The sequence below is a fragment of the Coriobacteriia bacterium genome (assembly GCA_013334745.1).
Taxonomy (GTDB): domain Bacteria; phylum Actinomycetota; class Coriobacteriia; order Anaerosomatales; family JAAXUF01; genus JAAXWY01.
Genome location: JAAXWY010000002.1, coordinates 1 through 56885 on the forward strand (window position 1 = coordinate 1; position 56885 = coordinate 56885).

Consider the following 56885-nt stretch of genomic DNA (forward strand, 5'->3'; position numbering starts at 1 on the left):
GCAAGGAGGGTCTGGCGGATCAGGCTCATGGGGTGCGTCCGAAGGCGGCGATTTCGTCGAGGGTGTAGGTATGCATGTCGGCACCTTTGCGCCAGGCTTGATACCAGCCGAGGCTGCGGGCCACGGCTGTATCGGCCGGCCAGCGGGGATGCCAGCCCAGCCGGGCACGGGCCTTGCCGCAGTCGAGCTTGAGAATGCGGGCTTCGTGAACCTGGGCTTCGGCGGCCACGGCCCAGCGGGCGTCGGGGCCCCAGGCGGTGGCGAGCTGCTCGGCGGCGTGCGGTTCGCAGACGCGGTGCGCCCGGAGGCGGCCGATGCGCTCGGCCAGCTGCGGGCGCGCGGTGTGCGAACGGCGATGATCAGCGGCGATGCGGCGCGCACCTGCGAGGCGGTTGCCGAGCTGCTCGGCGTCGACGAAGTCCGCTCCGAGGTCCTGCCTCACGAGAAGGAGCAGGCGGTCCGCGAACTTGCCGACAACTCGGACGGCACGCTCGCGTTCATCGGCGACGGCATCAACGACGCAGCGGCGCTCGGGGCGGCGGATCTGGCAGTCGCTATCGGCGGCGGCTCGGATGTCGCAGTGCTCGCCGCCGACGTCGTGCTGACCCGCGACGACGCTCCCCTCTCGGCGGTTCCGGCGCTGCTGCGCCTGGCGGCCGCCACGCGTCGCATCATCACGCAGAATCTGGTGTGGGCGTTCACCTATAACGCGGTCGCGATCCCGCTGGCTGTCATGGGTCGGCTCTCGCCTGTCGTCGCGGCTGCGGCTATGGCCGCGTCATCGCTCGCGGTGGTCGCAAACTCCTGGCGGCTTCACCTCTCGGCCCGCCGATGACTACTGCTTGAGCAGCGACTTCATGTTGTCGTAGATGAGTTTGGCGGCCCGTTTCGGCGCGAGTCGCGAGAGTCGGTCGAGCATCGTGGCGTCCTTGCCCACCGTCACGCGGTACGCGTCGCGTTCCATCGCGTCGAGGATAGCCCCCGCAGCAACGTCCGGCTTCGTCATCGGGAACTTCTTGGCGGCCTCGGAGGCCTCCTCGGAGCTCACGGGATCGCCCACGCCGGAGTTCTTCGAGATGTCTGTCTCGATGGCCCCGGGGAAGACCACGGTGACCGAGACGTTGGTGTCCATGAGTTCCGAGTGCAGGCCCTCGGTCAACAGCTTGACCGCCGCCTTCGAGGCGCCGTAGATCGTCTGGCCGGGCACGGGGAGGAAGCCGCCCATGCTCGAGATGTTGACGATGTGCGCCGCCGGCCGTGCCATGAGAACCGGCAGGAACGACTTGCAGGTGTTGACCGTGCCCCAGAAGTTCACGTTCATCACGCGCTCGATGGCTGAGTACTCGAGTTCATTGAACAGCACGAACGGCTGGATGATGCCCGCACAGTTGATGAGGCCGTCGACCTGACCGTGCGCCTCGGCGATCGCCGCGGGCAGCGCGTCGACAACATCTCGGTCGGTGATGTTCGCGACGTGTGTGGAGAGCTTGTCGCCGGCCTTGGCGATCTGGACGGTCTCGGCAAGAGCGGCTTCGCTCATGTCGATCGCCGCGACCCGCGCACCGCGCGCGAGCAGGCCCAACACCAGCTGGCGTCCGATGCCGTTGCCGCCGCCGGTCACCGCGATCGTCTTCCCTGCTGCCCTCATGCTGAGTCCCTCTCGTCAGGCGTCCACCGTTTGCCGGGGTGGCGCACCGGTCAGTACCCCTACCCGACGATAGCGCATTCACACCCGCTGCGCGGCCACGCCCGCTCCGTGTCAGACCCGCCGACTACGCTGACCGCGTAGCGTTCGAGTTGCTCTACACTCGACTCGACCGCTGCGGCGCATCGCCGCACCGACCGCTCTCACGTGAGGTAACCCATGAACACCGCAATGCAGTGGATACTCGTCGCTCTCGGCCTGGCTAACGCCGGCCTCCTGGTCGCGCTGTTCCTGCGCACGTCCACGGCATCCAAGGACGACGGCACACTTCGTGAGGAGCTTCGCGCCAGCCGAGAAGAGGCCGCCCGTGCAGCCCGCGACTCACGCGAGGAGCTCACGAGCTCACTGAACACCGCCAACACCACCCTCTCGACGAATCTCACCGCACTCGGCGAGATGCAGCGCACGCAACTCGATGGAGTGAACAGGCAGCTCAAGGATCTGGGTGAGTCGAACGCCAAGTCCCTCGAACTCATCCGCACGACGGTCGATGCGCGCGTCAAGGAGCTTCAGGACGGCAACGAGAAGAAGCTCGAGGAGATGCGCAAGACCGTCGACGAGAAGCTGCACGACACCCTCGAGAAGCGGCTCGGCGAGTCGTTCAAGCTGGTCAGCGAGCGTCTCGAGGCCGTGCAGCGAGGTCTTGGCGAGATGCAGCACCTCGCGACCGGTGTCGGCGACCTCAAGCGGGTCCTCACCAACGTCAAGGCGCGGGGCACGTGGGCTGAGGTCCAGCTGGGGGCCCTGCTCGAGCAGACGCTCACCACCAGCCAGTTCGCTCGCAACGTACAGACCAAACCCGACTCGCGCGAGGTCGTCGAGTTCGCCGTCCGCATGCCTGGCCCCGACGACGACCCGGAGTCGTGCGTGTGGCTCCCGATCGACTCGAAGTTCCCGCAGGAGGACTATGTCCGCCTGCAGGACGCCGCCGAGCGCGGCGACGTCGAGGCGGTCCAGAAGGCGTCCGATTCGCTTGCCCGCTCAATCAAGGTGCAGGCCGAGGCGATCAGCTCCAAGTACCTCTGCTCCCCGTTCACCACGGAGTTCGCACTCATGTTCCTCCCCACCGAAGGCCTGTATGCGGAGGTGCTACGTCACCCCACCCTCGCCGATGAGCTGCAGCACAATTACCACGTCGTGCCGGTCGGCCCCACCAACCTCACCGCGTTCCTCAGCGCACTGCGCATGGGCTTCCAGACGCTCGCGATCGAGCAGCAGTCCGCTGAGGTCTGGAAGATCCTCGCGGCCGTGAAGACCGAGTTCGGCAAGTTCGGCGATGTGCTCGTAAAGGTGAAGAAGCAGCTCAATACCGCAGCCAACACCATTGGCGAGACCGAGCGCCGCAGCCGTGCCATGGAGCGAAAGCTCAAGAACGTCGAGAGCCTGCCGGAGGCCGAGGCGACGGCGCTTCTCGAGCTGCCGGCGCTCGTGCTCGAGGCCGAGGACAACTTCGATGCGTTCTCCGACTCGGCGGCGGGCGACGAAGAGTAGCGACCCGCACTAGGCTGGGCCTCCAACGTCTGGAGGCGTTCCCCCTTTTGCCGCGTCCACCTGCGGGTATATTCTGAGAGTGTCTTGATTCACTCTTGGGAGACTTCCATGCGTATCCGCCGTAGCTTGCTCACCCTTCTCGTCGTCAGCAGTTCGCTGTTGGTCGCGCTTCCTCTCGCGGCGCATGCCGAGCCGGTCATCGACCCGACGCCTGCCTCCACTGTCACAAGCCTATCCGCGCCGGTGACCATCGCAGCCCGCGAGACCACGACGGTCGCTATCTCGGTGGTGGACACCGATGGCGCCGCGGTGCCTGATGCGCCCGTCTCGCTCGTTCGTTTCACCACGACGGGCGAGATCGTGCTCGCGACGGGGACGACGAACGCGAGCGGCCACTTCTCGGCGAACGTCGCTCCCAAGTCGACCATCCGCATCAAGGCCCGCTTCGCCGGGACTGCGGCGTTGGCTGCATCCGAGAGCGACACCCAAACCGTTATGCCGCGAGTCGAGCTGGGCAAGCCGTGGACTCATGACGCCTTCGCCTATCCCGAGCAGTGGCTTCCTGCTCGCGGCACGCTGTGGCCGACCCATGCCAGCAGCAGCACGGCGACGAAGATCCTGTGCGAACGCCTGGAGAACGGCGTCTGGGTGCTGCATCGCACCTACCCGACCACGATCGTGAACTCCAAGGGTGCCAGCCGCTACAAGGGCAAGTTCCGTGTGCCGGCAAGTGGCACCTGGCGGATTCGCGTGCGGCACGAAGACGAGGGCCATGCGCGCAGCTATAGCATCTCCCAGCGCCTGAAGGTCACACGGTGGCGCGACCGATACGTGGGCAAGAGGGTCCACGGCTACAAGGCGCCGAGCAAGATGGTCGCCATTACCATCGACGACGGCCCAAACACGCGCACGCCGGAGATCTGCCGGATCCTTGAGAAGTACGGCGCGAAGGGCACCTTCTTCTTCACGAACCAGCTTCTGCGTCGTGGCAGCTATATGACGCAAGCTCGACTCAGCTACGACCGCGGCCACGAGATCGCTAACCACACAGCGAAGCACGACATGCTCAATGGACCGTACGCGTTCGACTACAAGTCGGTCGGTGTCACCAAGACCACAATCCGCGAGGCAACCGGCTTCTCCCCCATATGGGTTCGTCCGATGGGCGGCGGCATCAACTCGGTCGGAGACCGGGCGATCAAGAACTCGGGCCAACTGTGCGCCATTTGGTCGTTGGACTCCTACGACTCACACGCGCGCTACACGCCGCCCACCAAGCTCTACCGCAACGTCGTCGATCACGTGCGTTCGGGCGATGTCATCCTCATCCACCAGACGCATGCGGAAAGCGTTGAGGCCCTGCCGCGCATCTGCGCCACTCTCAAAGCGCGCGGCTACAAGATGGTCACCCTGTCCGAGTTGGCGTCGGTCAGTCGGGCGCGCTAGACGCGCTGCCGCCGAGAAGGAGTGACGATGAAGTCACCATGGTCGATCCCGTTCACGCTCTCGGTATGTGCGCTCGCGCTTGCCGCCGCGTTCGCACCAACGGCGGCTCTCGCCGCACCGGTGCCGGGCATGATCGAGACATCGCTGACTGTCGCCGCCCCATCGGCGATTCCCGCCAAGGCGTCGTTCACGGCCACCGCAACCCTCACCGACGCGGTCGGCGCACCGCTCTCGGGCATGCGTGTGATGATCGAGAAGGTGACCATCTCGGGAGTGAGCACGATCGCAACTGAGACCACCGATTCGCACGGTCGCGTGACCGCGACGCTCTCGCCCGTCAACGCCGTGACGCTGCGCGCCCGCTACTCGGGCGACGCCGACTACGTGCCGGCACTGAGCACCGAGGTGGTCATCAAGCCGCGCGTTGTTCTCGGCCAGCCGTGGACGCATCAGGACTTCGCCTACCCCGGAGAACTCCTCCCGGCCCGCGGCAGTCTGTGGCCCAAGCACGGCGTGACCACCGGGACGACGAAGATCGTGTGCCAGAAGTACGAGAAGGGGCAGTGGGTCACGAAGGTCACGTACTCCGCGAGGACGTCTGCTACCACCTCGGCGAGCAAGTACTCGGGCACGTTCCGGCTCCCGAGCGCCGGCAAGTGGCGGGTGCGCGCGATGCACGAGGACAAGGCGCATGCACGCTCACTTGGCACACCCCGGACGATCATCGTCACCGAATGGCGTACGCGATACATCGGCGCACGGATCGGTACGTTCAAGACCACTCGCAAGTGGGTTGCGATCACCATCGACGACGGCCCGCAATCCGCCACGTTCAAGACGCTCGACGTGCTGGACAAGTACGGCGCGAAGGGCACGTTCTTCTTCATCGGCAACCTGCTCAAGTCGCGCGCCAGCCATGGGAAGTCGGCCTACGACCGTGGGCACGAGGTCGCCAACCACACGCTCTCGCACAACATGCTGAACAAGGGCTACACGCCTGCGTACAACTCGGTCAATGGGGCGAAGAGCATCATCAAGAGCGCGACGGGGGGCTTCGCACCTCTGTGGGTGCGCGGTATGGGCGGCTCGGTCAACACGGCCGGGATCAAGGCCGTCAACAAGACCAACGAGTTCTACGTGAACTGGTCGGTGACGGCGGCGGATACCTCGCCGCGCCACTACACGTCGAATCAGATCTACCATCGGATCGTGGATCACATTGGCCCGGGCGATGTCATCCTGATGCATCAGACGCATCCCGAGTCTGTGGCAGCATTGCCAAGAATCTGCGCCACGCTCAAGGCGCGCGGCTACAAGATGGTGACAGTCAGCAAGCTCGCCTCAGTGAGCAAGCCGTACTAGCGCGTCAGCGCCCCGCGCTTCGCCAGCGCGTCATGCGGCGCTCAACCGCATCGAGCGCCTCGTAGAGCGCCACGCCCAGCAGCGCCATGCCGATGATGCCGGCGAACATCCCGGGGTAGTCGATCGAGCCCCAGGCATCGACGATGTACCAGCCGATGCCGCTTGAACCGGCGATCGACTCGGCGAGGAAGAGCACCGCGATCGCGGTCCCCGTACCGATGCGCAGCGCTGTGAAGATGTCGGGCAGCGCGGCGGGAACGATCACGTGTCGATACACGTCGACACTCGAGGCACCGAGCGATCGCACCGACAGCACGCTGGGCTCCGGTACCGCCTTGGCTGCATCGCGCGCGGTCACGAGTATCTGGAAGAAGACGATGAGCGCGATGAGCGCCACCTTCGGTGCGTGACCGAGGCCGAGCAGCACGAAGAAGACCGGCAGCAGCACGACCTTCGGGATCGGATACGTCAGAAAGATGATCGGGGCCGCCACGGCGTCAGCCCGTGGAGAGCGCCCGAGCCACAGGCCAAGCGGCACGGCCAGCGCGGTTCCGATGAGCATCGCGGCCATGACGCGCCAGAAGCTCACCACTATCTCTGGCCAGATCTCCGGCCACTGCTCGACGAACGTCGTGATCGCGATCGCCGGGCCCGGGAGCGCCGGCGAGCCCACGACCGCCGCCAGAGCCGCCCATCCTACGAGCAGCGCGGCCAACGCCCACGCGTAACCCACCAGTTTGCGGACGATGGGGTTCGTCACGATGCCGCCCCATCCACTCGCGCACCGGCAGCGTGGACCGCGCCCTCATCGGCGAGGATGCGCCGCAGCTGCACGCAGCGCTCGTGGAATGCGTCGCTGTCACGGTAGCCGGCCTCACCCATCGCGGGGTTGTCGACGATCGCGGCTACTCGCCCGGGCCGTGGTGTCATCACGACGACGCGGCGTCCGAGGAACACCGCCTCCTCGATCGAGTGCGTGACGAGCACCTGCGTGTGGCCGCGGCGGCGCCACAGTTCGAGCAGCACGTCCTGCAGGTCCTCGCGCTTGAGCGCGTCGAGCGCCGATAGCGGCTCGTCCATCAGCAGCACGTCGGCGTCGAGTGCGATCGCCCGAGCCAGGCCGAGTCGCTGCCGCATGCCGCCTGACAGTTCGCTCGGGTACGCGCGCGAGAAGTCCGCGAGCCCCACGCGCTCGAGCGCCTCCTCGCTTCGCCGCTCACGCTCGACTCGGGCGACGCCACGCACCTGTAGTCCGAGGCCCGCGTTCGCCGAGACGGTCTTCCACGGCAGCAATCCGAAGTCCTGAAGGATGAGGGCCGTCTCGCGACGCGGACCGACGAGCGCCGCACCGCCCACGCGCACAGCCCCCGCAGACGGCGAGAGTAACCCCGCAGCGAGCAGCAGCAGTGTGGACTTGCCGCACCCGCTCGGCCCGATGACCGCGACCGGCTCCCTGTCTCCGACGACCAGCGACAGCGCGTCGAGGGCCCGGACCGAGCGGTCCGAGCCCTCGTAGGTAAGCGAGACGCTATCGAAGATCAGTTCGGCCACGGGAGGCGTCGTCTACTTCGCGAGGATGAGCTGCTCGTAGGTGACCTCGCCCTTGAGGTAGCCCTTCGTCTTCATCCACGCCAGCACGGCGTCGACCTCGGGCTGCGCTGGAGGTGCCGCGGTCGGGTACGTCTGAACGACGTAGCTCTCGGCGAGCGGAGCCGGGAGCTTGGCCTTCTCGACGAGCACCTTGCGGTAGTTCGCCGGATCCTTGTTGATGTCGTTGACGGCGACGTCCCATGCCGCAAGGACGCCGTCGACGGTCTCGGGGCCGCCCTCCTTGTCGAGGAAGTCCTGCGAGAACACGAGGACCGTCTGCGACAGGTTCGACTTGGCCTTCGTGTCGTCGCCGACGATCTTCGCGCCGCCCTGCTCGGCGAGCGTCAGGAACGGCTCGGGCAGCGCGGCCGCCTTGAGCTTGCCGGCCATCAGCAGCTCGAAGCGCACCGGCACCTTCTTGACCTCTTCGATCTTGACGCGATCGGCCGAGATACCCGCTTCGGCCATGAGGCCGTCGAGCACGTACTCCTGGATCGTCGCCGATGAGGTGCCCACGGGCGTATCGGCGAGCTTGGTAAGGTCGGTGACGGTCGACTTCGGCGGCACGACGACCCCGAAGCGGCCCTGCGACTGATCGGCGCCGAGCATGACGGTCGCGATCTTGACCGGCTTGCCGCCGGCTGTGAGGTTCGCCGCCGCGATGATGTCGCCCATGAAGCCGTCGATAGCGCCCGACGCCAGCGCGACGTCGCGCTCCTGAGCGCTCTGGAACGGGATGATCTCGACGGTCGGGATGCCCTCGGTCGCGAAGTAGCCCATGTTCTCGGCGACCCACAGAGGCAGCGAGTCCTCGGTCGCCAGCGTGCCGATGCGGACCGGAATGGCCTTGGCGGCCGGCGCGGTCTCGGTCGCGGTGCCGGTGCCGGCATCGGGTGTTGCGGCCTTGCTGCCGCATCCCGCAAGCAGCGCGACGCCGAGAAGCGCGGCGATCGCGAGCACTGCGAGTGCGCGAGTGGATACACGAGACGAGCGGGTCATGCGGTGACTCCCTTCGTGGGGGCTGTGACTACTGCGCGCGCACGGCACGACGCAGGCGGATCTCATCTCTGACGGGGATTCCCGAGAAGCCCGGGGTCGCGGAGCCGAACCGGTCCGTGATCTCACCAACGGCGATCTCGTAGATGGCGAATCCATGACGCTGATAGAAGTAGAGCTGCGGGATGTCGTCGTTGGTGATCGCGACGCGCAGGAACTGCAGGCCGCGCTTGGTCGCGAACTCATCGGCGGCGGAAAGCAGCGCCGAGCCCACGCCGGTGCCCTGGAAGTCCGGGTAGACGGACAGCAGTACGACGGTCAACTCGCCCCTATTGATCGCGAGGGCGAGCAAGCCCACGAGTTCGTCACCTGACATGGCGACGAAGTTCACGCCTGCCATCACATCGAACGTGCGTCCGAACAGGTCGACGTCGGTCTCGCCCATCGCGCGCTCGCAGATGAGGGCCACTGCGTCGGCGTCCGCGTCTTCCGCGCGCCGAACGGTGAACTCGACGGCGTCGCGCTTCATGTGCGACGCGCACGTGACGGTCATTCTCGCCTCGCCGAGCGGAAGGTCCTTCCCGCACGTGGGGCAACGGTACTGAGGAAACGGAAGCTCGAACGCGTCGTTCATCATCAGAAGCACTCCTCAAAGGCATGCCGAGAATACGGCGGTTCTGTTATACCGCTCTAACCCCGATGCCGCGAGTGCGAACAGGCCGAATGGCGGTATCATCGGGTCATGATTATCCCGCTGCTCGCCGAATCACCAGCCGCTCTCGCCGCGCTTTCGCGCGCGACGACGCTCTACACCGACCTTGACGGCACGCTTCTGGGACTCGGCGGCTCGTTCCTCGTCGATGGCTCGGGGGTGGCCTCATCCGCCACTGCCGAGGCGGTCGCCAGCGTGAACACCGTCGGCTTCACCGTCGTCATCACCACCGGTCGCAACCGCATCCAAACTGGTGAGATCGCGCGGCTCATGGGCTGGCGCGGATACATCGCCGAGCTCGGGTGCATCATCGTGCCCGATCGCGGGGCCGAACCGATCTACCTCACCGGCGACTGGCCCGCCTACGCGCTGGGCGCCAGCGAAACCCCGCACGACGCGATCGCCCGAGTCGGCGCGGTCGAGCGGTTGATGACCGCATTTCCGGGACAGCTCGAGCCTCATGCTCCGTACCACCACAACCGCGAGGCCACTCACCTGCTGCGCGGATCGATCGATGTTGAGGCGGCGGCGAAGATGCTCGGCTCACTCGAGCTGCCGGTCGCCATCATCGACAACGGCATCATCCATCCCATCTCGACAGGACTCTCACCCGACATCACCGAGATCCACGCCTACCACCTCATGCCGCCCGGTGTGACGAAGCGAGGTGCGGTCGCTTCGGACATGGTCCGTCGCGGGCTCGCTCGCGAGCAGACCATCGCAGTCGGCGACTCGGTGGCAGACGTCGAGATGGCCGGCGCGGTCGGGACGCTCGTGCTCGTGGGCAACGCGCTGCGCGATTCGCGCGTGCTCGAGGCTGCCGCGGGGTACGACAACATCGTGGCTACTACCGCCGAGCGTGGAAGCGGCTGGGCGGAATTCGCGAGCTCATGGCGCCGGGCGCACGCCTAGCAGTGGCCGGCGCTTCCCCTCAGTAGTGGTAGCGCAACTGCGCGATGAGCAACCGACCTCCATCGGCCCGATAGACGATCCGATGTTCGCTATCGACGCGACGCGACCACCACCCGGCCAGTGCGTGCTTGAGCGCTTCGGGCTTGCCCGCCCCCGAGAAAGGATTGCGCTCGATATCGCGAATCAGCAGGTTGATTCGAGTCACGACCTTGCGATCGTTGTGCTGCCAGTAGAGATAGTCCTCCCAGGCATGCTCGTCGAAGACCAGCTTCACTCGGCGAGTTCCCGTTGTGCACCTTCGCCGCTCTCAAGACGGACGATCGACTCCACGAGCCGCCGAGTGTTGCCCGGGCTACGCAACAGATACGTGGTCTCCTGCAGCGCCTCGTAGTCATCGAGCGAGATCATGACGACGGACGGATTCGCTTTGCGCGTCACGACGATGGGTGCGTGGTCTTCGCACACGCGATCCATCTTCTCCGCGAGGCTGGCGCGAACGGTCGTATAGGGAATAGCATCCATAGGAGACTCCTGTACTTGGCATGTACGTGTAATGGTACAGGTAGAAGCCGCGACCGGGCAACCCTGACACACCGATTCTCGAGGAGCCGAGATGGAGATGCGATCGAGCGCGACGAACCACGATGACTACATCGCGGAGTTCCCCGAGGCCACGCAGGTGGTGCTCACGCAGATGCGCGAACTGATCCGATCACTGGTCCCCGAGGCGGTCGAGACGATCAGTTACGCGATTCCCACGTTCGACGTCGATGGACGACATCTCGTCCACTACGCGGGCTACGAGCATCACGTCGGGTTCTATCCCGGCGGCAAGCTCGTCGGTGTGTTCGCCGATGAACTCACCGGCTACAAGACCGGCAAGGGTTCGGTGCAGTTCCCACTTGCGAAGCCGCTACCGGTCGACCTCATCACCCGTATGACGGTGACGGCCCTCGACGAAGCCAAGGCGCGCAAGAAGCGGTAGGCGATCCGCTCTGCGCCTACTCGGCTGGTTTCAGGACGACGGCAGACTCCTCCATATCGGTGAGCCATGCCGCGAGTGCGCGGCTTACGACATCGGGTACTTCGAGTCCCAGTCGTGTCGCCTCGCCCTCAAGCGCCGAACGACGAACCTCGTCGATCTCGAACTCGATCCGATGCATCTCGGTCATGGCGAGCGCCCCTTACCCCGGAAACCATCGTCGTGCACAGTTGATTCTGCCTGCTTCCATGCCCTGTTGTGAAGTGCGCGGGTTGCCCTTACCCACCTGCGGGAATACAATGCCTGTGCCGTGAACCTCGGTTTGCGGCGTTGACATCGAGGAAGTCAGCTCCGTCCGTTACGGTGCGGCTCCTGTTCGAACACAGGCCACTGCCCGGAAATGTCGAGAGACGCCAATGGGTAGAACAGCCCTCGCCGGCTTAAGGCGAAGGCTAAGGTGGCTGGGCTCTGCGGAGGCGGGCATTCCCGCTGCGTCGACGACACCACGCGTCGTGCGCCCTACGTCGGACAGTGCCAAATCCATAGACGAGGGATGTGAGCGGTGAATCGACTCGGCTCGTGCGCCTTTGGCAGGCACGCGTGTCGGGTACGCGCGCGAAATGCGTGCGAAGCCGCAGCCCCTCGTCCGCCATGGACGTAGGGGTTTTCTTGTTGTCAGACCTGTACCCGTTCGAATGGGCCTACGTGAAACCTCACAGTATCTAGGCCCCGAGGTGACCCCGATGCGTCGGTGGCTCCTCGGGGGAGCAGCCGCCAGACGACCTACCGGGCCAACCGCGAGCATGGGCATGCACGCACGGCCGCAGGGAGGGGGAACCGTGATCTACCTGTCCCAGATGCTGGGCAAGCCGGTGGTTGATGCCGCCGGAGCCGAAATCGGCACCATCAACGACATCGCAATCGCCACAGGCGAGGTCTTCCCGCGCGTGACGTCACTGGCGTTCGTCGGACCCGACAAGACGCCGTTCATGCTGTCGTGGCGCAAGTTCGTCGCGGTGTTCGACGGCGAGCAGATCATGCTCAACGTGCCCGCGCCCGAGATCCGTTTCAGCTACCTGCAGCCCGATGAGGTGCTGCTCTCCCGCGACCTGCTCAACAAGCAGATCGTCGACACGCAGGGGATGAAGGTCGTGCGCGTCAACGACCTCAAGCTCTCCGAGTCGCGCAACCAGCTGCGCCTGCTCGGCGCCGAGGTGGGCGCCCGTGGCATCCTGCGCGGCATCTCGCCCGCGCTCGAACGGGCGGTCGCTGCGGCAGCGAAGCTGTTTGGCCGTACGCTCTCAGAGAACCTCATCGCGTGGAACTACATGGACCTCCTCGACCGCGACCTGTCGCAGGTCAAGCTTTCCGTCACCCACAAGCGCCTCCACGAGCTGCACCCCGCAGACGTCGCCGACATCCTCGAGAAGCTCGCCCCGGCGCAGCGCGCCAAGGTCTTCGAGCACCTCGACAACGAAGCCGCCGCCGACACGATCTCCGAGCTCGAAGACGAGCTGCAGGCCGATGTCATCGACGACCTCTCCGAGCGACGCGCGTCCGCCCTGCTCGCCGAGATGGACCCCGACGACGCCGCCGACATCATCGGCGACCTGCCCTACGACAAGGCCGAGGCGTTGCTGCGCCTCATGGGCGTCAAGGAGTCGAGTGCGATCCGCTCGCTGCTCGGCTACAAGGAGAAGACCGCGGGCGGCATCATGACGCCGGAAGTCACCACCGTCACCGACGAGATGACCGTCCAGCAGGTCATCGATCAGCTACGTGCGGAATCCGATGAGCAGGAGAGCATCTACTACGTCTACGTGGTCGAGGCCAACCGCCGGCTCGCGGGCGTGATCTCCCTGCGCGACCTGCTGCTCGCCTCCCCCGCCACCACCATCGCCGAGATCGCCGAGCGCGACCTGTTCGTCAGCCACGTCGACGATGACCAGGAAGACGTCGCCGAGCAGATGAGCAAGTACGACCTGCTCGCGCTACCCGTCGTCGACGAGACCGGCAAGTTGCTCGGAATCGTCACCGTCGACGATGCGCTCGACGTCCTCGAGGAGGAGTCGGCCGAGGACCTCGCGCTGGCCACCGGCTCGGCGGAGCACTCCGGCCCCGTCGCGAGCATGGTGTCGTGGCTGCTGCGCCGCAACGCCTGGCTCGGCGTCTGGGCGGTCGTCGCCTTCGCCGCGATCGTCGGCACCCCGCGGCTCTTCCCGGAGCTCGGCGGCGCGGCCGTCTTCCTGATCCCCGCCGTTCTGCTGCTACCGCTTCTGCTTCGCACCGCCGAGGACATCTCGCAGCGTGCCATCGCCGAGATGATCGAAGACGTCGAGGAGGGCTCATCGCGCTTCTGGCAGCACCTGCTGCGCGACTCGCTCTTCGGCATCGCCCTGGGCATACTCGTCGCGGGTGCTGTCTTCATGCTCGGCGAGTTGCTCGGTCTCGACGTGCAGCTCGTGGCGGTCTTCGCCGCACTCACGGGCGTGGCGGTGCTGCTCGTCATGATCGCCGGCGTGGCAGTCACGCAGTTCGCTCGTGCTCGCGTACTCGCCGATAAGCCCGTCTCGGCAACGGCCCTCGGCCTGTCGATGATGGTGCTCGCAGCCGTCCTGTACCTGGGACTCGCCGTCGGCGCCGGCGCACTGTACGTGCGCCTCGTCGGAGCGTAGGAACCCGGCGTGACGCCCGAGACCACACCAGCCGCCCCGAAGCGGTCGAAGAAGTGGCGCTTCCTGCCGCTTCTGGCAGCGCTGGGCCCGGGAATCATCGCGGCGTCTGCCGGCAACGACGCCGGTGGCATCGCGACGTACTCGGCGGGCGGCGCGAGCTACGGCTACGCGACGCTGTGGATGATCTTCGTGATGACGTTCTCGCTCGTCATCGTCCAGGAGATGGCCGCGCGCATGGGCGCGGTGACCGGCAAGGGGTTCTCGGCGCTGATCCGCGAGAAGTTTGGCGTGCGACCCACGCTGTTCGCGATGGCGTGCCTGCTTGCGAGCAACGCCGCGACCAGCGTCGCCGAGTTCGCCGGTATCGCAGCGGCGCTTCAGCTCTTCGGCGTCTCGAAGTACGTCTCGGTGCCCATCGCCGCGGTCGTCGTATGGCTGCTGGTGGTGCGCGGAAGCTACAAGAACGTCGAGAAGGTGCTCCTCGCGCTCTCGAGCGTGTTCCTCGCCTACGTGGTCGCCGCGTTCCTCGCGAAGCCCGACTGGAGCGTCGTCCTCAAGGCGACGGTCGTACCCACGTTCATCCCGACCTCGGCATTCGTGCTCCTGGTCATCGCGACGATCGGCACGACGATCGCCCCGTGGATGCAGTTCTTCGTGCAGAGCAACATGGTCGACAAAGGCGCGACCGTCAAAGACCTCCACTACCAGCGCATCGACGTCATCGGCGGTGCGGTCGCGGCAAACATCATCGCGTGGTTCATCATCGTGACGACCGGTACCGTGCTCTACCCCGCCGGCATCCACGCCGACTCCGCCGAGAAGGCCGCGCTCGCGTTGGCCCCCGTGGCCGGCGAGTACGCGAGCGTGCTGTTCGCCATCGGACTGTTCGGCGCATCGCTGCTGGCGGCGTTCGTGCTGCCACTCACGGCTGCGTACGCCGTCACCGAGGCGTTCGGCTTCGAGCGCGGCATCGACCGCACCTGGGCCGAGGCGCCGGCGTTCAACGCCATCTACACCTTCGTCATATTCTTCGGCGCGCTGTTCGTGCTCTTGCCCAGCGCGCCGCTCGTCACGATCATGGTGCTGTCTCAGGCGGTCAACGGCGTGTTGTTGCCGTTCTTGCTCATCTACATGATGAAGATCGTCAACGACCGGCGCATCATGGGGCGCTACGTCAACGGTCGCATCTACAATGTCCTTGGCTGGACGACGGTCGTCGTCGTCATCGGCCTTACCGTCGCGTTGCTGGTCATGCAGGTCCTGGGGGTGAAGTGATGTCGTTTGACGAGAGTCTCGCTGCCGATACCCCCGAGCCCGATGCCATCACCGCGGCCAAGCACGCCGCGCGGCAGCGTGCTCGCGAAGTGCGAGACTGCCTCGACCTCGACGTGTGTCGCGAGCACGCTGCGTCGATCGCGACCGCACTCAGCGAGCTGCGCGAGCTCGGCCGGGTCACCACCGTGCTCACGTACGCGGCCTTGCCGGCCGAGCTCGACCCATCGCTCGCGATCGACGCGCTCCGCGCGCGCGGCGTGCGCATCGCATACACGCGCATCGAGGGCGAGGGCGTGCTGGTCATGCACGAGGTCTCTGTGGAGTCCGAGCTCATACCCGGGCCGCTCGCGATACGGCAGCCCTCCCCCGACTCGCCGGTCGTCGCGCACGATGCGATCGACGCGGTGATTCTGCCGGGCGTGGCGTTCTCGGAAGACGGCGCGAGGCTCGGCTATGGGGGCGGCTACTTCGACCGGCTGCTGCCGATGCTGCGTCGTGACTGCGCGCGTATCGGAGTCGCGTTCGACGAGCAGATACTCAGCGAAATCCCCATGCGCGAGCACGACCAGCACGTCGACGTGATCGTGACACCCACGCGGGTCATCCGCCCGCCGCGTCGCGCTCGGATGCAGCTCTAGCGCGCTTTGCGACGCACTTGCCGCGGCTCGCTTGCGGCCTTGCGGCCCTGATCGGCGGCGCTCCCTGATCGGCTGCCGCCCTAATCGGCGGCCACAAGCTCCTCGACCGTCACGAAGACGAAGCCGCGCTTCTTGAGGTTCTTGATGATCTTGGGCAGCGCCTTGACCGTCTGCGAGCGGTTCACGCCGCCGTCGTGCAACAGGATGATCGAGCCCTTCTTGGCGCGCTTGGTCACCCTGCTCACGATCTTCTTCACGCCGGGTCGGCTCCAGTCCTGCGGGTCGACCGTCCACATCACGCCGTGGCTGCGCGACAGGCGTACCTGCTTCCACACCTGCGCGTCGACCGCGCCGTACGGTGGACGGAACCACGTTGGCAGCACGCCCGTGGCCTCGTAGATAACGCTCGCCCCACCCTCGATCTGCTTGCGGATGACCTTGGGTTTGGAGGTCTTGAGGTTGCGGTGACCCAGGCTGTGGTTGCCGATCTGATTACCCGCCTCGGCGACCTGCCGCGCGAGCTTGGGTGCCTGCTTCACGCGCACTCCGAGGAAGAAGAACGTCGCGTGGATGCCTTCCTTCTCGAGGATCTTGAGAATCTTGTCGGTCTGACCGGGCCAGGGACCGTCGTCGAACGTCAGGGCGACGAGCTTCTCGTGCGGATGTGGCCGGGTCTTGACGACGACCATGTCGGTCGCGGACTTCAATATCTCCTCCGAGACGGTCTCGTTGGATTTCGCGCCCACAACGCGTCGCCGGATTCCGACCGAGCCCATGTTCGCGAGCCGCACGACAGGGCCGCGACCGGTGATGCGAGTCTTGACCGGGATCGGCTCGGTCACCGTGACCGTGGTCTCGGTGGTGTCCGCGCCGCTCTCGCTGACGATGACGTCGTTGCGGAACAGGTACTGCTCGGCCTCGGCGTCGCGGCCGTTGACGAGGACCCGCGCAGGCGCGCCGCCCAACGTCTCGACGACCGACCCGGACACGGACAGCAGGCGACCCGGCTGCGCGGTGAGCAGGTGCCGCGCTTCGAGGTTGGCGACCGTCGTGCCCTCCGAGAGAACCACGGGCGAACCGTCGATGGTCACGGGAACCGGGTGCTCCTTGCTGATGACGAATCCGAATGCGATGGCCGCAAGCGAAAACGCGACGAGCACCAGGAGCCACGGCGCGAGTCGGTGGTGATGTGTCTGTTCGGTGTCGGACAAGTGAGTGCTCAGCTCCTGAGTGGACGGCTGGAATCGTGGGTGCATTGCAGTGCGGTTCAGTGCGAGATGCGTGCCACGCGGCCCTTGCTCACGCCGAGCAGGTGGTCACGGCACATCCGCACCATCGAAGAGGGCGTGCCTGCGGCTGGAAACACCACCTCGAAGCGGTCGAGCGAGTCGTCGATGAGCACCGGCAGGCCATCCGGGAGCGCGAACGGCGACACGCCGCCGATCGCGTAGCCGGTCGCCGCGCGCACCGTATCGGCGTCGGCCATCTTCGCCTTCGTGCCACCGAGCTCGGCCGCGATCGCCGGCAGATCGCCCCGGCGGTCCCCGGCGACGAGCGCGAGCGCGGGCGTCTGCCCGTCGACCACGACGACCAGCGACTTCACGATCTGTCCCAGCTCGCAGCCCACCGCCTCGGCGGCCTCAGCGGCGGTCTTGGTCGACTGCTCGAACTCGACGATGTTGTCGGCAAGGTCGTGCATCTCAAGGAAATCGCGGACGCGCTCGCGCGAGCCCGGCTTGTTGGGCGGGTTGGACACGACCGCTACCTCTCTTCCGAGAACGACGCCGGCGCCCTGCTCGGAACGCGCAGCGGGAACCTCAGCGACTCGAGTACCGACTCCAGGTCCTCGCGGAAGACCGCAAGGCTCTTCAGCTCAAGCCGCATGAGCGGATAGAGCGGGTGAGGATTCGTCACCACGAACCCGTTCCTCAGCAGAAACGGCATCCCCAGCATGGGCATGTCATCGATGTTGGCGCCGCTTTGGGCGAAGGCGAACGACTCCACCCTGCGCTCGCCTCGCTGCACCAGATCGCGCAACGCTGCACGCAGCAACACCGTCCCGAGGCCGCGATGCCGAGCATCTGCCGAGATGTGCAGGCAGCTGATCATCGGCACCGCGCCGTCTTCCGGCGCCGAGGCGAACGTCCGGGACTGCGGGAAGTAGCGGCTCGGCGCGTACTTCACGAAGCCGAGCAGCTCGTCGTCCTCGTAGGCGACACGGCCGCACGCGCCCCACTCATCGGCGACGCGATCGAACCAGTCGCGCTGGAGCTGCGGGTCCTGAGTCGCCCCGCAGCGGCGCTCGCGCTCCCCCGCGGTCTCCCAGAACGCGCAACCGGCGCAGCCCACAGGGAGCAGCGCGAGGTCGTTGATCTGTAGAGGGCGCAGTTTTCGAGTCATCGTCTGCCGTAATCAGAGGAGATCAGGTCTCGGGGCTTCCAGTATACGGCGGTGCGGCTAGTCGTCGTCGGGAGGACCCATCGCATCGACGACTTCGTCTCGGATGGACTTGAACCAGCCCATCGCCTTCTTGCCCTGCTTGGACTGGGCCGCCTTCTTCGCCGTGACCTTGGCGTAGGCGACCGCCTTGCCGGCAGCCTCACCCGCAGCGACGGCTGCCTCATCGATCTTCTCGGTGGCGGTGTCCATCGCGACGTCGGTCTTGACCTTCGCGACAGCGACCGCCTTGCCCGCGGCAGCCGCTGCACCGCCGTCCACCTCGACCGCCGCGGCGTCATCGGTGAGCACGACAGCCTCGCCGTCGAACCCTTGCACCATGCTCGCGGGCAGGTCGCGAACGCCGACCGCGGCGTCTCGGGTCATCCCCTCCGAGAGGCCCAGCGCGTTGAGCACTCCGGTCTCGTCGTCGAACACGGCATCGCGCACGACTCCGAGCACCGTGCCACCCTCGGTGCGAGCGGGCATCCCCGCCCAAACGACGGTGTCATCCCACGAGATCCCAAGGCGCTTGGCGGCGGCGCCGTCCCACGACGCCTTGCCGTCGACGTGTACCTCGCCGTCCACGAACGCAAGCCGGTCGAACGCGGCGTAGCGGTCCTTGCGCTCGACCATCATCGCGAGGTCGGTGCGTGATACGGCGATTCCGATGACGCGCTGCTCGGAGGGATGGAACAGCACGTAGCCCACTGTGCCGATCTTGCGGCGGATGCCGGTCTTCTTGTTCGGCTCGCCAAACACCTTCGCGCGATCGAGTTCGCGAATCGTGAGCATCAGAGCGTCCTTCCGCAGAACAGGCCGGCCCCCGCGAAGGGGACCGGCCCGAGCGTAGCAGATACCAGCCGTGCCTAGAGGGACGGCAGCGGGTTGTCGCCGGCCTTGTCGGCGACGGTTGCGGCGGCGTCCTCGACGGCGGCCTTCACGTCGGCGACAGCAGCGGCGGGATCGACCGAAGCAGGCTCGTTGACGGCGGCCTTCTTCGCGACGAAGTCGAGTCCACCGGCGGCCTTGGTCGCGGCGGCGTCGAGTCCGGACTTCGTGCCGGCAGCGGCCTTGTCGACGGCCTCCTTGGCGGCGGGAGTGACCTCGTCGAGCTTGGTTTTGGCGGTCTCGGCCGACTTAGCGACCTGCTCCTGCAGGCGGCCACGAGCCTCGTCGATCTTGGCGCGGAGCTCCTCGCCCTTCTCGGCGGCGGTCTCCTTGGTGGTCGAGGCGATCTCGGTCACCTTCTCCTTGCCGGTGGCGTAGACCTCCGTGACCTTCTCCTTGCCGGTCTCGTAGAGCTCGCCGGCCTCGCCCCAGTACTCCTCAGCCTTCTCAGCGATGATCTCGCGCGTTTCCTTGCCGCTGCGCGGCGCGAAGAGCAGCCCAAGAACAGCGCCGACAAGTCCTCCAAGAAGGAATGCGCCGAACACCGATCCCCCGCGGCGACCATATCCGTCATACATCTGAAAGCACCTCCGTGTCCGATGCGAAAACCTCGTGATACCTCTGGCCCGGCAGCGTGCTCGCCGAGCCATCAAACCGTATGTACCCGATTCTGCGTGAAGCGAGTGCACGTTCGATTCTAGCCGAGAAGTCGCTACGCTGCGCCCTCTTCGGCGTCGATGGCGCCAGCGGCGATGAAGGCGCGGTAGAGCTCGAGCCGGTCCTCGACGACCTCGGCCAGTCGGCGGATTCCCTCGTTGATCGCTTCGGGCTCGGCGTAGCAGAACGCGAGCCGCATGCAGTTCTTGCCACGGCCGTCCGGGAAGAACCCGTCACCCGGCGCGTAGGTCACGCCGCGCTCGACCGCCTCGGCGAGCATCGAATTGCAGTCGACGAACTTGGGCAGCTCCACCCACACGAAGAAGCCGCCGTCGGGCTTGGTCCAGCGCGCCTCGGCGGGGAAATGCTCCTCGAGCGAGGTGATCATCGCGTCGCGGCGCTCGGCATAGGTGCTCGTGAGCTTCTGCAGCGTACGGCGCCAGCGGGTGCCCTGGAAGTAGCGCTCCGCCGTGACCTGCGCGAAGTTCGAGCCGCACAGGTCGGCGGCCTGCTTCACCAGCAGTATCTTGGCGAGGATCGGCTTGGGTGCGGTGACCCATCCCAACCGCAGTCCGGGCGCGAATATCTTGCTGAACGTGCCGAGGTAGATGACCTCGTCGTCGAGGGCGCGCAGCGGCTTCATGTGACCGCCGTCGAAACGCAGACGCCCGTACGGGTCGTCCTCGACCACCGGGATGTCGTACTCGCGTGCGAGTTCGAGTAGCCGTCGACGGCGCTCCGGCGACATCGTCACGCCGGCGGGGTTCTGGAAGTTGGGGATCGTGTAGATGAACTTAGCGCCGCGCACGCCCACTCGCCTGAGCTCGGCCTCGAGCAGGTCCATGCGCATGCCGTCGTCGTCCATGGGCACGCAGCGGATCTCCGGTTGGTATGCCGAGAACGCCTGGAGCGCTCCCACGTAGGTTGGCCCCTCGGCGATGATCACGTCGCCGGGATCGATGAACGTCTTGGCGAGGAGATCGAGCGCCTGCTGTGCGCCCGCGGTGACCAGCAGGTCGTCGGCGGAAAGCCGCACGCCGATCTCGCCCATGAGCTGTACGATGAGCGCCCGGATCTCGGGCCGACCGCTACTTGAACCGTACTGGAGCGCAGCCGAACCCTCGTGACGCACCGCGTCGCGGGCGGCAGCAGCGACCGCGTCGTGTGAGACGAGCCCCACGGCCGGCATGCCGCCGGACAGCGAGATCATGTCGGGGCGCGATGCCGCCGCGAACAGGTCGCGAACCGCGCTGGAACGCACGCCCGCGAGCCGCTCGGCATAGCGGTCGTGCCACCGGTCGAACACCACTCTGGCAGTACCCATGTCGTCCACCCTTGCCCGGAAACAACAACACCCCCTCCGCCTGATTGGGCGAGGGGGCATTCGCGGTACCACCAATCTTCGTCCCGCGAGCGCCGGGAGCGCTTCGCAAGACCTCAATTCCCGGGATACCGGTCCGGGGCCGATCCGCTTCCGGTGCCGCGTGCGGCTTCCCTGGCGGAGGACTTCGGAGGGGTGGCTGGATGCTCGCGCACCCTCTTCCCTCACGTCCGTGGTGTTCTATCCAGTCCGTGGCGGCGAGCCGCTTCAGGTGTGACGCGCACGATAGCGCAGGTCAACGCCGCAGGTCAACGCGAAGACCGCGCAGGGCGCACCGTGAAGTCCACCTCGCAGTCCATCGCGCCGAGCAAGACGATGAGCCGGTCGACCGACTTTGAGCGGTTCGTGGGGTCGAGCAGCCGCTGGACCTGCGCCGGCGAAGTGCCGGCGCGACGTGTGATCTCGCGCTGTGAGAGCGGGCTGCGCCGCATCGCATCCTGGGCCGCGACTGTGAGCTTGTAGAGGAGCAGATCGCGCATGTACGACGGCTCCTCGTTGTACTCGAGCACCGCATCCATGTGGACCGAACCCTCAGCGCCGGATTCGAGCACGTAGGTGAACGCCTCACGGCCGAAGTCCGGGTCCGCAGCGACTTCCGTGACTCGGTTTGCCGCGGACGGCGAAGGCGCGACCTTCGCGTACGGCATCGAGAAGTCCCCTGCGTCGGTGGCGACGTCGAACGCACGCTTGTGGTTGTTGGGCTTCACCGATCTGATCTTCACAGGAGGCCCTCCGCTTCAGCTTCGGCACAAGAAATGTTACCTCCTGCGGTATCGGTTCTGCAACCCGCGGACAAGCAGTCGTGCGGGCACAGAAATACCGCGAAGGCCTAACCGGAATCTGAAGCGGGCCCGAATTCTAGTGTGGACTGCGGAGGGCTCGATACCCTGCGCGTGCATCCCCCGCACTCAGTGCTCTTCGGCGCCACGCCCCATCCACCACGCCCAGAACCACCACACGCAGATCCCCACCTGCACGATGATCCATCCACCGGCCGCGTACCAGAGCAGCCCCGTGGTCAGCGCTTCGCTGCCTCCCCGCGCGGCATTCACCGCAGCCGCGCCCACAGCGAGCACGAACGACTCGACGGCGCCGATGATGAGCGCGACCTGGATGACCGCACGCTTGCTGGCGCGCTTGCGCGCAGCCACAAGTGCCACAGCCGCCACGAGTCCGAAGAGTGCCTGCCCGGCGATGAGCACGGCGACGACCGCCATCCCGCGTGCCGGCACCGTCCGCTACACCTCGCGAGCGCGAAAGCCCGACAGGTCCTCGACAACGCGATCCACGTCGGGGCGAACCCGCGTGGGATCGAACAGCCAGTCGACGACCTCCACCCCGTTGCGCAGGGCGCCGAGGCACACGAGGTCGTCGTCGTAGTCCATACGCACTCGGTAAACACCGGGTCCGTCGGCAGCGAAGTCCCAGGCCGTCTCGGCACGTAGCGTGCGCGGTGAACCCGACATCGCCATCAGTTCGCAGGCGACGTGCTCGAGCAGATGCGGTGTCTCTGTGTCGGCAAGCTCGGCCAGATGGCCGTGCGCCGAGCCGTTCTCGCATGAATGGCGCTTGAGCCCGGGAAGCAGTTCGACGACGCGCTCGGGCAGCCCCGGACACGACGACGTGCGGGCGAACCCGTGATCGGTCACCCGTACAACTGCTTCGATGCGCTCGGGCCCCACCTCGATGCGCTCGATCTTCAACGATCCCACGACCTACCCCTTTACCTTAGTACCCGTACGGCGGTGGAGGCTCGGGCACGCGGCGACCGGCCCGCGAACCGAGGAAGTACGCAAGCGACGCGGCCACCACGACCACGCCGACGGCGACAAGTACGGCCTTGCTGAAGTTCTCCTCGTAGACCTGGTGCACGATCTCCTTGCCCTCGACCTTGGCGAGGTTGGCGATCTCCTCGGTACGGTGACGAAGCTGATCGAGCGTCACACGCTCTTCCGGCGCGATGGTCAGAGGCTGCTTGGGGTCGGCGTTCACTTCTGGACGCTCCTCATCTTGATGTAGGTGAAGATTCCGGCGCCTATCAGAATCAATGTCCCGACGAGCGCGAGCGCTCCGGGCCACGTGAGGTACTTGGCGAGCACCATGAGGATAGCAACGAACACGAATCCGAGTCCGATGACCATGAGTGCGGCCGCAGCCATCGCCGAGGCAAGCGTGAGCCCAAGCTGCTGAGTCGGAAGCACGACCTTGTCGCGCATGAGATCCGACGCTTCGGCGCGCAGCCAGTTGACCGCCATCTGAAGCAGGTCGGCGATCGCGTCGGCGAGCGACTCTCGCTGCGGTCCGGGGTCGGGAGCAGCAGCAGATTCGCCCGCGCCAGGCTCGCCGGTCGGCGTGGCGCTTGGCTCGGCGGGTACCTCAGGGGCAGGCGCAGCGGTCTGATCCTCGTGCGCCGGGACGTTCTCCTCGGCAGGTGTCATCGGTAGGACCTTCCTCGGTGTGGTGCGTGTGCTGCATTCAAGATACCCAAAACGGACGACGGCGCCGGAATTCCGGCGCCGTCGGTGGCATTCAGTTTCTTCCGCGGTGCTTGTAGCGACTAGTACCAGCCGTAGCGGTAGCAGTGCCGCAGAGCGGCGCGTGGGGTGCCGTAGCGATGCTTGATGTAGCGGATCGCCTTGCGGGTGTTCCAGGCCGGGTTGGTCCAGTACTTACGACCGAAGCTCGTCTTGAGCTGGAACAGTCCCTTGCACGAACGGTTGCGCGACAGTCGATGGTAGTTGCTCTCACGCTTGCAGATCTTGAGGAGCGCACGAACGTCGGCCTTCTTGAGATGCTTCTTCTTCGCTTCACGCTTGATGATCTTGATTGCGGACTTCTGGCTCTTACTCAGTGCGAATGCCGGAGCTGCCGCCACGGCGACGAACATGACCGCGAAAATGATGATGAGGGCGGTCCTGACGATGTGTGAGTACGAATTGGAGCTGCGATACAAAGTCTCTTCCTTCCGTTGGGTTCAGGGCAGACGACGGCACGGAAGCAACAGGGGCACAGTACGTCCCTAAAGACAGCGAGTGGGGCTGGGGGAATAGCTAGCTGCCTCGCATCCGGCCACGAGGGGCGATTACTCGCCATCGTCTCGTGCCAGAGAAGCGCTATGCTCTTTGGCTTTGGACCTATGCAACATCTCTCGGTCGTTCTGTACTCGCCACGTTCATTCGGCGAGCCGTTAGGGCCGATCCGATCAGTCTTGTTTGCCAGCGTCCACCCTGCGGTCCAACGGCCGTTCTGATCGTCATCCGGCCGAGCATGGTGGGGCTACGTACCTTGTAGGACTCAGGGAGTATAGCAGGAACGTTGCCAAAACGACACAAGCCCTGGGTTTCCAGGGCTTGTGCGATGCGGCTATTCTATGCGTTTCGTCTGCTGTTCTATTCGGAACGACCTGCTATTTCGTGGCGCTCGCCTCTGCCGAGACCAACTGCTCGAGAACCTTGCCCAGTTCGGCGATCTTCGCGCCGTAGGTCGCCCAGTCGCCCTTCTTCTGCGCAGCCGTCGCCTCGGCGAAGAGCTTGCGTGCAGCCGCTGCGGTCACGCTCTGTCCGGGCGTCACCGTCGACGTCTCGGTGCTGGTGGGGGCCACTTGCCCGAACACCTTGAGCAGCGCGGCCTCGAGCGTGCGCTCCATCTCGACCTTATCGGCGTAGACCACGAGCACCCGGGTGAGCTCAGGGATCGCCGTCGTCTCGGCTTGCAGGTAGAGCGGCTGCACGTAGACGATCGAGTCCTTGATCGGGATGACGATCATGTTGCCGAAGATCGCCCGGCTCCCCCGCTGGTTCCACAGCGACAGTTGCGGCGAGATCGCGGCGTCCTGGTTGATCTGCGCGCTCACCTGCTCGGGACCGAGCACGACGCGCTCCTTGGGGAACTGGTAGACCGTGCGTTTGCCGTAGTCGGCCGGATCCGAGTTGGCCGCCACCCACCCAATCATGTTGTCGCGGTTTCGCGGCGTATACGGCTGCATGATGTAGAAGTGCTCTTCCTGCTCGCCCGGCAGGCGCATGAGCACGAAGAACGGCTCCATGATCTCGCCCTTGCGCTCGCCGGGGATCTCCCACTGGTCTTCTTTGTTGTAGAACACCCGAGGGTCGGTCATGTGATAGGTGCGGTAGATCTCGGCCTGCGCCTCGAAAAGCCCCTGCGGATAGCGGAAGTGCTCGCGGATCTTCGCCGGGATCTTGTCGGCGGGCTCGACGAGCGAAGGGAAGACCGACATCCACGCCGCAAGGACCGGGTCGGTCGGGTCGAACGCGTAGAAGTGCGTCGTGCCGTCGAATGCGTCGATGGTGACCTTCACGGAGTTGCGCATGTAGTTGATGGTCGAGCCGGGCAGCCCCTCGGAGTACGGGAAGTTGCTCGACGTGGTGTAGGCATCGATGACCCACAGGATGCGCCCGTCGACGAGCACCGGATACGGGTCGCCCTCATAGGAGAGCCACGGAGCGAGCGCCTCCACGCGATCCATGATGTTGCGTCGCATGAGTACGCGGCTCTCGGGCTTCACGTACTCCGAGAACAGCACCTGGCTCGAACCGAGGTGCATCGCCCACGCTACGCGCGTCAGCATCCCACCGATCGGAACGCCCTGCTTGCCGGCGTACTCGTACTCGGCATTCTTGTCACCAAGCGGGAAGTCGAACTCCTTGATGCCGGTGTCCACCACCACGTAGTCGTCGGTGAGCTCGCCGAAGTAGATGCGCGGCTGATCGGTCTTGAGCGACGGCACGGTCGTTCGCGGCGGCACGTCGCCTATGAGGAACTTGGGCATGCCGCGCGAATCCGACGCGTTGACCGGGCTCATCACGATGCCGAACCCATGCGTGTAGACGAGGTGCCGATTGACCCAGGTCTGCGAGGTGTCGGGCAGCTGCGCGCTGTTCATCTCACGCGCCGAGATGAGCACCTGCTGCGTCGTGCCCTCGATGCTGTAGCGGTCCACGTCCACGTCGGGGAACTCGTAGTAGGTTCGAATGGACTGCAGCTGCGTGTAACCCTGCGACACGATGCTCGGATCCCACAGCCGCACGTTGGACAGCGTCTGCCGGTCGTCGAGTACGTCCTGTGCCGTGAGGTTCTCGGAGGCGGGGAAGCTCTTGCCCTCCACGTCGTTTAACCCGAACGCAGTTCGTGTCATCGCAATGTTGCGCTCGATGTAGGGCGCCTCGGCCGAGGCCTCGTTGGGCGCCACCACGAACTGCTGCACGAGCGCCGGCCACACCGCGCCGAGCAGCACCGATGCGCCCACCCACACACCCAGCGCGATCGCCGGCAGGCGCCAGCCCTGGAATCGGATGTTGGCGAGGAGCAGCACCGCGGTCAGCAGCGAGATCACGATGAGGATCTTGAACGCGGGTATCTGCGCGTGGATGTCGGTGTAGCCGGCCCCGATGATCTGGCCGGTCGGCGAGAAGTCGAGCTTCCAGATGTCGATCCAGTAGCTGAAGCCCCACGTAAGCACGAACAGCGCGAGCAACACCGAGATGTGCGCCTTGACGTGCGGCGCGAAGCCCTTGAGTTTCGCCCACGGCTGTATGGCGCCGTCGAGCACGTGGACGACCGCTGTGAGCAGCGTGGTCAGGAACAGGATCCCAAACAGCCACTCGACCACGAGGCTGTAGGCGGGCAACTTGAAGACGAAGAACCCTACGTCGCGTCCGAACTGCGGGTCATTGAGACCGAACGGCACAGACGAGAGGGCGAGGCGGAACGTCTCCCAGCTGTGGGACATCTCGACGCCGTTGGTGAACGCGAACAGGACCGCAGCGCCGATGATCGCCTTGTCCAGCAGCGGCCCGATGCCACCGCGAACCCGCGTCAGCCACTCCTCGACCTGCACAGGCAGACCCTCGGGTAGCGTCACGGGCACCAGTCGCGGTGCCATTGAGCGCGCGACGCGCATGTTCACGAACAGGATCACGAAGGCCACCACGGCGAACACAGCGCCCACGGCGAGCTGGGACGTGATGCGCGTGACGAACACGTCGCGCTGCCCCATGTCCGAGAACCACGCGTAGTCGACCCACACGCGCGCGAGCCACTGCGCGAACGGCAGCCCGATGAACAGCACCGCTGCCACGATCGCACCGGCAATAGCGGTCAGACGAGTCCGATTGGAGCTCGAAGCCATGGTCTCTCCCCTTGCGTCAGAGGTAGTCGTCGATATCGATGTTGAGCGTCGCCGGGTCGATGAGCCCCAGAACGCTCAGCTCCGGTCGCGCGTCGAGCGCGATCTCGACTGGCGTCACGGTCGTGCCGTCGGCGTTCGCGATCACGCGAACGCGGGGCTTGTGCGGATCGTCCTCGGAGGGCGCGACCACCACCGCAACACGATTGTCCGAGAGCAGTATCACCGAGCGCGGCGGGTAGGCACCCATCATGCGCGCGAACAGCCTGACGAGGACCGGGTCGAGCGTCGAGCCTGCACTTTCGACGATCACGCGCATCGCAACGTCTTGTGCGCGCGCCGCCGAGTAGCTGCGATTCGAGGTCATGGCGTCGTAACTGTCGGCGATCGCGACGATGCGGCTCGCGACGTGCTGCTTGCGTCGCGGCGTGCGCGACGGATACCCGCTGCCGTCCCACGCCATGTGGTGTTCGAGAATCGGGAGCAGCACGGCGCTGTCCACTCCGGCCATCTGCGACGCCATCTTCGCGCCGAGCATCGGGTGCCTGCGCACACGCTCCCACTCCTCGGCGTCGAGTTTGCCGGGCTTCTCGATGATGTCGAGCCCTACCTCGAGCTTGCCGATGTCATGCAGCAACGCACCGGAACCCAGGGCGCTGAGGAAATGCGGGTCACGCGTGACGGTCGAGCCGAGCGCCACCGAGAGGATCGCGACGTTGGCCGAGTGGTAGTAGGTGTACTCGCTGAAGCTCTTCAGCCCTGCCATCTGGAGCATCGCACTGCGATCGGACAACACGTTGTCGACGAGCGACTTCGTGACCCCGGCGACCCGCCGAGGCGCCACTCCGGCGTCCGACGCGATGGCCGAGTGAATCTCTCGGATGACCGAGATCGCACCGTCGAACGCCATGCGGGCGTCCTCGGATATCTCGTGCCGCTCCTCGGGGCCGATCTGGATGACGCCCACGAGCCCGATCTCGACGCTGGTCAGTCGCGCCGCGGCTGTGAGCGTTTCGACTCCCCCGGCCTCCTCGATCTCGTTGGTGCTCGCCGAGACCACGCGCATCGCACGCACGAGTTCTGTGCGCGTCGTCCCTGCGCGGAAGTGAATCGCGCCGATGCCCATCGCGCTGAGTTCTCGGCCGAGCTGATCGAAGAGCACCGACTCCTCGGTCAGCAGTTGCTCGCCGAGAAGCACCTCGCCATCGAGGAACACGAGCTGAACGTCGGCTCCCTCGTCGTAGTAGGCGCGCAGCACGGCGTCGAGATCGTCGATGGCCGCACCGACCGACGGGTGCTCGAACGGATAGAAACGTGCGGCTCGGCGTACGGCATGGATCCGCGCCAGCACATCACGCGTGCGGCGGACCTGCTCGAGTGAGTACTTTCCGGAGACGGTGCCCTCACCGATGATCGGCGCGTAGTCGCTCATGAGGCACCGCCGTTCCCGTGCACGCGTTGGATCGCGGTCTCGGCGGCGCTGCGCAGCTCGCGCGACTTGCCGCCGCCGAGCAGGGCCCGGCGTCCGGCCAACGACTGCAGCGTGGGTAGCGCTTGAACGGCCCGGAGGCGTCCGAGCGCTTCGATCGCCTCGACGCGCGGCCCCATCTCACGGTTGCCGCGGCCCTCGCCGCGAGCCACCTGCTCGAGCGCCGAGACGGCATCGGTCATGCCCTTCTGCCCGATGAACCGCGCGGCGAGCTGCACATTCTGCGCATCCTCATCGGAGAGGTACTGGATCATCATCTGAGCGGCGAGTCTGTCGCCCTGGTTCGACAGCGCACGCACGGTCTCGCGTCGGACGCGCGCGTCCGGATGCCGCAGCACGCGCTCGAGGTACGGCAGGATCGTCGGCGACTTCGTGGAGCCGAGGATGCTGACGACGTTGCGCACGAAATACCAGCGTGGGTCGGTCACTCCTTCGCCGAGCTCGGCGATGTATGCGGGCGCGAGCGCGCTCAGCGTCTCCACGAGACTCTTGCGCGCGGCCATGTCGGGCTCGTCGGCGAGTTGGTCGAGCATCGGCTTGATGGCCAGCGAGCCGAGCATCGCGATGAGCCGGGTGGCTGACTCGTGCTCGATTGAGTGCTGCGGGTAGACGCGGAGCGCCTGCACGATCGAGCGCAGGTCACGCGGACTCGCGAAGTGACTGACCGAGCGGGCGAGCCGCGTACGCTGCTCCGCCGACAGCGAGCCGCTCTGCGAGGCGGCACCGATCATCGCCGACACCTCGACCGCGACCTCGAACTCGCCGCGCTCGATGAGCAGGCTGACCGCGCTCTCGATGCGGCCCATGGTCACGTCGAACGCCTCGCCGCTGTCGTCGAGGGTGACCAGCGTGACGAGCGCCGCGATGACGTCGCCGTCGGTGATGCCGTGCGCGGCCTCCTCACGCAGTGCGACGATCTCGGGGTCGGCATCGGTGGACTGCGCAGCCATCGGGGCCTTGTCGATCAGCTCGATGACCACGTCGCTGGGCCGTGAAAACGCCGCGCCCGACGTGTCGACTACGGGAAGCTGCGCAGGCGCGGCTTCCGCGAGAATCGAGTCGATCTCATCGGCGGACATGCCTTGCTCGAGCAACACCGACCCAGCGGCTCGCATGAGTCCGTCTTTGTCGATGCCGGAGATGGTGCTCAGATTGCGAATCGCGCGCACCATCGCGATGCGAACGCCCTCGGTGGTCGAACCCGTGGCGAACATGCGGCAGAGCTCCTCGGCCTCCATCTGGCGCACCACCGCAGCGAGCGGAGCCGAGCTTCGCGCCTGCGGCAGGAGCTTCTCGGCGAGCAGTTCGCTACGGACGTCCTGCGCCAGCCCCAGGGCCGCCTCCGCGAGGGAGCGCATGCGCTCGTCGCGCTGGTCGTCCTCGAGCGCCCACGCGAGGTGCGCGAGCCGGAAGAACGCATCGGACATGCGCTCGAAGCCCGATGCACCGCCGGCCAGAAGCGACTCGCTGAGATAGTCTCGGACGGCGGCGGGGTTGCTCATGAAGCGGGCGATGGTGGTCTGCTCGCCGGCGGCTCCCCGGCGTGCGCGCGCCACCAGGTCGTCGATCTCCTCGACCGTGAGCGCCTTGGTCTCGTCGAGGAACGCGGGTGCCTCGGCGTCGATCAGCGCGATACGCGCCTCGGTGACGGTGATGGTGCCGACGTTCTGCTCCCAGAACCGGGTCTCGAACCCCCCGGTCGCCGCAAGCTCCTCGGCTGGCACGCTGAGCAGCGTGAGAAACGCGAGGAGGTCATCGGCATCGGTGCCGGAGTGGAAGCGGACGTCCGAGAGCATTCGGTTGTAGAACTCGCGTGCGAACGAAAGGATGCCCTGACGACCGTCGAGGATCGGCATCTCGTCGAAGAACAGCCCGTCTCGGGTGACGGCGATTCGCACTTCGGGGAGATGTGCGAGGGCCTCCTCGAGGACGGCGACGGTGTTGCGACCGGCTTCGCGCGGAATCGCGCTCGACGGCGGATACAGCGACACGGCCTTGTAGGCGATGGCGAGCTGGCGCACGAAGCGCTCGATGACCGCAGGTACACCCCCGCTGTTCGGCTCAGGTGCCACGCCTCGCCCTTCTATGTGCCGCCGCCCAATCAGCGCCGCGTACATTATAGGCGCACGAGCCGACGTCGGGCCGCGCTATCATCTGCGTGTGAATCCCGAGAGCCCACATACGCCCACAACCTCGCTACCCGAGCACCCCGCACCCGCTGAAGTCGTGCTGGCATCGCAGTCGCCACGCCGGCGCCGGCTGCTCGAGTGGCTCGGGCTGCCGTTCGCTGCCACCGCGGTCGACACGCCCGAGGACCTCGACTCGCCGCTGGCCAGCGACCCCGCGGCACTCGCTGCCTCGCTGGCCGCCGAGAAGGCCACCGCGGCGCGCGACGAGGGTCACGGCGCAACCGGGCTCGTGCTGTGCTTCGACACGATCGTCGTGCTCGACGGCGCCGTGCTCGGCAAGCCGCGCGACGAGCGGGATGCCTGGCGCATGCTTCGCGCGCTGTCCGGGCGCACGCATCAGGTCGTGACCGGCGTCGCAGCGCTCACCCCCGAACTCGCCGAGCCGGTCACGTTCGCGGTGACGACCGACGTCGCGATGCAGGAGCTGTCGGACTGCCGCATCGAGGCCTGGATGGCGATGGGGACGTTCCTGGGCTGCGCGGGCGCCTACAACATCGAGGCGCAGGTCGCGTCGGTGGGGACGTGCGACTGCTACCAGAACGTCGCCGGGTTGCCGCTGTGCCACGTGTACGCGGCGCTGATCGGCGAGCCTGCGCTGCGTCGCTGGCTACCCGCCGAGCCGCACTCGCCCGTGGCGGCGTGCGACGACGCGCTCGAGCGGCGCTGCGAACTGGGACCCGACGTGCTGGCCGAGGCGGGCGCGAACCGCTAGACGCCCGCCGCCCGCCGCGCCACCACGATCACGCTCTCGTCGGCGTCTGACAGCGCATGTCCGTCGTGCCCGCCGAGCAACTCAACGCGCTCGAAGCCGGCGGCCTCGAGTTCGCGCTGCAGCAGCTGCGCCGGCAACGCGACGTGCTCTGAGCGGCGAGACGCGAGGTCCCACGTCCCGGCGGGGTCGCGCGTCAGCGTGAGGAAGTCGAAGCCGATCACGTCACGGTCGGCCGGGTAGTCGAGCACCCGCAGAAAGACGAGTGTGCCCTCCTCGGTCTCGCGCACGACCGGCGGTATGGCGTGCGGCTTGGCGCCGAGGAGCCGCGCGTGGTTGAGAAGGTGCAGCACGACCGCACCTCCGGGACGCACGACGGCCGCGAAATCGGCGAACGCCTCTCGCAGCCCCGCGTGGTCGCGCACGTGCGGCAGCGCGTTGCCTGTGCATATGAGCGCATCGGCGCCGGCGAGCCCGAGCGTCGCGAGCTCGCCGAAGCCGCCCCGCGTCAGTCGCACCGCGCCACCGGACTCGGCGACCCGCTCGGCAGCGTCGGCGATGTTGCGCTCGGCCTGCTCGAGCATCGAGTCGTCGGGATCGACCGAGTCGACGGTCAGCCCCCACGAGGCGAACATGAGCGAGTGCCGAGCGCTACCGGCTCCGACGTCGATGACACGCGTTGCACCGACCTCGTCGAAGATGCGTCGGAAGAACGGGGCCTCACGCGTCAGGCGCGCATCCCAGTTCACGAAGACGTCGTAGTCGACCTGCGGTGCTCGGCGGTTTCCCTCGGAGTGGTCGTGTTCGCACGCGGTCATCGTCACTCGCCTCCGGGAAGCAGCGGTTCGTCGAGCCGGAAGATCCGCGAGGCGTTGGCGCGCATGATCAGATCGCGGTCGGTGTCCGACAGCCCCATCTCCTCGAGCGTGCGCTCCTGCATGTAGCGGATCCACGCGCGGTAGGGCGCGGTGGTGCCGGAGTCGGTGCCGAAGAGCACGCGCTCGGGTCCCATGGCCGTCAAGCAACGCTCGAAGACCTCGGCGAGCGTCATCTTGGGCACGTAGTAGTCCATCCAGTTGTTGGTGCCGCTCGAGTCGACACACACGTTCTTGCACTGGTAAGCGAGCCGTAGAACGCTGTCGAGCCACCCGGCGCCGAAGTGCGCGATGACGAACGTGAGGTCGGGGTAGTCGCGTGCCACGGGAGACAGGTCGATGGGGTCTGCGTTGCGCAGATCGCCCGTGGGATCGACGGTGACGCCGTAGTGGATGATCAGGTTCGCTTTGAGCTCGTTGGCCTTCTCGAAGAGCGGGCGAAAGGAGGGGTCCGAGAGGTTGTAGCCGCGATTGACCGGATAGAGCTTCACGCCCCGGTAGCCTGCCGCCATCTCACGCTCGAGCAACGCCGGCGCACCGGGATCGCGCGGATCGACGTTGCACAACGCGTGGATGTGACCGTTGGCGGCGGCCAAGAAGTCGCGCGTGTACTGCGACTCAGGAAAGACGGAGACGATGAGCGCTTTGGCGACGTTGGCGGCCTCCATGCGGCTCACGTACCACTCGGCACACTCGTCGGGCCCCATGTCCGGCAGCGTCTGGAGCTGATCACGTCGGCCCCACTTGCCGCTCTTGGCGGCGTCCTTGAAGCGCTGGGGGGTCTCGGGGCGCTCGATCATCTCCATCATGAGCGGGCGTGTGAACAGGTGGACGTGCGCGTCGATCGCCATCCCGGGCTGGGTGGGCTTAGCTGCTGCGATTCTCGGCATCGTCTGGCTCCTCGGCTGGCGCTGGGTCGCAGGGCGGGTGACTCGACGTCACGCGTACCAGGGAGATCCTGCTGCGCCGCATCGACTGTATCCGGAACGAATGGTTCTTCCGGTCGTAGCTCTCGCCCGTGACAGGAATGTGCCCAAGCTTGGCCAGAAGCCACCCGGCGACCGTCTCGTATTCGTCGCTTTCCTCGACGGGCAGACCACGCTCGAGCGCTTCTTCGATCGAGAGCCGTCCATCGATGACGCACACGGTGTCCGAGACGCGCGTGATGTAGCGGTGGTCGCGGTCGAACTCATCGGCGATCTCACCCACGATCTCCTCGACGATGTCTTCGAGCGTCACGAGACCCGCCGTGCCGCCGTACTCGTCGACGACGATCGCCATCTGGTTACGCGTGGCACGCATCTCGGCGAGCAACGGGAGGATGCCCTTGGTCTCGGGCACGAACACCGGCTCGCGCATGTGCTCGGTGACGTTCGTGGAGCCCTTGCCGTCCGAGAGGGGCGTGATGAGGTCCTTGAGCAGGACGAGCCCGACGATACGGTCGTGGTCCTCGTGGAAGACCGGCAGTCTGGAGTAGCCGGTACCCTGCAGCCTCGACGCGGCCTGCTCGACGGTCTCCGTGTCCTCGACAAGCGCCATGTCCACGCGCGGCACCATGATCTCGCGCACCACGGTATCCCCCAGCTCGAAGATCTCGTGGATCATGCGCTTCTCTTCTTCGAGGAGCGATCCCTGCTCGGTGACGAGGAGCTTGATCTCCTCTTCCGAGACCCCCGGCCGGCCGCCCTCGAGCTTGAGGCCGGTCGCGCGCGACACGGCGGTGGTCGAGACTGTGAGCAGCCATACGAGCGGCGCGAACGCGCGCTCGAGCCAGGTGATGGCGCCGGCCACTGAGACCGCGACGCGCTCGGCCCGCTGCAGGCCGATGCGCTTGGGAACGAGCTCGCCGAACACGAGCGTGACGTAGCTGATGACGAGCGTGACCGCGAGTACCGACAGCCCGGGCGCGACCTTCGCGAGCAGCGGCATGCCCAGTCCCGCCAGCCACTCCTCGAGCGGCTTGGCAAGCGCCACGGCGCCGGCTGCAGCGGCGAGGAAGCCGACGAAGGTGATGCCGATCTGGATGGTCGCGAGCAGCCGGGTGGGGTCGTCGGTGAGGGCGAGTGCCGCCTTCGCGCCCTTCGAGCCCTCCTCGGCACGCTGCTGAAGCGCGGCGCGTCTCGCCGAGATAAGCGCGATCTCCGCAGCGGCGAAGTAGCCCTCCAAAGCGACGAGGGCGATGATCAGTACGACCTGCAGCCAGAGGTTATCCATACGGCATAGGTTAGCAGTATCGGCCGACGCCAAACCGCCGTTCAAAGCAGGTGGCCACGCGATTCATCCAAAGAAACGCATCGCATATTCAACTGTACGCGCGGGAACACCGATAAGATGGAGGGGCAGCGGGGGGCTTGCGCCCGTTCTTCGTCACGCCGTATCGGCGGGAGGGGGTGGAATGGCTATCGAGCCCGAACAGGTTCGTACGCTTGAGAACGTGCTTCGCGCGCTGTCCACAGCGACGCGCTCGTTGCGGTTGTATCCACCATCGAGCCCCATCCCCCGTCAGACCATCGACTCCGCGATCGTCGCGCTCGAAGAGCAGTTCGCTGCGGTCCCATCCCCGCTCAAGCTCGCGGTGGCCCGAGAAGGCTTCGCGTTCGAGGGCGAGCCGGTGGCGACCGCCATCGTGGTGACCCTGGAGTTCGCAAACGAACTGCGCGACCACGGCGTCGCCTTGATCGAGATCGCCCCGGGCACCACCGCCGATGACCTGCTTCGCTTCCTCACCGTCGTCTCGCGCGCCCCTGACGAGGTGCGCGCCGAAGGCGGGATCGGCGCGGCCATCGCAGCCGCCGGCGTGTTCACCGTCCACCTCACCGACGTACAGCTTGTCGCTGTCGAACAGGGCGGCGGAGCGGGTGGTATCGGGTCCGAGGCGAGCTTCCAGGCGATGGCCGACAGCCCCTCTCAGCTCAACTCATGGTTCGGCACCGCTTCGGCCGCCGGCAAGGAGACGCTGCGCTCGAGCATCGACCACTTCGTCGACGTCACCGGTGACTACGGACAGGAGAGCCTCGCCGAGGCGCTCTCCGACTCCCTTGCCACGCACGAGCCTGCGAACCGCGACGCGTTCTTCACGCTGGCGCTTGAACCGGGCGAAACCCGACAGCTCGCTGCCCGGGTGTTCCCGATGATGGACGCGGGCGACATCACGAAGGCCCTGCTCGGTGGGAGCTTCGGCAGCAACATGCTCGCCTTGTCGAGCGCCTTGGTGCACTTGCCACTCGGCGACAACGCCGATTCCGTGCGACGCGAGGTCATCGAGACGCTACGTGCCACGAATCGCAGAACCGGCGAGATCGAATTCCTTCAGCGCATGCTCGATGTTCGCGAGAGCGGGGCGCCGGAGCCTGCGTTGGCGCAGAAGGACCGCACGTACCGCACCCTCGTGCAGGCGGGCGCGGTCAACGATGCCGACGTCACGCGAGCCCGTGAGGTCACCAGCGCGGCTGCAGCGATGCTCGACACCGCGGGCGTGCGAACCATGCTCGCGATGCTCGACTGCCAGAACGCCTACGAGGAGTACGCGGCCGATGCGGAGAGCATCGCGGCGATGATCCCTCGCCTGCTCGAGCGCGGCGAGGTCGCGCTGGTGGCCAACGTGTTCGCGGAGCTCATCTCGCGCTCAGCGCGGCGCGTCGAATGGCCTGAGCTCGCTGCTCGCGTCCAACAGGCGCTCGTCGTCGCGATCACGCCCGAATCCGCGGGATCCTTCGTCCGAGCGTGCCTCGACGACCGCTCGCTGATCCCCGCAGTGCGTGACGTCGTCGCGCTCACCGGCGAGCAGGTCCACTCGGCGATAGCGGCCGAGGCGGTCACCCACAAGGCCGAAGGACTCGAGGTTGCCGAGGAGCTCATGGGCAAGCGCCTGATCGATCTGCTCATCGTTCTCGCGCCTTCTGTACAGTGGTTCCAACTTGGGCCCATCGTCGAGCGCCTCGGCGCCGAAGGAGGACCGCGGTCGATGCAGACCATCGAAGCGTTGCTCGGCCGACCGGAAGAGCAGGCGCGGCGCGACATCATCAGCGCGCTGGCGTCCGCAAGCGACCCGGCCGTACTGCCGCTGCTCGATAAGGCGATGCGCGACCCCTCCGACGAGGTGTCTGCGCTGGCCGCTCGCGCGCTGTCGAAGAGCACGCTGGAGGGTGCGGGGCATCTGCTCGCGAAGTACCTCGGCGAGCTGGATGTCGACAACGCCGACTTCGCCCGCGCTCGCGAGGTCATCGGTGCGCTTGCACGCTCCCACGACTCATCCGCCGACGAGGCGCTCACGAAACTCGCGTCTCGTCGTGCGCTCATTAAGCGTGGACACTTCATCGAGATACAGCAGCTCGCCGAGCAGGCGCTTTCGATGCGCCATCGGTCGGGTGATGCATCGTGAGCGACACCGCAGCACGCGCAGTCACCGCCCTCGCAGGCGCGCGCCGCGCGGTGCAGCTCTACCCGCCCGCGCACCCGGCGTATGGCGAGGCGCTCACAGAACTCGCCGTCGCGGTGCGTGAGGCCGCTGCGGCCGAGCCGCTCGTACTCAACGTCCACCAAGGCCGGCTCTATCACGGCAGCCTGCCCCTGCCCGACGAGGCGCCGGGCCTGCTCGCCGTCGCCGAGATGTTCGAGTCGCTCACCATCGAGTCGCTCGTCTTTAAGTCCAACTTCTCGGCGACCGACGCTGTCGCGCTGACCGAAGTGCTGAACTCACGACCGGCGCCCGATCTCGATCTCGCGGCGCTTCTTGCGCAGCGAGGCGTGCAGTCCGTCGCGATCTCGCTGCTGGAAAAGACCGAGGAAGATGACGACACCGACACGGTGCGCGAGCGCGACCGCGCGATGTTCCGGCGCTCGGTGACGGCCGTTCGCGGCATGATGCAGCAGGTGTCCTCGGGAGACCTAAGTGTGGTCGCCGAGGCCCGGTCCGTACCCGGTCCGATCGTGCGGCGGCTCGAGCAGGACGCTGCGGCCGTGCTGGGGATGGCGGCGTCGCGCCAACCGACCGAGCGGCAGCTGTACCACTCGATCAACGTCATGTGCTACGCGCTGCTCATCGGTGGTCGGCTGGGGCTCGATACGGAGAGCCTGACCTCGCTTGGGTCGGCCGCGCTCCTGCACGATATCGGCAAGACCGCGTTCGATCCCGACGACCCGGCACAGGCCGAGGCGATGCGCCTCGAGCATCCTCGCTCAGGCGCTGAGATGCTGCGGCATCTCGCGCTCGACGACGTCGCGCCCATGCTCGTCGCCTACGAGCACCACATGCTCGCCGATGGCTCTGGCTACCCGGCACAGTGCGAGGGCTACGCGACGCACCCGTACACGCGGATCGTGAGCATCGCCGATCGTTTCGAGAATCTCACCGGACCGGTGTCGGAGACCGGCGCCCTCACGATGGATCAGGCGCTCGTCTCGATTCTTCGTGAGGCGAGCCAGGGGCACTTCGACCCCTTCCTCGTACGCCTCTTCGCGAGCGTACTCGGCCCGTTCCCGGTAGGAGCGCTCGTGCGGCTGTCGGATCACAGCGCCGCCGTGGTCTGCTCGCCGGGAAGCGACCCCCTCGCACCGATCGTACGCATCGCATACGACAAGCGCGGAATCGAGACGGTGGGCGAGGAGGAGATCGATCTGGCTGCGACAACTCTGCACATCGTCGAGGTGCTCGAGCCGATCTCGCTGGACATCGACGTCTCCGAGACGCTCTAGCGCGCTACGCGAGCCACGCTCCCCCGCCAGGCGTGAGCGTCAGAGCGCGTCCCCGGGACTCTTGCCGATGCGGTGAAGCACGAGTGCGATCAGCGCGAGCCGGCGTCCGCGATCCTGACATGCGTCAACGAAGTCGCCGACCTGGGCCTTGAGCTCCGCCGACGGCTTGTAGCGAATCAAGCCACCCGCCTGCTGAAGAATCCGCCCCTGACACAACATCTCGATCTCGGGTTCGATCTCTTCGACGCGACGGCCCAGCCGAGAAGCAAGACCGGACGCGTCGAGCACGGTGTCGGGATTGCGATGGAAGAACACGAGGATGTCCCACGCCAGAAGGGATCTGACGTGGTTCTCGACGAATTGCGTGACCGTGGGCCCCAAGACCCCTTCGAGGTCGTACAAGTGTTCTTCGGCCCTTCTAGCGAAAGCACACTACAGTGCGAGGTCGGTCCAACTACGTAAAGTGCATGCACGGTGACAGATTCAGCCGTCCCCTAGTGTAGCGAGAAATCGCTGGAAAGCCACGACACGGGGCTAAACGGGCGCCGATTCGAGCCAAGCGGTCATGAGCAGGGATTAAGCAGCAGATAGGGGTGCAAATTCGGGCTCAAAGCGGTGCGCACCGTCACACTGCGATTTCCGCTATCCGGCTGGCCGGAGCGCCGCACCGAAGTGCTCGACCGTACGCGCTTCGCCCGGCACGCCGAGCTCATCGAGCACTCGCTCCATCGCCTCGACCATCACCGGCGGCCCTGCGATCAGGAAGCCGCATCCCTCCACCGGCTCCAGGTGCCGGCGCACGGTCTCGGCGGTGATGAACCCACGCTCGCCCGTCCAGTCGTCGCTCGGGCGCTCGTAGCACAGCACCAAGCGCACCCCTGCTGATTGCATGGCCTTGAACTCCTCGGCGAACGGAGCGCAGCTCTCGTCTCGGTTGCCGTAGATGAGCACGGCGTCGTCGAACGCCCGCCCCTCGTGGGTGGCCGCGCGCAGAAGCGAGCGAACCGGAGTGATGCCCACCCCTCCCGCCAGAAAGCACAGCCGTTGCGCTCCCTCGGGAAGCGAAAGCCGTCCGCCGGATGCGGAGATCTCGACCCGGTCGCCAACCTCGAGGCCATCGAGCACGTTCTTGAAGACCGAGCCGGACAGGCGCGTCGTCATCACGATCTCATCGTCGAACGGTGCCGAGCAGTGCGAGAACGTCTCGGCGATCTCGTCATCGGGCGTATGCAGGAACAACCTGAACCACTGCCCTGCTCGGAACGCGTATTCAGCAGGCCGGGAGAATCGGCACGTGAGAATCTCGGCACCACACAGACAACGCTCCAGAAGCTCGACTTCGAATCGTGCTGGCACGGAACACCTCTCATTGTTATCGAATGAAGGGAACATACCCTACGCGAGCGCGTGCTCGGCAGACCAAGGGAGATCTGATGTCAGGAGTACCGCAACCAAGACGAATGCGAATCGTCCGCCCCGGCACCGGAGCGTTGCTCGCGGGAGTCGGCGTCGTCATGGCGCTTCTGGCGACCGGCTGCACCTCCAACTTCCCGAGCCCCGCGGGAAGCGGCGGTACCGCCTCGGGTGACGACCCTGTCCCCGCATACACGAAGGTCGAAGTTCGCGAGTACAAGGGTCAGAAGCTCTCCTCGGTCGCCGATGAACCCGAGAACTCGATCAAGGGACCGCAGAGTGTCGACCCGAAGACGTACCAGCTCACGATCGACGGGCTGGTCGGACGTCCCGTGTCGCTGTCGTACAGCGATGTGACGTCGATGACGCCGACCAAGCGCGTCATCGAGCTGCACTGCGTCGAGGGCTGGACGATGACCTATCTGTGGGACGGCATCCCGCTCATCGACCTGATAGAGCGGGCCGGCGGAGCGTCATCGGAAGCGACGGTGGTGGTGTTTCACTGCGTGGACGGCTACACGAGTTCGCTGCCGCTCGACTACGTGCGTCGACGCAACATCCTGCTCGGCTATCGCATGAACGGTGTCGAGATGCCGCCCGAGCGCGGGTTCCCGTTCCAGGTACTTGCCGAGGACCGGTTCGGCTACAAGTGGGCGAAGTGGGTCGAGCGCATCGAGCTGTCGAGCGACGCGAAGTACCTCGGCTACTGGGAGAAGCGCGGCTACGACAACGACGCCGTGCTACCCGGCAAAGACTAGAGGCCGCTCGGGATGATCACGTAGAGCAGCACCGCGAGGAAGTGGCAGATGCTGCCGGCAAGCACCCACACGTGCCAGATGGCGTGCATGTAGCGCACCTTCTTGAGCACGTAGAAGATCGTGCCGACCGTGTAGCACAGACCGCCGGCGATGAGCAGCCACAGACCGGCGGGCTCGAGTGCGGCGATGAGCGGCTTGATCGTGAAGATGACGGCCCAGCCCATGCCCAGGTACACCGCGGCCGAGAGCCAGCGCGGACGATACGGCCAGAACGCCTCGGCGGCGATGCCGACTACCGCGAACGTCCAGATGAACGCGAACATCCACAACCCGCCGCTGCCGCGCAGCGTCATGAGGCAAAACGGCGTGTAGCTGCCCGCTATGAGCAGGTAGATGCCGCAGTGGTCGAATATCTTGAAGAGGTGCTTCACGTTGGGCTGCGGGAACGCGTGATACAGCGTGGAGGCCGTGTACTCGAGCACGAGGGCGATGCCGTACACGAGCGCGCTCGCGATCGCCCAGCCGTTCTGAGCCCAACCCGCGAACACGAGCAGCATCGTGAGCGCAGCGATCGAGAGCACGGCGCCGATGCCGTGGATCACGCTGTTGGCGATCTCTTCACCAAGCGTGTACGGCCGCTTGATCGAGCTTCCCATCGGCGCGTGCACGACGGGTGTGGGTGCTGAGGCGTCAGTCATGTCAGGCGTCTTCGTCATCATCGTCGGCAGCGACGTCGGCGGGCGCGATCGTGCACTGCATGACGCCGCCGACTGCGAAGCACTCGGCCGAAGGGTCGTGAACGACGACCATGATGTCCTTGGCATGAATGCCGGGGTCGGCGGCGAGGTTTCCCACGATCGACTCGTAGAGCCTGCCCTTGAGGTCGGCTCCGCGACCAGGAAGCATCGAGATGTCGATGATGGTGAGCGAGTCGCCGCGGTCGGCGCCGGCGTCGATGTCTTCGGCGGGCGTCTCGATCAGGCGCTGCATGATGCGCCCGTCGGGCACGTCGAGCGCGAGCACGAGAGCACCGCGTACGCCGTGGAGCAGCGCGCGCTTGTACGCGGTCGACTTGCCGGACTGGATATCGATGCGTACGAACGGCACGGTCGCTCCTTCGCGTTGTAGGATTTCAAATGCTATACCCGTCAGTCGGTTTTTGGGAGCCCGTTCATGGAACGAGTGCGATATCGCGTGGTCATCGAAGGCCGCGTGCAGGGTGTGTGGTTCCGCGAATCGACGCGCAGGATGGCCGAGGAGTTCGGCGTCGAGGGGTGGGTCAGGAATCTGCCTGGCGGCAGCCGAGTCGAGGCGGTGTTCGAAGGTGAGGCGCTCGCGGTGGCGCGGGCCATCGAATGGGCACACCGCGGCCCCGAGCATGCAGTCGTGACTGCGCTCGTGGAGTTCCCCGAGGAGCCCGAGGGGCTGGCGGGGTTCGAGATCAGGCGCTAGAGACTGAGTGCAACCTGAGCTAAGTCGACGCACAACATCGACTAGTCATCGGGCGGTGTGAAGCCAATGGTGTTGCGTGCTGGAGCAGGCGGGAGCATCAACTGCCGGATGGCATCGAAGACGATACTGAACTGCGTGTCGTAGCGATTCTCAAGCTCATCGATTCGAGCAACCAGCTCCCTGTGAGCGAGGATCACGGTTCGCATCCGCACGAACGCACGAACTACCAAGACATTGGCTTGGATAGCGCGATCGCTCCGTAGAACGCCTGACAGCATCGCGACGCCGTGTTCAGTGAAAGCATACGGTGCTTTGCGTCTGCCGCCATGTTGTCCCGTCCGACCGAGCGCCGTCCGCAGCTCGTCGAACTCGTCTTGTGAGAGACGGAACATGAAATCGTCAGGAAAGCGAGCCACATTGCGCTGAACTGCCCGCACGAGTTGTCGTGTTTCAACCTCGTAGAGCGCAGCGATATCCTCGTCCAAGATGATTCTGATGCCCCGAACCTCATGAATCAGAAGCTCAACATCGCCAACTGACAGCACGTCCGAATCCATGCGCCCACCTCCATGGAGACACTCGCATGTCGCTCTTCCAAGAACCCAACCGGAATCTACGCTCGGTTTGCTACCGCGGGCTATCGGTCAACTTGATGTGCCAGATTGGCACATCAAGTTCCACTCACGCGAAGTGAACGCCCTTACGCCTCCGATGCCTCCACCGGATTGGCCGCGATCTCTCCCACGACCGCCTTGGGCTGGCCCTTCGTCTGCACGATCACAACACCCGCGATCGCGATGGCGCCGCCGATGATGGTGAGCAGCGCGGGCACCTCCCCCAGCCATATCCATGCGATGAGCACCGCGATCACCGACGACACGTTGAGAAACACCGTGAGGCTCGATGCCGGCATCCGCGATAGCGCGTAGCTCCAAAGCACGTAGGCGATGGCGGCCGGGAACACGCCCAGGTACACCACCGAGAGGATTGCCGAGGGCGCGGCTCCAGGCCACTGGCGAATGAGCCCCGGCGCGAAGATGAGCATGGGGAGCGTGCCGGCCCAGATCGTGTACGCGGTCCACTGCAGCGCCGAGTACATCGCCAGCCCTCGCTTCGACACGATGAAGTACGCCGACGTCGTGAGCGCCGCAAGCAATATCAGCAGCGATGCCGCCTCGAAGTGCAGCCCGCCACCCTCACCTACCGCGATGAGCGCGACGCCGGCGAACGCGGTGCCGATGCCCACCCAGCCGGCGAGGGTGATGTGCTCGCGCAGGAACACCACCGACATGATCGCGGTGAAGACGGGGCCCGCCGCGATGAGCAGCGACGCCGCGCCCGCGCTCACCCGCAACTCGCCGAAGTTGAGCGCCACGTGGTAGATGCTGATGCCGAGGAATCCGGAGATGAAGATGCGCGGCAGGTCCTTCCCGGCGGGAAGCGACATCCGCGTCAGTACGGCATAGCCGGCCAACACCAGCGAGGCGACCCCGAAGCGCAGCAGCGCGACCTGACCGGGGCCGAAGCCGTCGGGGCCTGGCAAACCGTCAGCCGTCAGCCGCATCCCCGCCTTGATGCCCGCGAACGCGGACGCCCACAGCACGAGGGTGATGGCGATCGCAGCCCAGGTCTTCGGTTCGCGCTTCCATTCGGTCATGCGGTTGGGACCTGCTCTCGGGTGGGTGCGCGACAACCCCGCAATCCTACCCCAGCGGTCGGCGGCGGTTCTTCCCGAATCGCGCCCTACTCGAGTTTGAGCCGAGACAGACCCACCACGAAGAAGACGGTCGCCATGACCAGCAGCGCAGCGACCGGCACGATGACGGCTTCGATGCCCATCCCGCGAGAGACTGTGTTCTTGAGCGCCACCATCGCCTGACCGGTCGGGAGCAGCAGCGCGGTCTTCTGCATGAACGGGGGCGTGATCTCCACCGGCCAGTAGCAGCCGCCCACCATCGCCATCGCGGTGCTCACCACCGGAACGAGCGCGCTGAGTTGACTACGCGTCTTCACGAGCGCCGAGAGCATGATGCCGAGGCCCGTGGCCGCCAGCACCAGGGCTCCCAACGTCAGCGTGACCGCCAGCGGCGAGTTGCCCCACGGCACCCCAAAGAGCAGCGCGCCGAACCCGACGAGGACGGCGGCCTCGAACGCGCCGATGCTCGCGACTCCAAGCACCTTGCCGCCGATGATCTGTCCGCGCGAGGACGGGGTGGCGAGCAGGCGGCGTAGCGTACCAAGCTCGCGCTCCTCGACGATACCGCCGGCACCGGATAGCGACACCATGAGCACGAAGAACACCGTGAACCCAAGCGAGTACTGCGTGTTCGCATTCGCGTTGAGCTCCGAGGCCCGTGTCTTGGACGCGCTCATCGTGGTGGTGACGATACCCACTGGCGGATCAGGGTCCCAGAAGCGATCCGCTTCGGCGTACAGGTCGCGGAAGTCAGGAGCGTTGCTGGGGTAGATGCCACCGTTGCCGTTGGCGAGCACAGTCGCCGTGACGCGCGCGGCCTTCGCGTCGGCCGCGATGCGGTTGCCCGCACCGGTGACGAGCTCGACGACCGCCTGGGCTTCGGTCGACCCGGGATCGCGCACGGTCTCGACCTTCGCGCCGCGGTTGTGCTCGACGTCCTCGCCGAAGCCGCGCTCGATGACGATCGCGACCGGCGCATCGCCCTCGCGCACACGCCTGTACGCCTCGGCGGGTGTGACCTTCTCGACGGTGAAGCCTTCCGGCTCCTCGACCGCCGAGACGATCGCCTCGGCGTAGATGCTGCGGTCCATGTCGGCGACGGGCACCACGAGCCGAGCCGCCGAGCCCGACCCGAACGCCGAGCCGAACACCCACGTCAGCAGTAGCGGCAACGCGAGCGTGCCGATCAGCTCCGAGCGGTCGCGGAAGAGCTGCGTGAGGTTGAGGCCGGCTATCGCGAAGACGCGCCTCACTGCTCGGCCCTCATGCGCCACACGCCGAACGCGAAGAACGCGATCGCGAAGCACCACAGCGCGATCACCGGCGCCATGACACCTGCGAGACCCGCTCCCTGGACCTGCACAGCACGCCACCCCTCGAGCGCCCAGCCCACGAGCGAGAAGTACTTGATGGGCTGGATCCACTCGGGCAACGCGTCGAGCTGGAAGAACGCGCCGCCGATAGCCGCCTGGATCTGGATGAACAGGGGTGCGATCCCGCCGATGGCCCGCTGCGTCTTGGCGATGGCGCTGATCCCCGTCGCAAGGCCGGTCACCGCGGCGACCTCGGCCACCGCGACCATGACGATTGCCAGCGTGCTCTGACCCCACCACACGTTGAGCAGGTACTTGGTGAACAGGAACAACACCGCGAACTGCGTGATGCCGAGGATGAATACGCCCAGCATCTTGCCGCCCACGATCGACTCGCGAGCCGTGGGCGACGCGAGCATGCGTGCCATCGTCTGCTCGGTGCGTTCTCGGACGGTCGACATTGCGCCGAACATCGCAGCGAACATGAGGAACATCGCCGTCATCGACAGCGCGTAGTAGTCGATCGCCCCGACCTTGTTGGTGCCGCCGGAGACCGTGTCGGTCACCTTCACGGCATCGAAGACGTCGTCGCGCGACCCCTCGGTGATTGCGAACCCGACTACGGCGCCCGCTCCGCCGGCCTTGGCGAGCGCCGGCGAGTTGGCGCGCTGCACCGCCTCCATCGTCGTACGCACGACGACCACGACCGCCGAGTACCTCACCGCCACGGAACGCACGATGCTCTCCCAGATACCCGCCGAGACCGTCGAGCCGGGATCTACGAGCACGTCAAGCTTGATCGTCCCCTGCCCGAGGGTGTTGCTGAAGCCCTCGGGGATGACGAGCGCAGCGGCCAGATCCCCGTTGGCGACGCGGTGCTCGACCCCGGCCAGATCGCGCGTGCGCTCCATCGTGAACAGCGCCTTGATGCGCTTCTCGTCGGTAAGCGATGCTTCGAGCTCGGCGGCCTGGTCCTTGACGATCGCATAGGGCCGGCTGTCGAGGTTGACGATCGCGACCGGGATGCGCCCGCTGCCGGACATGATGCCGCCCAGCGCCGCACCCAGGATGACGATGAGCAGCGCCGGCATGCCGAGCAGGATGCCCAGCGCGGTGGGATCCCTCATCCACACGATGAGGTCCTTCTGTGCGATGTCGAACGCGCGGCGCATCAGTCTCGCAGGCCCCGGCCGGTGAGATGCAGGAAGACCGATTCGAGGTCGGGCTCGACGATCTCGATCGCCCGGATGTCGGCGCCCGCTTCGACAATCGCGCTCACCACGTCGCCGAGCACCCCGGCGGCGTCAGGCGCCAGCACTTCGATCGCACCGGCGAGGGCATCGGCGCGCGAGACGCCGGGAAGCGCACGCAGCGCGGCGAGCGCGGCCTCGACCTCGGGCGCGGGCGGAATCGGCTCGTCGTCTGCCGGGTCGGGCTGCGGGCCCTTCGCGTTCTCGACTGCAGCTTCCGCCTCGCTCGCGTCGTCGCCGGGCGAATCGAGCGCGTCGCCCACCTTCACGCGAATCCGGTCCTCGTCGCCCACGAGCGCTCGCAACTCCTCCTGCGAGCCGGTCGCGATGACCTTGCCGTGGTCGACGATGGCGATGTCATCGCAGAGCGCTTCGACTTCCTCCATGTAGTGGCTGGTGTAGAGCACCGTCATGCCGGCTCGGTTGAGCTCGCGCACGGTATCGAGGATGTGGTTGCGGCTCTGCGGATCGATGCCCACCGTCGGCTCGTCCATGAGCAGCACGCGCGGCCGATGCAGGATCCCGGCGGCGATGTTGATGCGCCGCTTCATGCCTCCCGAGAAGGTCTCGACGCGGTCCTTCGCGCGGTCCTCTAGGCCGGCCATCATGAGGCCGTACTCGACGGCATCCGCGAGTGCCTTGCCCGACAGCCCGTACATCTTGCCCCAGAACCGCAGGTTCTCGGCGGCCGTGAGCGTGGGGTACAACGCGATCTCCTGTGGCACGATTCCGAGCACGCGGCGCACGCCGTGTGAGTCGGTACGCACCGAGTGGCCGTCCACGAGGATGTCACCCTCATCGGGTGCGATAAGGCACGAGAGCATCGAGATGGTGGTGGTCTTTCCCGCACCGTTGGGGCCGAGCAGTCCGAAACACGAGTTCTCGGCGATCTCGAAACTGACGCCGTCAACAGCCGTGAAGTCACCGTAGCGCTTCACCAAGCCGCGAACCTCGACGATGGGCGGTCGCTCAAGACCCGCAGTCTCGAACGCGACCGATTCCTGCTCCGCGCTCATCGCACGCCTCCTTCGCCGCGCTCAACCGCGCCCTCCAGGCCGTCGAGGAACTCGAACAGCAGCTCCCGACACTCGGCGATGTGCGCGGGTGCGGCCTCGAGGAACTCGCCCGAATCGGCGACCCATTCGCCGCCGTCCGAGAAGTCGGTGATGCAGGCGTCGAGCAGGCCGTCGACGGTCGCCTCGTCCCACTCGATGTGGAACTGCAGCCCTACCACGCGCCCGTCGTAGACGAACGCCTGATTGCGCGTGAACTCGCTTGAGAGCACCGGCTCCATCCCCAGCGGCAACTCGAACGTGTCGCCGTGCCAGTGCCCGACGACGACCTCATCCGGCCATCGGCTGAACAGCGTCTCACCCAGGCTCGCGGCCGTGGGCATCACCGAGAACCAGCCGATCTCGCGCGCCTCGCCACGCACCACGCGTCCGCCGAGCACCTCGGCGATGATCTGCGCGCCCAGACAGATGCCGAGCACGGCTTTGCCCGCTGCAATCGCGTCGGCGATGTAGCGCTTCTCGGCGACGAGCCACGGCGATGCATCGTCGTCATCGGCGTCCATGGGACCACCCATCACGACGAGCAGGTCGACCTCGGAAAGCGGCGGGTACTCCTCGGTGATGGACTGCGAGATCGAGATCGAATGGCCACACTCGGCCGCCCACTCCCCGATAAGCGCCGGACCTTCGAACGGTACGTGTTGGATCACTTCGATATGCATGGTCGCTCCCCGTGCGACAGGTTGAGACGATACTACCTGACGCCGCACACCACGCGGCGGAGGCGCAACGCCAACGTGCGCCTCTGCGTCGGCGAACGGCTGAATTGTTGTGCCTCATTGTCGCCACTGGCGCGATTTCTGTTGCTGGTCGCCGTGTGCGGGTACTAGGATTGTGCGATGCACGCTCGCCCGGGTCGGCCCGGGTGCGTGCCAAACGAGGGAGCCTGGACATGCACGTCGTCATCGGAGGGTACGGCCGAGTAGGCCGCTACCTCGCCCATGAACTTGAGCGCCAAGGCCACACCGTGGCCGTCGTAGACCGAAATCCCGACGTGTTCGAGGAGTTCGAGGGCATCAACGGACGCAAGCTGTCCGGCGAGGTCTTCGACCGCGACACGCTCATCAAGGCCGGCATCGAGAAGGCCGATGCGTTCGCCGCATGCACGAGCGGTGACAACAGCAATATCATCGCTGCGCGTGTCGCCCGTGAGCGCTTCCGCGTGCCGCTCGTGGTCGCCCGCATCTTCGACCCCAAGCGCGCGGTCATCTACGAGCAGTTCGGCATCCCGACCGTCTCGGCGGTCCAGTGGTCCAGCTCTCGCCTGCTTGCCATGCTCACCGACCCCGACGCGCCGAGTGAGTTCGCGTTCGGCCAAGGCGAAGTCGTCATCCTCGACTCCGAGGTGACGCCGGCAATCGCCGGGAAGCGCGTACTCGATATCGAGCTGCCTCGCGTGCTCTCGATCGTGGCCGTCGAGCGTGACGGGAAGGCGACCATGCTCGCCGATATCGACGAGATCAAGCTCGGTGACCACATGTTCCTTGCTGTCGACCGCGCCTACGCCCCGGAGCTCTCGAAGCTCCTGGCCGGCGAGTAGGAGGCCACCGTGCGTATCGCAATCGTAGGAGCCGGCAAGTCCGGACTCTATCTCGCCCAGCAGCTCCGCAAGGAGCACGACGTCACCCTGCTCGAGGCTCGCTTCGACCGCTCCGAGGTCGTCGAGTCGATGATGCCCGACATCACCGTCATCCACGGTGATGCATGCGAGCCCGAGGTTCTTGAGCACGCCAAGATCGGCGATGCCGACCTGGTCATCTCGGTGACAGGCGACGATGAGGACAACCTCGTCGTGTCGATGCTCTCCAAGCACTTCGGCGCAGGCAAGGTCTTCGCCCGCATCAATCACCCCAAGAACGAGTGGCTCTTCGACAAGGACTTCGGCGTCGACGTGCCGGTCTCCTCAAGCTCGATGATGCTGTCGCTCGTCGAGAAGGAGGTCGGCTTCGGCGACCTCGTCACGCTGCTGCGTCTCCAGGCCGACAACGTCTCCATCGAGGAGATCACGCTGCCCGAGTACGCAACGGCCGTCGGCAAGACGCTCGCAGAGATCAAGCTGCCCGAGAACTCGCACGTCATGGCGATCATCAACCCCGAGACCGGGCTGTCGGTCGCCAAGGGCGACACCGTGCTCGCTCCCGGCGATGAGCTGCTCATGTTCTCCGATGGCGGACATGAGAACGAGGTCCGAGAAGCGCTCGGCATCGCCGTGTCGGCCAAGCGACCGGAAGGCTACGTGGCCGATTCCGAGTAGCGTTTCGGCGCGGGAATATACTCCAAGTAGGAGTGTTTTCTGTTGCCCATGGGAAGGGGGACCCCATGACTCGGAACTCATCGTGTAGCCGCCCCGCGGTTCGTACAGCGATTCGCTTGGTGGTTCTGTTGGCGGTGGCGGTCGTAGTTCTTGGCGCGGCCGCGCCTGCATTCGCGAAGCGTCCGACGCGCGTCAGCGGAATCTCATCGACGTATCTGTTCACCGGCTCATCGGTGATCGGCCACGGCACGCTGCAGCAGTACTACAGTGGCTCGTGGCATGCCTTGGGCTCGCGCTACGTGAAGTTGTACAAAGGCAATGGCGTCGGCGGATGGGTCTACGTGGGGCGGATCAAGACCAGCTCCTCGGGCAGTTTCGCCTTCAATCTGACGACGACGAACGTCTATCGGCTCAAGTTTCTCGACACCTCCACGCTGCATGGGACCTACCGCACGTTCAGCGCGGGTCGTATGTGGAGCATGTTCCGGTCGAGCAAGAGCCATACGGGTCGGGTCGCTTGGGCCGGACCTACCGTCTCGGACATGGACTGGCGCTACAACATAGGTGCGGACATCCAGTCGTCACCGGCAATCGGCAACGACGGGACGATCTACATCGGCACGGCGGACGGTCGCCTGTGTGCGCTCAATCCCAACGGCACGCTCAAGTGGTGGTTCCCTGCAGACGGCGCCGTGAGCGGCTCACCTGCAGTCGCAGGTGATGGCAGCATCGTCTTCGGCACCGAGAACGGCACGTTGTACGCGGTGACCGCCAGCGGTGTCAAGGACTGGCAGCACACCATCAGCGGAAACCCGGCGATCGCCTCATCTCCGGTGATCGGCTCTCTGGGAGTGGTCTACTTCGGCACCGACGACAACTACATCCGAGCACATCTGCTTACCACGGGCGCCCAGGTCTACAGCCCCCACCCCACCGGCGGCGCGGTTCGATCATCGCCTGCGCTCGGCTCGGACGGGACTGTGTACGTGGGCTCATCGGACGGCTACCTCTACGCGCTCAACCCCGACCTCAGCTTCAAGTGGTGGTACCTGACCGCCGGTGAGATCCGGTCTTCTCCCGCGGTCGGCTCTGACGGGACCGTCTACGTCGCGTCCGGCACCTACGATGACGCCTCCCGCGGGATCTACGCCGTCAGGAGCACCGGCACACTCAAGTGGAGGCACGCGATGAGCGGCGCCGGCATCTCGTCTCCGGCGATCGGCGCCGATGGCACCGTGTACTGCGGCCGGGGCTTCTACGACGGAGAGACCGGCTCGGTCATCGCTCTGCGACCCGCAACCGGCTCTGTGAAGTGGACGCGCACGCTCGATGCGGGCATGTGGGCGAGCCCTGCCGTCGACTGCTACGGCCATATCTACATCGGCACATACAACGGCACCCTCTACGGCTTGCGCCCGACCGGCACCGTGATGTGGCACAAGCACACCAATGACCAGATCCGCTCGTCAGCGGCGATCGGCCGCAACGGCACGGTCTACTTCGGCAGCCAGGACCAGTACCTGCGCGCGATGGAGAAGTAGCCAGGGACACGGTATGCAAGAAGGGCCGGTGCGAGTGCGCGCACCGGCCCTTCGTACGTGTGGCTGCGACCCGCAGGCCCGCCGCCCACTGCTATGCGGTCGGACCTGTCTCGACGCCGTCCGCCCGCTTCTCGCGAATCTCGTCGAAGCTGGGATGGTACGGAACGTCGGCGACGATGACGCCTTCTTCGCCGAACAGTTGCTGCTTGATCCAGAACGACGTCTGGTCGTGAAGCATCGCGTCGGCGGCGTTCATCGGCGCGTACTCCGGGATGATCACCGTGATGACGTCGTCCTTCGTGCGTCGAGGCAACGAGCGCACGTGCTCGATGACCGGCGAGATGACCTCGCGGTACGGCGACTCGACGACGATGAGCTTGATGCCGAATCCTGCCTGGTTCCAGCGCTGGCGCATCGACTCGACCTGCTCGCCGCCTGACGAATCGACGAAGAGCGCCTCGACCTCCTCGGCACGAAGCGACTTGGCGTACTGCAGCGCGCGGATCAGTCGGCGATCGATGTTCTTCACGAGTACGACCACGTGGTTGTGAAGCCGGTTGTAAGCCTGATAGTTGAGGTCGGCGAGCTCGTCGGGTTGTATCGCGAGTTCCGCCGAGACGCGCTCGTACTGGCGGCGCACCCAGAGGAACGCGACGATCATCGTCGGGATGAGCAACACGACGACCCACGCACCGTCGCGGAACTTGGTGACGGTGACCACGCCGAGAACGATCGCGGTGATGGTTGCGCCGAATCCGTTGATGGCGGTACTGATCTGCCAACCGGGCTCTTTGCTCTTCATCCAGCGGACGACCATACCCGCCTGCGAGAGCGTGAACGACGTGAACACGCCAAGCGCGTAGAGCGGGATAAGGCGGCTCGTCTGGCCACCGAAGCCGATGATGAGTCCGGCCGCAGCGGCCGTCAGCATGATGATGCCGTTGCTGAAGACGAGTCGGTGACCCAGGTCGCGCAGCTGGTGCGGCAGGAAGCTATCGGCAGCCATGAACGACGCGAGGCGCGGGAAGTCGGCGTACGCGGTGTTGGCGGCGACCACGAGGATTGCCGCAGTGAAGGCGGAGATCACGAAGTACAGCGGCCCCGTGCCGAAGAACTGCCGGGACAGCTGGCTGATGACGGTCTCCTCGGTGGGCTGGACCATGGCGTGAACGGCAAGCCACGACAGCCCGAGGAACATGAACAGTAGGATGCCGGCCATCCAGGTGATGGTGATGCGCGCGTTCTTCGCCGTGGGCTCACGGAACACCGCGACGCCATCAGCGATCGCTTCGACTCCTGTCATCGCCGCACACCCCGAGGCGAACGCCTTGAGGACGAGCATGATCGTCAGGGGCGCCGTCGCTTCGATGATCTCGTGCTGGGGCACCATGATCGCCTCGGCGCCTCCGGTGGTGTAGCGGAAGAAGCCCACGACGATGGTCACCACCATGAGGGCGATGAAGCCGTACGTCGGCACCGCGAACAGGCCGCCGGACTCCTTGACACCCCGCAGGTTGGCGACCGCGAGAAGGGCGACGAACGCAAGCGCTATCTCGATTCGATACGGCGATGCCGCGGGGATCGCGGACGTGACCGCGGCCGTGCCCGCCGACACCGACACCGCCACGGTCAGTATGTAGTCGACCAGCAATGAGGCTCCGGCAACGAGACCGGCGTTGGTGCCGAGGTTGTCGCTTGCCACCCGATACGAGCCGCCGCCCTGCGGGTACGCCTTGATCGTCTGCCGGTACGAGGTGACCACGATGACGAGCAGCACGCCGATGGCGATGGCGATCGGCCACGTCAGCCACAGGCGACTTGCACCGGCCACGGCCAGAACGAGCAGAATCTCGCCGGTGGCGTACGCGGTCGAAGAAAGTGCGTCGCTTGAGAACACCGCCAGCGCGATCGGGTTCGAAAGGCGCTGATGACCGGACTCCTCGTTGTGGAGCGCATCGCCGAGGAACAGGTTCTTGAACCTACTGGGCATGTCGAGCACGACCCCTCACTACACCGCGCCGGCTAGCGCGTATCCGGAGCGCATCCCACACCCCTGACCGAAACCATATCTGCACAGGATAGTGTGCGCGATGGTCCTGCGGAACCCCGAATGTGCTTGTCTCGGGTATACCCTAGTGCATGCGTTACCGCACAACGGCGCCCGTTCCGCACCGAGGAGACCGCCCATGCCCGCCATGACTCGTAGCGAACGCTACCGCAGAATCGTCACCGTCCTGCTCGACGAGGGGTTCGCGACCCTCGCGAGCCAACTCGGACTGCACGCGCCGTGGCTCGCATCGCTTCGCGGCGACCGCGCGAAGGGCGCCGAGGCCGAGCTGACCCCGGAGCAGCGCCTGCGCCGTGCGATGGAGCGGCTCGGACCCACGTTCGCGAAGATCGGCCAGATGCTGTCCGTGCGCCCCGACCTCATTCCGGCATCATTCGCCGATGAGCTCGCCCGACTGCAGGACACGATGGAGCCGTTCCCGTTCGAGCAGGTCAAGGCTGAGATCGAGACGTCCTTCGGCGGGCCGCTCGAAGAGTCGTTCACCGAGTTCGACGAGGTCCCTGCGGCGGCGGCGAGCATCGGCCAGGTGCACATGGCGGTGTTGCTCGACGGCACGCCGGTGGCGGTCAAGGTGCAGCGCCCCAGCATCCACGAAGTGATCGAGGCTGACCTCGACATCCTGCGCACCCAGGCGCGCCGCGTTCAGGGACGCACCGACTTGGGGCAAAGGTACGACCTTGTCGGCCTTGTCGACGAGTTCTCACGCGCAATCCGCGAGGAGTGCGACTACTTGAACGAGGCCGAGAACTGCGAGCGTCTCGCGACCGCGTTCGCCGACGACCCGGATGTACACTTCCCCGCCGTCTACTGGGAGCGCACGACGCCCACGGTCCTCACCCTCGAGCGCATCGAAGGCATCCCGTTCAACCGCCTCGACGAACTCGACCGCCAGAAGGTCGATCGCCAAGCTGCCGCCCGCAAGGGCATCGTCTGCTACTACGAGCAGATCTTCATGCACGGCTTCTTCCACGCCGATCCGCATCCCGGCAACCTCTTCGCGATGGCTGACGGGCGCGTCGCGTTCACCGACTTCGGCCGGTGTGGCAGCCTGAGCGACCACGCCAGACGGCAGGTCGCCGACCTGCTCATCGCGATCATCGAGCAGGACGGCCAGCTCGCGACCGACATCCTGCTCGAGGTCAGCGGCGGTTCGGCCGACATCGACATCCTCGCGCTTCAGCGCGACGTCACCACCCTCATCGCCAAGTACTACGACCTCGAGCTGCACGAAGTGAACAGCAAGACCCTCATCGTCGAGGTCATGTCCCTCATCGGGAAGCGTGGCCTGACGATGTCGAGCGAGTTCGCGCTGCTGCTTACGACATTCGCGACGCTGCAAGCGCTCGGCACATCGGTCGACCCACGGTTCCACTTCGTGAACTCTGTGCAGCCATTCGCGCGACGCCTCGTCGAGGAGCAGATGAAGCCCGAGGCGCTGCTTCAGGGCTTCGCGGGTACGCTTCGCCGAGCAGGTCGCGCGCTGCAGAACCTGCCCGACAGCGTCACGCGCGCACTGCGTCGCGTCGGCGACGGCGACCTGCGCATGACGGTGCGTCCTGCCGGATTCGACCCCTTGATGTCACGCGTCGAGGAGGCTGTCGACAGGCTCGCATTCGCCCTGGTCGTGGCGGCGTTCGTGGTTGGGTTCGCGACGCTGCTCACCCGCGCCGATCTGCCCTGGTGGATGGAGCTCATCGCGCAGTTCGCCATCGTGTGCGCCGCGGGCGTGGGTGTGTGGTTCTTCGCCTCGATCATCTTCCGTCGCTTCAGGCGCCGTAGCCGCGACGACTGACACCCGCTGAGAAACACCGCGACCTGCTAGAACTCCACCGTTGTGGGTATTGACACACTTTGGCCGGAAGACCGGGGTGCCAGATGCCATGGAGCGTTGAGTACCACCCAGACAGCCGCATCATCGAGACACGCTACGAAGGTGTCATGTCGCCCGAGGAGCTGACCCTCGCGGTTCAGACGACGATCGAGGCCGCACACACCAACGGCACTTCGCTCCTATTCGGCGACTGCTCAGAACTGTCGGGCGGGCATTCGCTCGCCGATCTCTACTTCCTCGCCGAGTCGGTGCTTCCGGCGCTCACAGAGGGCGCACGGGAAGCAGTGCTGATGCCGCACCACGGTGAATCCACCGAGAAGGTCGAGTTCTGGGAGACGACGTGCCGCAACCGCGGAATCCACGTGCGGATCTTCAAGGAGCGCGCCGAGGCGCTGGCCTGGCTGACCGGCTAGGCGCTACTGGGCCGATGCCCAGATCGTTTCGAACCGTTCCTCGATCCGAGCGAAAGCCCCTGTCACCGCGGGGTCGAATTGAGTCCCCGCTCCCTCAACGATGATGCGCAGCGCTTCGTCATGCGACATGGCGGCCTTGTAGACGCGGACGGATCGCAACGCTTCGTACACGTCGGCGACCGCCATGATCCGGGCCGTCAGCGGAATCTGCTCCCCTGCCAGGCCGTCCGGATACCCCGTCCCGTCCCACCGCTCGTGATGCGAGCGGGCGATGTCTGCGCCCATGCGGATGAAGGCGTTCGTCGGGTGTCTTCCCTGCACAGCGGCGAGGGTCTCGGCGCCGATGAGCGTGTGGCTCTTGATGACCTCGAATTCCTCGGGGGTGAGCTTGCCCGGCTTGAGCAGAATCGCATCGGGAACGCCGACCTTGCCCACATCGTGCAGCGGGGCGGCATTGAAGAGCATGTTCACGAACTCGTCGTCGATCCGATCCGCGAACGCGATGTCGGTGTGTAGCGACTCCGCGAGCGCCCTGCACAGACCTTGAACGCACTCGATGTGCCGTCCGGTCTCGTCGTCCCGGGACTCAGCGAGCTTCGCGAGCGCGAAAATCGTCGCCATCTGAGATTCCATGAGATCACCGGCCGCACGACGCCGGTCGGTGATGTCTTCCATGATTCCGATGTGCAGTTCAGGCGAGCCGTTGCCTTCGACGAGGGAGACCACGCGCAGCGACACCCAGACCGATTCTCCACCGCTGCGCAGATAGCGCTTCTCGACGGTGTAGGAGTCGATCTTCCCCTGTGTCAGCTGCTGGTTGTTGCGATTGGACACGGCGATGTCATCCGGGTGGGTGATGTCTCGGAAGCTGAGGGTCAACAGCTCATCTCGGCTGCGGTGAAGGATCCTGCAGAACGCCGGATTGACCTCGCGGAACATCCCCGACGCCGGCTCGATGATCGCAATACCGAGCGGGGCCTGAGCGAAGACGGTCTGAAACCGCGCCTCGCTCGTCGACGCTCGCTCATGCGCAACGTCGGCTGCCTCGGCGAGCGCCACGGTTAGGCGGGTGTTCTCGGCGAGCATCAGCACTCCGCGTGCCGCGACGAGCGAAGCGAGTGCAAGCCACACGGAGCCGGCCAAGATGTAGTCCCACCGATCGACCGAACCCGAGAGGACGATCGCGAGCAGGTACGGGATACCGACGACAAGTGTGAGCAGTGCAGTAACGAGTGGGGCCCACGGAACGGTGTACTGTGCTTCGTCGGATAGTGACTCGACCGCCGGGCGCGAAATGCGCAACCACGCCGTCGCTGCCAGGACGCCCCATCCGGCCATCCAGAACAGATCGATCGCGTAGGCGGTGGTGCCGCCCGAAACGTACGTCCCTACGCCCAGAGTCCCGAAGTACAGCGCATCACCGATCGCCCACAGGCCGAATACCGCTCCGAGAAGTGTCCGCGGTTCAATCTTCGTTGGTCGTCGGTAGCCAAGAAGGAAGAACGCGAGGGCGAGGTCGAGGACGATCGAGAGGAATTCAGTGAGTTCACTCAGGTCATGCAGGTAGAGGGTG

At 66.0% G+C, this 56885-nt stretch carries 56 protein-coding genes and 1 pseudogene (1 of these 57 running past the window's edge); 19 read left to right on the plus strand and 38 right to left on the minus strand.

Going from position 1 to position 56885, the window contains the following annotated elements; all coding sequences use genetic code 11:
* Positions 1-70: 70 nt before the first annotated feature.
* A complete protein-coding gene (locus tag HGB10_01010; GenBank protein ID NTU70394.1) occupies positions 71-835 on the plus strand; it encodes a cation-translocating P-type ATPase in 765 nt (254 codons plus the stop codon).
* On the opposite strand, the gene HGB10_01015 is transcribed toward HGB10_01010, so the two are convergent.
* Positions 836-1648, minus strand: a complete 813-nt coding sequence (locus HGB10_01015; GenBank protein NTU70395.1) for an SDR family oxidoreductase — start codon at positions 1646-1648, stop codon at positions 836-838. It lies immediately after the preceding gene.
* A gap of 216 nt (positions 1649-1864) precedes the next feature.
* On the opposite strand from HGB10_01015, the gene rmuC reads away from it, so the two are divergent.
* From rmuC to HGB10_01030, 3 genes are all read left to right on the plus strand, one after another.
* Positions 1865-3196: a DNA recombination protein RmuC gene (gene rmuC, locus HGB10_01020; GenBank protein ID NTU70396.1), complete on the plus strand. Its 1332-nt coding sequence runs from the start codon at positions 1865-1867 to the stop codon at positions 3194-3196.
* A gap of 108 nt (positions 3197-3304) precedes the next feature.
* Positions 3305-4642, plus strand: a complete 1338-nt coding sequence (locus HGB10_01025) for a polysaccharide deacetylase family protein (protein ID NTU70397.1) — start codon at positions 3305-3307, stop codon at positions 4640-4642.
* A gap of 27 nt (positions 4643-4669) precedes the next feature.
* Positions 4670-6004 carry a polysaccharide deacetylase family protein gene (locus tag HGB10_01030; GenBank protein ID NTU70398.1) on the plus strand — a complete coding sequence of 445 codons (1335 nt, stop codon included), beginning with the start codon at positions 4670-4672 and terminating at the stop codon, positions 6002-6004.
* Between the two features lie 4 nt (positions 6005-6008).
* On the opposite strand, the gene HGB10_01035 is transcribed toward HGB10_01030, so the two are convergent.
* The 4 genes from HGB10_01035 to HGB10_01050 are packed head-to-tail and all read right to left on the minus strand — an operon-like array spanning position 6009 to position 9227.
* Positions 6009-6767 (minus strand): ABC transporter permease, encoded by a 759-nt coding sequence (locus HGB10_01035; protein ID NTU70399.1) that lies wholly within the window; start codon positions 6765-6767, stop codon positions 6009-6011.
* Positions 6761-7546, minus strand: coding sequence for an ATP-binding cassette domain-containing protein (locus HGB10_01040; GenBank protein NTU70400.1), 786 nt, complete (start codon positions 7544-7546; stop codon positions 6761-6763). The genes HGB10_01035 and HGB10_01040 overlap by 7 nt, the downstream gene beginning before the upstream one ends.
* Before the next feature lie 21 nt (positions 7547-7567).
* Positions 7568-8593: an ABC transporter substrate-binding protein gene (locus HGB10_01045; protein ID NTU70401.1), complete on the minus strand. Its 1026-nt coding sequence runs from the start codon at positions 8591-8593 to the stop codon at positions 7568-7570.
* A 28-nt stretch (positions 8594-8621) separates the two neighbouring features.
* On the minus strand, positions 8622-9227 hold the full coding sequence (locus tag HGB10_01050) for a GNAT family N-acetyltransferase (GenBank protein ID NTU70402.1): 606 nt from the start codon (positions 9225-9227) through the stop codon (positions 8622-8624).
* A 105-nt stretch (positions 9228-9332) separates the two neighbouring features.
* Between HGB10_01050 and HGB10_01055 the strand changes: the two genes are divergently transcribed.
* Positions 9333-10214: an HAD hydrolase family protein gene (locus tag HGB10_01055; protein NTU70403.1), complete on the plus strand. Its 882-nt coding sequence runs from the start codon at positions 9333-9335 to the stop codon at positions 10212-10214.
* Positions 10215-10233: 19 nt separating this feature from the next.
* Here HGB10_01055 and HGB10_01060 read toward each other — a convergent pair whose 3' ends face one another.
* On the minus strand, positions 10234-10488 hold the full coding sequence (locus HGB10_01060) for a Txe/YoeB family addiction module toxin (GenBank protein NTU70404.1): 255 nt from the start codon (positions 10486-10488) through the stop codon (positions 10234-10236).
* On the minus strand, positions 10485-10736 hold the full coding sequence (locus HGB10_01065; protein ID NTU70405.1) for a type II toxin-antitoxin system prevent-host-death family antitoxin: 252 nt from the start codon (positions 10734-10736) through the stop codon (positions 10485-10487). Before HGB10_01065 ends, HGB10_01060 begins: the two co-directional genes overlap by 4 nt.
* 97 nt (positions 10737-10833) lie before the next feature.
* Between HGB10_01065 and HGB10_01070 the strand changes: the two genes are divergently transcribed.
* The gene (locus HGB10_01070; GenBank protein ID NTU70406.1) at positions 10834-11199 is read left to right on the plus strand and encodes a hypothetical protein; all 366 of its coding nucleotides are present in this window, start codon (positions 10834-10836) and stop codon (positions 11197-11199) included.
* Positions 11200-11215: 16 nt separating this feature from the next.
* Here HGB10_01070 and HGB10_01075 read toward each other — a convergent pair whose 3' ends face one another.
* Entirely contained in the window at positions 11216-11386 is a 171-nt protein-coding gene (locus tag HGB10_01075) for a hypothetical protein (GenBank protein NTU70407.1), read from the minus strand.
* A 649-nt stretch (positions 11387-12035) separates the two neighbouring features.
* Here HGB10_01075 and HGB10_01080 point away from each other — a divergent pair.
* Genes HGB10_01080 through HGB10_01090 form a run of 3 tightly spaced genes read left to right on the plus strand, consistent with a single transcriptional unit; the run spans position 12036 to position 15784 of the window.
* The gene (locus HGB10_01080) at positions 12036-13871 is read left to right on the plus strand and encodes a magnesium transporter (protein NTU70408.1); all 1836 of its coding nucleotides are present in this window, start codon (positions 12036-12038) and stop codon (positions 13869-13871) included.
* Positions 13872-13880: 9 nt separating this feature from the next.
* A complete protein-coding gene (locus HGB10_01085) occupies positions 13881-15146 on the plus strand; it encodes an Nramp family divalent metal transporter (GenBank protein NTU70409.1) in 1266 nt (421 codons plus the stop codon).
* Positions 15146-15784: a 5-formyltetrahydrofolate cyclo-ligase gene (locus tag HGB10_01090; GenBank protein ID NTU70410.1), complete on the plus strand. Its 639-nt coding sequence runs from the start codon at positions 15146-15148 to the stop codon at positions 15782-15784. Before HGB10_01085 ends, HGB10_01090 begins: the two co-directional genes overlap by 1 nt.
* Positions 15785-15864: 80 nt before the next feature.
* Here HGB10_01090 and HGB10_01095 read toward each other — a convergent pair whose 3' ends face one another.
* The 15 genes and pseudogenes from HGB10_01095 to HGB10_01165 form a co-directional block, all read right to left on the minus strand.
* The gene (locus HGB10_01095; protein NTU70411.1) at positions 15865-16995 is read right to left on the minus strand and encodes a polysaccharide deacetylase family protein; all 1131 of its coding nucleotides are present in this window, start codon (positions 16993-16995) and stop codon (positions 15865-15867) included.
* 56 nt (positions 16996-17051) lie between these two features.
* Positions 17052-17483 (minus strand): YbaK/EbsC family protein, encoded by a 432-nt coding sequence (locus HGB10_01100; protein ID NTU70412.1) that lies wholly within the window; start codon positions 17481-17483, stop codon positions 17052-17054.
* 62 nt (positions 17484-17545) lie between these two features.
* The gene (locus HGB10_01105; protein ID NTU70413.1) at positions 17546-18184 is read right to left on the minus strand and encodes a GNAT family N-acetyltransferase; all 639 of its coding nucleotides are present in this window, start codon (positions 18182-18184) and stop codon (positions 17546-17548) included.
* A gap of 57 nt (positions 18185-18241) precedes the next feature.
* Entirely contained in the window at positions 18242-19015 is a 774-nt protein-coding gene (locus tag HGB10_01110) for a hypothetical protein (GenBank protein NTU70414.1), read from the minus strand.
* Between the two features lie 530 nt (positions 19016-19545).
* Positions 19546-19761 (minus strand): annotated as a pseudogene (locus HGB10_01115) (YtxH domain-containing protein).
* A 62-nt stretch (positions 19762-19823) separates the two neighbouring features.
* Positions 19824-21092 carry a PLP-dependent aminotransferase family protein gene (locus tag HGB10_01120; protein ID NTU70415.1) on the minus strand — a complete coding sequence of 423 codons (1269 nt, stop codon included), beginning with the start codon at positions 21090-21092 and terminating at the stop codon, positions 19824-19826.
* A 305-nt stretch (positions 21093-21397) separates the two neighbouring features.
* A complete protein-coding gene (locus HGB10_01125; protein NTU70416.1) occupies positions 21398-21871 on the minus strand; it encodes an XRE family transcriptional regulator in 474 nt (157 codons plus the stop codon).
* 186 nt (positions 21872-22057) lie between these two features.
* Positions 22058-22381 carry a hypothetical protein gene (locus HGB10_01130; protein NTU70417.1) on the minus strand — a complete coding sequence of 108 codons (324 nt, stop codon included), beginning with the start codon at positions 22379-22381 and terminating at the stop codon, positions 22058-22060.
* A gap of 6 nt (positions 22382-22387) precedes the next feature.
* Complete coding sequence (locus tag HGB10_01135; GenBank protein NTU70418.1) at positions 22388-22861, minus strand: hypothetical protein; 474 nt, start codon at positions 22859-22861, stop codon at positions 22388-22390.
* Positions 22862-22877: 16 nt separating this feature from the next.
* A complete protein-coding gene (locus HGB10_01140; protein NTU70419.1) occupies positions 22878-23141 on the minus strand; it encodes a hypothetical protein in 264 nt (87 codons plus the stop codon).
* Positions 23138-23587: a hypothetical protein gene (locus HGB10_01145; protein ID NTU70420.1), complete on the minus strand. Its 450-nt coding sequence runs from the start codon at positions 23585-23587 to the stop codon at positions 23138-23140. Before HGB10_01145 ends, HGB10_01140 begins: the two co-directional genes overlap by 4 nt.
* Before the next feature lie 119 nt (positions 23588-23706).
* A complete protein-coding gene (locus tag HGB10_01150; protein ID NTU70421.1) occupies positions 23707-24102 on the minus strand; it encodes a hypothetical protein in 396 nt (131 codons plus the stop codon).
* 453 nt (positions 24103-24555) lie between these two features.
* Positions 24556-27297 (minus strand): UPF0182 family protein, encoded by a 2742-nt coding sequence (locus tag HGB10_01155; GenBank protein ID NTU70422.1) that lies wholly within the window; start codon positions 27295-27297, stop codon positions 24556-24558.
* 16 nt (positions 27298-27313) lie between these two features.
* A complete protein-coding gene (locus HGB10_01160; protein ID NTU70423.1) occupies positions 27314-28726 on the minus strand; it encodes an HD domain-containing protein in 1413 nt (470 codons plus the stop codon).
* The gene (locus HGB10_01165) at positions 28723-30855 is read right to left on the minus strand and encodes a hypothetical protein (GenBank protein NTU70424.1); all 2133 of its coding nucleotides are present in this window, start codon (positions 30853-30855) and stop codon (positions 28723-28725) included. The genes HGB10_01160 and HGB10_01165 overlap by 4 nt, the downstream gene beginning before the upstream one ends.
* Positions 30856-30943: 88 nt before the next feature.
* Between HGB10_01165 and maf the strand changes: the two genes are divergently transcribed.
* Entirely contained in the window at positions 30944-31684 is a 741-nt protein-coding gene (gene maf / locus HGB10_01170; GenBank protein ID NTU70425.1) for a septum formation protein Maf, read from the plus strand.
* On the opposite strand, the gene HGB10_01175 is transcribed toward maf, so the two are convergent.
* The 3 genes from HGB10_01175 to HGB10_01185 are packed head-to-tail and all read right to left on the minus strand — an operon-like array spanning position 31681 to position 34770.
* The gene (locus HGB10_01175) at positions 31681-32499 is read right to left on the minus strand and encodes a class I SAM-dependent methyltransferase (GenBank protein ID NTU70426.1); all 819 of its coding nucleotides are present in this window, start codon (positions 32497-32499) and stop codon (positions 31681-31683) included. The genes maf and HGB10_01175 overlap by 4 nt on opposite strands.
* A 2-nt stretch (positions 32500-32501) precedes the next feature.
* A complete protein-coding gene (locus tag HGB10_01180) occupies positions 32502-33446 on the minus strand; it encodes an amidohydrolase family protein (GenBank protein ID NTU70427.1) in 945 nt (314 codons plus the stop codon).
* Positions 33424-34770, minus strand: a complete 1347-nt coding sequence (locus tag HGB10_01185) for an HlyC/CorC family transporter (protein ID NTU70428.1) — start codon at positions 34768-34770, stop codon at positions 33424-33426. The genes HGB10_01180 and HGB10_01185 overlap by 23 nt, the downstream gene beginning before the upstream one ends.
* A gap of 181 nt (positions 34771-34951) precedes the next feature.
* On the opposite strand from HGB10_01185, the gene HGB10_01190 reads away from it, so the two are divergent.
* Entirely contained in the window at positions 34952-36937 is a 1986-nt protein-coding gene (locus tag HGB10_01190) for a HEAT repeat domain-containing protein (GenBank protein ID NTU70429.1), read from the plus strand.
* Positions 36934-38250 (plus strand): HD domain-containing protein, encoded by a 1317-nt coding sequence (locus HGB10_01195; protein NTU70430.1) that lies wholly within the window; start codon positions 36934-36936, stop codon positions 38248-38250. Before HGB10_01190 ends, HGB10_01195 begins: the two co-directional genes overlap by 4 nt.
* 39 nt (positions 38251-38289) lie before the next feature.
* On the opposite strand, the gene HGB10_01200 is transcribed toward HGB10_01195, so the two are convergent.
* Both HGB10_01200 and HGB10_01205 read right to left on the minus strand, forming a co-directional pair.
* A complete protein-coding gene (locus tag HGB10_01200; GenBank protein NTU70431.1) occupies positions 38290-38652 on the minus strand; it encodes a hypothetical protein in 363 nt (120 codons plus the stop codon).
* Positions 38653-38892: 240 nt separating this feature from the next.
* The gene (locus HGB10_01205; GenBank protein NTU70432.1) at positions 38893-39606 is read right to left on the minus strand and encodes an FAD-dependent oxidoreductase; all 714 of its coding nucleotides are present in this window, start codon (positions 39604-39606) and stop codon (positions 38893-38895) included.
* Between the two features lie 77 nt (positions 39607-39683).
* Here HGB10_01205 and HGB10_01210 point away from each other — a divergent pair, with 77 nt between their 5' ends.
* Positions 39684-40421 (plus strand): molybdopterin-dependent oxidoreductase, encoded by a 738-nt coding sequence (locus HGB10_01210; GenBank protein ID NTU70433.1) that lies wholly within the window; start codon positions 39684-39686, stop codon positions 40419-40421.
* Here HGB10_01210 and HGB10_01215 read toward each other — a convergent pair.
* Both HGB10_01215 and HGB10_01220 read right to left on the minus strand, forming a co-directional pair.
* Positions 40418-41077 (minus strand): hemolysin III family protein, encoded by a 660-nt coding sequence (locus tag HGB10_01215; protein ID NTU70434.1) that lies wholly within the window; start codon positions 41075-41077, stop codon positions 40418-40420. The two genes, HGB10_01210 and HGB10_01215, sit on opposite strands and share 4 nt — an antisense overlap.
* Positions 41078-41120: 43 nt before the next feature.
* Positions 41121-41528 carry a tautomerase family protein gene (locus tag HGB10_01220; GenBank protein ID NTU70435.1) on the minus strand — a complete coding sequence of 136 codons (408 nt, stop codon included), beginning with the start codon at positions 41526-41528 and terminating at the stop codon, positions 41121-41123.
* A gap of 66 nt (positions 41529-41594) precedes the next feature.
* Between HGB10_01220 and HGB10_01225 the strand changes: the two genes are divergently transcribed.
* Complete coding sequence (locus HGB10_01225; protein ID NTU70436.1) at positions 41595-41873, plus strand: acylphosphatase; 279 nt, start codon at positions 41595-41597, stop codon at positions 41871-41873.
* A gap of 41 nt (positions 41874-41914) precedes the next feature.
* Here the strand turns inward: HGB10_01225 and HGB10_01230 are convergent, their stop codons facing one another.
* The 6 genes from HGB10_01230 to HGB10_01255 all read right to left on the minus strand — a co-directional run bounded on the left by HGB10_01230 (position 41915) and on the right by HGB10_01255 (position 47867).
* Complete coding sequence (locus HGB10_01230) at positions 41915-42430, minus strand: ORF6N domain-containing protein (protein NTU70437.1); 516 nt, start codon at positions 42428-42430, stop codon at positions 41915-41917.
* Positions 42431-42573: 143 nt separating this feature from the next.
* Complete coding sequence (locus HGB10_01235; protein ID NTU70438.1) at positions 42574-43530, minus strand: EamA family transporter; 957 nt, start codon at positions 43528-43530, stop codon at positions 42574-42576.
* Positions 43531-43616: 86 nt separating this feature from the next.
* Positions 43617-44822 (minus strand): ABC transporter permease, encoded by a 1206-nt coding sequence (locus HGB10_01240; GenBank protein NTU70439.1) that lies wholly within the window; start codon positions 44820-44822, stop codon positions 43617-43619.
* Entirely contained in the window at positions 44819-46054 is a 1236-nt protein-coding gene (locus HGB10_01245) for an ABC-2 transporter permease (protein ID NTU70440.1), read from the minus strand. Before HGB10_01245 ends, HGB10_01240 begins: the two co-directional genes overlap by 4 nt.
* Positions 46054-47148, minus strand: coding sequence for an ATP-binding cassette domain-containing protein (locus HGB10_01250; GenBank protein NTU70441.1), 1095 nt, complete (start codon positions 47146-47148; stop codon positions 46054-46056). The genes HGB10_01245 and HGB10_01250 overlap by 1 nt, the downstream gene beginning before the upstream one ends.
* Positions 47145-47867 (minus strand): type 1 glutamine amidotransferase, encoded by a 723-nt coding sequence (locus tag HGB10_01255; GenBank protein NTU70442.1) that lies wholly within the window; start codon positions 47865-47867, stop codon positions 47145-47147. The genes HGB10_01250 and HGB10_01255 overlap by 4 nt, the downstream gene beginning before the upstream one ends.
* 230 nt (positions 47868-48097) lie before the next feature.
* Between HGB10_01255 and HGB10_01260 the strand changes: the two genes are divergently transcribed.
* The 3 genes from HGB10_01260 (at position 48098) to HGB10_01270 (ending at position 51000) form a co-directional block, all read left to right on the plus strand.
* The gene (locus HGB10_01260; protein NTU70443.1) at positions 48098-48745 is read left to right on the plus strand and encodes a TrkA family potassium uptake protein; all 648 of its coding nucleotides are present in this window, start codon (positions 48098-48100) and stop codon (positions 48743-48745) included.
* 9 nt (positions 48746-48754) lie between these two features.
* Positions 48755-49459 (plus strand): hypothetical protein, encoded by a 705-nt coding sequence (locus HGB10_01265; protein NTU70444.1) that lies wholly within the window; start codon positions 48755-48757, stop codon positions 49457-49459.
* Positions 49460-49524: 65 nt separating this feature from the next.
* The gene (locus HGB10_01270; GenBank protein NTU70445.1) at positions 49525-51000 is read left to right on the plus strand and encodes a PQQ-like beta-propeller repeat protein; all 1476 of its coding nucleotides are present in this window, start codon (positions 49525-49527) and stop codon (positions 50998-51000) included.
* A 91-nt stretch (positions 51001-51091) separates the two neighbouring features.
* Here the strand turns inward: HGB10_01270 and HGB10_01275 are convergent, their stop codons facing one another.
* Positions 51092-52990, minus strand: coding sequence for an APC family permease (locus HGB10_01275; GenBank protein NTU70446.1), 1899 nt, complete (start codon positions 52988-52990; stop codon positions 51092-51094).
* A 196-nt stretch (positions 52991-53186) separates the two neighbouring features.
* Here HGB10_01275 and HGB10_01280 point away from each other — a divergent pair, with 196 nt between their 5' ends.
* On the plus strand, positions 53187-54860 hold the full coding sequence (locus tag HGB10_01280) for an AarF/ABC1/UbiB kinase family protein (protein ID NTU70447.1): 1674 nt from the start codon (positions 53187-53189) through the stop codon (positions 54858-54860).
* Between the two features lie 83 nt (positions 54861-54943).
* Positions 54944-55312, plus strand: coding sequence for a hypothetical protein (locus HGB10_01285; protein ID NTU70448.1), 369 nt, complete (start codon positions 54944-54946; stop codon positions 55310-55312).
* Positions 55313-55315: 3 nt separating this feature from the next.
* Here the strand turns inward: HGB10_01285 and HGB10_01290 are convergent, their stop codons facing one another.
* Positions 55316-56885, minus strand: partial view of an HD domain-containing protein gene (locus HGB10_01290; GenBank protein ID NTU70449.1) — the 3' portion only. It continues 515 nt past the right edge of the window; the window shows 1570 of its 2085 coding nt (coding positions 516-2085); its start codon lies off the right edge, out of view; the stop codon is at positions 55316-55318.

Excerpts from the sequence above, each read along its gene's own strand:
- HGB10_01010 (NTU70394.1), top strand. The coding sequence starts at position 71 with ATGCATGTCGGCACCTTTGCGCCAGGCTTGATACCAGCCGAGGCTGCG.
- HGB10_01015 (NTU70395.1), bottom strand. The coding sequence starts at position 1,648 with ATGAGGGCAGCAGGGAAGACGATCGCGGTGACCGGCGGCGGCAACGGC.
- rmuC (NTU70396.1), top strand. The coding sequence starts at position 1,865 with ATGAACACCGCAATGCAGTGGATACTCGTCGCTCTCGGCCTGGCTAAC.
- HGB10_01025 (NTU70397.1), top strand. The coding sequence starts at position 3,305 with ATGCGTATCCGCCGTAGCTTGCTCACCCTTCTCGTCGTCAGCAGTTCG.
- HGB10_01030 (NTU70398.1), top strand. The coding sequence starts at position 4,670 with ATGAAGTCACCATGGTCGATCCCGTTCACGCTCTCGGTATGTGCGCTC.
- HGB10_01045 (NTU70401.1), bottom strand. The coding sequence starts at position 8,593 with ATGACCCGCTCGTCTCGTGTATCCACTCGCGCACTCGCAGTGCTCGCG.
- HGB10_01050 (NTU70402.1), bottom strand. The coding sequence starts at position 9,227 with ATGATGAACGACGCGTTCGAGCTTCCGTTTCCTCAGTACCGTTGCCCC.
- HGB10_01055 (NTU70403.1), top strand. The coding sequence starts at position 9,333 with ATGATTATCCCGCTGCTCGCCGAATCACCAGCCGCTCTCGCCGCGCTT.
- HGB10_01065 (NTU70405.1), bottom strand. The coding sequence starts at position 10,736 with ATGGATGCTATTCCCTATACGACCGTTCGCGCCAGCCTCGCGGAGAAG.
- HGB10_01070 (NTU70406.1), top strand. The coding sequence starts at position 10,834 with ATGCGATCGAGCGCGACGAACCACGATGACTACATCGCGGAGTTCCCC.
- HGB10_01075 (NTU70407.1), bottom strand. The coding sequence starts at position 11,386 with ATGACCGAGATGCATCGGATCGAGTTCGAGATCGACGAGGTTCGTCGT.
- HGB10_01090 (NTU70410.1), top strand. The coding sequence starts at position 15,146 with ATGTCGTTTGACGAGAGTCTCGCTGCCGATACCCCCGAGCCCGATGCC.
- HGB10_01100 (NTU70412.1), bottom strand. The coding sequence starts at position 17,483 with ATGCACGACCTTGCCGACAACATCGTCGAGTTCGAGCAGTCGACCAAG.
- HGB10_01105 (NTU70413.1), bottom strand. The coding sequence starts at position 18,184 with ATGACTCGAAAACTGCGCCCTCTACAGATCAACGACCTCGCGCTGCTC.
- HGB10_01110 (NTU70414.1), bottom strand. The coding sequence starts at position 19,015 with ATGCTCACGATTCGCGAACTCGATCGCGCGAAGGTGTTTGGCGAGCCG.
- HGB10_01120 (NTU70415.1), bottom strand. The coding sequence starts at position 21,092 with ATGGGTACTGCCAGAGTGGTGTTCGACCGGTGGCACGACCGCTATGCC.
- HGB10_01145 (NTU70420.1), bottom strand. The coding sequence starts at position 23,587 with ATGACACCTGCCGAGGAGAACGTCCCGGCGCACGAGGATCAGACCGCT.
- HGB10_01155 (NTU70422.1), bottom strand. The coding sequence starts at position 27,297 with ATGGCTTCGAGCTCCAATCGGACTCGTCTGACCGCTATTGCCGGTGCG.
- HGB10_01160 (NTU70423.1), bottom strand. The coding sequence starts at position 28,726 with ATGAGCGACTACGCGCCGATCATCGGTGAGGGCACCGTCTCCGGAAAG.
- HGB10_01175 (NTU70426.1), bottom strand. The coding sequence starts at position 32,499 with ATGACCGCGTGCGAACACGACCACTCCGAGGGAAACCGCCGAGCACCG.
- HGB10_01180 (NTU70427.1), bottom strand. The coding sequence starts at position 33,446 with ATGCCGAGAATCGCAGCAGCTAAGCCCACCCAGCCCGGGATGGCGATC.
- HGB10_01185 (NTU70428.1), bottom strand. The coding sequence starts at position 34,770 with ATGGATAACCTCTGGCTGCAGGTCGTACTGATCATCGCCCTCGTCGCT.
- HGB10_01190 (NTU70429.1), top strand. The coding sequence starts at position 34,952 with ATGGCTATCGAGCCCGAACAGGTTCGTACGCTTGAGAACGTGCTTCGC.
- HGB10_01210 (NTU70433.1), top strand. The coding sequence starts at position 39,684 with ATGTCAGGAGTACCGCAACCAAGACGAATGCGAATCGTCCGCCCCGGC.
- HGB10_01215 (NTU70434.1), bottom strand. The coding sequence starts at position 41,077 with ATGGGAAGCTCGATCAAGCGGCCGTACACGCTTGGTGAAGAGATCGCC.
- HGB10_01225 (NTU70436.1), top strand. The coding sequence starts at position 41,595 with ATGGAACGAGTGCGATATCGCGTGGTCATCGAAGGCCGCGTGCAGGGT.
- HGB10_01230 (NTU70437.1), bottom strand. The coding sequence starts at position 42,430 with ATGGATTCGGACGTGCTGTCAGTTGGCGATGTTGAGCTTCTGATTCAT.
- HGB10_01235 (NTU70438.1), bottom strand. The coding sequence starts at position 43,530 with ATGACCGAATGGAAGCGCGAACCGAAGACCTGGGCTGCGATCGCCATC.
- HGB10_01245 (NTU70440.1), bottom strand. The coding sequence starts at position 46,054 with ATGCGCCGCGCGTTCGACATCGCACAGAAGGACCTCATCGTGTGGATG.
- HGB10_01250 (NTU70441.1), bottom strand. The coding sequence starts at position 47,148 with ATGAGCGCGGAGCAGGAATCGGTCGCGTTCGAGACTGCGGGTCTTGAG.
- HGB10_01255 (NTU70442.1), bottom strand. The coding sequence starts at position 47,867 with ATGCATATCGAAGTGATCCAACACGTACCGTTCGAAGGTCCGGCGCTT.
- HGB10_01260 (NTU70443.1), top strand. The coding sequence starts at position 48,098 with ATGCACGTCGTCATCGGAGGGTACGGCCGAGTAGGCCGCTACCTCGCC.
- HGB10_01270 (NTU70445.1), top strand. The coding sequence starts at position 49,525 with ATGACTCGGAACTCATCGTGTAGCCGCCCCGCGGTTCGTACAGCGATT.
- HGB10_01275 (NTU70446.1), bottom strand. The coding sequence starts at position 52,990 with ATGCCCAGTAGGTTCAAGAACCTGTTCCTCGGCGATGCGCTCCACAAC.
- HGB10_01280 (NTU70447.1), top strand. The coding sequence starts at position 53,187 with ATGCCCGCCATGACTCGTAGCGAACGCTACCGCAGAATCGTCACCGTC.
- HGB10_01285 (NTU70448.1), top strand. The coding sequence starts at position 54,944 with ATGCCATGGAGCGTTGAGTACCACCCAGACAGCCGCATCATCGAGACA.